Origin of the sequence: Ekhidna sp., assembly GCF_039960695.1 — a bacterium.
Lineage (GTDB): Bacteria > Bacteroidota > Bacteroidia > Cytophagales > Cyclobacteriaceae > Ekhidna.
Genome location: NZ_JBDVKP010000006.1, coordinates 230,687 through 277,122 on the forward strand (window position 1 = coordinate 230,687; position 46,436 = coordinate 277,122).

The 46,436-nt window shown below is 40.0% G+C and carries 46 protein-coding genes and 1 tRNA gene (1 of these 47 cut by a window edge); 35 read left to right on the forward strand and 12 right to left on the reverse strand.

Annotated features, from left to right (window positions below; translation table 11 throughout):
• Nucleotides 1-226, reverse strand: the 5' portion of a protein-coding gene (locus ABJG98_RS04775) for a DUF58 domain-containing protein (RefSeq protein WP_348278337.1). Its footprint begins 674 nt before the window's first position; 226 of the gene's 900 nt are visible here — the first part of the coding sequence; it begins with the start codon at nucleotides 224-226; the stop codon falls past the left edge of the window.
• Nucleotides 227-340: 114 nt separating this feature from the next.
• Between ABJG98_RS04775 and ABJG98_RS04780 the strand changes: the two genes are divergently transcribed.
• Nucleotides 341-700: a DUF3276 family protein gene (locus tag ABJG98_RS04780; protein WP_348278338.1), complete on the forward strand. Its 360-nt coding sequence runs from the start codon at nucleotides 341-343 to the stop codon at nucleotides 698-700.
• Nucleotides 701-840: 140 nt separating this feature from the next.
• Complete coding sequence (gene ychF, locus ABJG98_RS04785; protein ID WP_348278339.1) at nucleotides 841-1,938, forward strand: redox-regulated ATPase YchF; 1,098 nt, start codon at nucleotides 841-843, stop codon at nucleotides 1,936-1,938.
• Here the strand turns inward: ychF and ABJG98_RS04790 are convergent, their stop codons facing one another.
• Nucleotides 1,939-3,231, reverse strand: a complete 1,293-nt coding sequence (locus ABJG98_RS04790; protein WP_348278340.1) for a type IX secretion system plug protein domain-containing protein — start codon at nucleotides 3,229-3,231, stop codon at nucleotides 1,939-1,941.
• 78 nt (nucleotides 3,232-3,309) lie between these two features.
• On the opposite strand from ABJG98_RS04790, the gene ABJG98_RS04795 reads away from it, so the two are divergent.
• The 6 genes from ABJG98_RS04795 (at nucleotide 3,310) to nspC (ending at nucleotide 10,742) form a co-directional block, all read left to right on the forward strand.
• Nucleotides 3,310-3,867, forward strand: coding sequence for an RNA polymerase sigma factor (locus ABJG98_RS04795; protein WP_348278341.1), 558 nt, complete (start codon nucleotides 3,310-3,312; stop codon nucleotides 3,865-3,867).
• Nucleotides 3,848-5,131 (forward strand): outer membrane beta-barrel protein, encoded by a 1,284-nt coding sequence (locus tag ABJG98_RS04800; protein WP_348278342.1) that lies wholly within the window; start codon nucleotides 3,848-3,850, stop codon nucleotides 5,129-5,131. Before ABJG98_RS04795 ends, ABJG98_RS04800 begins: the two co-directional genes overlap by 20 nt.
• A gap of 116 nt (nucleotides 5,132-5,247) precedes the next feature.
• Nucleotides 5,248-7,872, forward strand: coding sequence for a DUF5916 domain-containing protein (locus ABJG98_RS04805; protein WP_348278343.1), 2,625 nt, complete (start codon nucleotides 5,248-5,250; stop codon nucleotides 7,870-7,872).
• 43 nt (nucleotides 7,873-7,915) lie between these two features.
• Nucleotides 7,916-9,121 carry a saccharopine dehydrogenase family protein gene (locus tag ABJG98_RS04810; protein WP_348278344.1) on the forward strand — a complete coding sequence of 402 codons (1,206 nt, stop codon included), beginning with the start codon at nucleotides 7,916-7,918 and terminating at the stop codon, nucleotides 9,119-9,121.
• A 2-nt stretch (nucleotides 9,122-9,123) separates the two neighbouring features.
• The gene (locus tag ABJG98_RS04815) at nucleotides 9,124-9,630 is read left to right on the forward strand and encodes a DinB family protein (protein ID WP_348278345.1); all 507 of its coding nucleotides are present in this window, start codon (nucleotides 9,124-9,126) and stop codon (nucleotides 9,628-9,630) included.
• Nucleotides 9,627-10,742 (forward strand): carboxynorspermidine decarboxylase, encoded by a 1,116-nt coding sequence (nspC, locus tag ABJG98_RS04820; RefSeq protein ID WP_348278346.1) that lies wholly within the window; start codon nucleotides 9,627-9,629, stop codon nucleotides 10,740-10,742. Before ABJG98_RS04815 ends, nspC begins: the two co-directional genes overlap by 4 nt.
• Here nspC and ABJG98_RS04825 read toward each other — a convergent pair.
• A complete protein-coding gene (locus ABJG98_RS04825; RefSeq protein WP_348278347.1) occupies nucleotides 10,739-11,317 on the reverse strand; it encodes a hypothetical protein in 579 nt (192 codons plus the stop codon). The two genes, nspC and ABJG98_RS04825, sit on opposite strands and share 4 nt — an antisense overlap.
• 186 nt (nucleotides 11,318-11,503) lie before the next feature.
• Here ABJG98_RS04825 and ABJG98_RS04830 point away from each other — a divergent pair, with 186 nt between their 5' ends.
• Nucleotides 11,504-11,869, forward strand: a complete 366-nt coding sequence (locus ABJG98_RS04830; RefSeq protein WP_348278348.1) for a hypothetical protein — start codon at nucleotides 11,504-11,506, stop codon at nucleotides 11,867-11,869.
• 61 nt (nucleotides 11,870-11,930) lie between these two features.
• Here ABJG98_RS04830 and ABJG98_RS04835 read toward each other — a convergent pair whose 3' ends face one another.
• From ABJG98_RS04835 to ABJG98_RS04850, 4 genes are all read right to left on the reverse strand, one after another.
• Nucleotides 11,931-12,431 (reverse strand): hypothetical protein, encoded by a 501-nt coding sequence (locus ABJG98_RS04835; RefSeq protein WP_348278349.1) that lies wholly within the window; start codon nucleotides 12,429-12,431, stop codon nucleotides 11,931-11,933.
• Nucleotides 12,432-12,524: 93 nt separating this feature from the next.
• On the reverse strand, nucleotides 12,525-12,983 hold the full coding sequence (locus ABJG98_RS04840) for a hypothetical protein (RefSeq protein WP_348278350.1): 459 nt from the start codon (nucleotides 12,981-12,983) through the stop codon (nucleotides 12,525-12,527).
• Nucleotides 12,984-13,104: 121 nt separating this feature from the next.
• Nucleotides 13,105-13,683, reverse strand: a complete 579-nt coding sequence (locus ABJG98_RS04845) for an ATP-binding cassette domain-containing protein (RefSeq protein ID WP_348278351.1) — start codon at nucleotides 13,681-13,683, stop codon at nucleotides 13,105-13,107.
• Between the two features lie 2 nt (nucleotides 13,684-13,685).
• Nucleotides 13,686-14,918 (reverse strand): HD domain-containing protein, encoded by a 1,233-nt coding sequence (locus ABJG98_RS04850; RefSeq protein WP_348278352.1) that lies wholly within the window; start codon nucleotides 14,916-14,918, stop codon nucleotides 13,686-13,688.
• 45 nt (nucleotides 14,919-14,963) lie between these two features.
• On the opposite strand from ABJG98_RS04850, the gene ABJG98_RS04855 reads away from it, so the two are divergent.
• From ABJG98_RS04855 to ABJG98_RS04865, 3 genes are read left to right on the forward strand one after another with little or no spacing between them, the layout of a single operon-like run.
• Nucleotides 14,964-16,514 carry a bifunctional response regulator/alkaline phosphatase family protein gene (locus ABJG98_RS04855; protein ID WP_348278353.1) on the forward strand — a complete coding sequence of 517 codons (1,551 nt, stop codon included), beginning with the start codon at nucleotides 14,964-14,966 and terminating at the stop codon, nucleotides 16,512-16,514.
• Nucleotides 16,511-16,942 (forward strand): tRNA (adenosine(37)-N6)-threonylcarbamoyltransferase complex ATPase subunit type 1 TsaE, encoded by a 432-nt coding sequence (gene tsaE, locus ABJG98_RS04860; protein ID WP_348278354.1) that lies wholly within the window; start codon nucleotides 16,511-16,513, stop codon nucleotides 16,940-16,942. The genes ABJG98_RS04855 and tsaE overlap by 4 nt, the downstream gene beginning before the upstream one ends.
• Nucleotides 16,926-18,152: an alanine dehydrogenase gene (locus ABJG98_RS04865; protein ID WP_348278355.1), complete on the forward strand. Its 1,227-nt coding sequence runs from the start codon at nucleotides 16,926-16,928 to the stop codon at nucleotides 18,150-18,152. The genes tsaE and ABJG98_RS04865 overlap by 17 nt, the downstream gene beginning before the upstream one ends.
• Nucleotides 18,153-18,308: 156 nt before the next feature.
• Here ABJG98_RS04865 and ABJG98_RS04870 read toward each other — a convergent pair whose 3' ends face one another.
• Nucleotides 18,309-20,975, reverse strand: coding sequence for a valine--tRNA ligase (locus ABJG98_RS04870; RefSeq protein WP_348278356.1), 2,667 nt, complete (start codon nucleotides 20,973-20,975; stop codon nucleotides 18,309-18,311).
• Between the two features lie 122 nt (nucleotides 20,976-21,097).
• Here ABJG98_RS04870 and fahA point away from each other — a divergent pair, with 122 nt between their 5' ends.
• From fahA to ABJG98_RS04885, 3 genes are all read left to right on the forward strand, one after another.
• Nucleotides 21,098-22,366 carry a fumarylacetoacetase gene (gene fahA / locus ABJG98_RS04875; protein ID WP_348278357.1) on the forward strand — a complete coding sequence of 423 codons (1,269 nt, stop codon included), beginning with the start codon at nucleotides 21,098-21,100 and terminating at the stop codon, nucleotides 22,364-22,366.
• An 82-nt stretch (nucleotides 22,367-22,448) separates the two neighbouring features.
• Entirely contained in the window at nucleotides 22,449-23,333 is an 885-nt protein-coding gene (locus ABJG98_RS04880; RefSeq protein WP_348278358.1) for a flavin reductase family protein, read from the forward strand.
• A gap of 79 nt (nucleotides 23,334-23,412) precedes the next feature.
• Entirely contained in the window at nucleotides 23,413-24,150 is a 738-nt protein-coding gene (locus ABJG98_RS04885) for a class I SAM-dependent methyltransferase (RefSeq protein ID WP_348278359.1), read from the forward strand.
• Here ABJG98_RS04885 and ABJG98_RS04890 read toward each other — a convergent pair.
• Both ABJG98_RS04890 and ABJG98_RS04895 read right to left on the reverse strand, forming a co-directional pair.
• The gene (locus ABJG98_RS04890) at nucleotides 24,147-25,067 is read right to left on the reverse strand and encodes an NAD-dependent epimerase/dehydratase (RefSeq protein WP_348278360.1); all 921 of its coding nucleotides are present in this window, start codon (nucleotides 25,065-25,067) and stop codon (nucleotides 24,147-24,149) included. The two genes, ABJG98_RS04885 and ABJG98_RS04890, sit on opposite strands and share 4 nt — an antisense overlap.
• A 114-nt stretch (nucleotides 25,068-25,181) precedes the next feature.
• A complete protein-coding gene (locus ABJG98_RS04895; RefSeq protein WP_348278361.1) occupies nucleotides 25,182-25,838 on the reverse strand; it encodes a phosphoadenylyl-sulfate reductase in 657 nt (218 codons plus the stop codon).
• 103 nt (nucleotides 25,839-25,941) lie between these two features.
• Here ABJG98_RS04895 and ABJG98_RS04900 point away from each other — a divergent pair, with 103 nt between their 5' ends.
• The 17 genes from ABJG98_RS04900 (at nucleotide 25,942) to ABJG98_RS04980 (ending at nucleotide 43,511) form a co-directional block, all read left to right on the forward strand.
• Entirely contained in the window at nucleotides 25,942-26,352 is a 411-nt protein-coding gene (locus tag ABJG98_RS04900) for a 6-carboxytetrahydropterin synthase (protein ID WP_348278362.1), read from the forward strand.
• Nucleotides 26,315-27,004 (forward strand): GTP cyclohydrolase I FolE, encoded by a 690-nt coding sequence (gene folE / locus ABJG98_RS04905; protein ID WP_348278363.1) that lies wholly within the window; start codon nucleotides 26,315-26,317, stop codon nucleotides 27,002-27,004. Before ABJG98_RS04900 ends, folE begins: the two co-directional genes overlap by 38 nt.
• Nucleotides 27,005-27,101: 97 nt before the next feature.
• On the forward strand, nucleotides 27,102-29,492 hold the full coding sequence (locus ABJG98_RS04910; protein ID WP_348278364.1) for a sodium-translocating pyrophosphatase: 2,391 nt from the start codon (nucleotides 27,102-27,104) through the stop codon (nucleotides 29,490-29,492).
• Between the two features lie 74 nt (nucleotides 29,493-29,566).
• Nucleotides 29,567-32,032, forward strand: a complete 2,466-nt coding sequence (locus ABJG98_RS04915; protein ID WP_348278365.1) for a ligase-associated DNA damage response DEXH box helicase — start codon at nucleotides 29,567-29,569, stop codon at nucleotides 32,030-32,032.
• A 9-nt stretch (nucleotides 32,033-32,041) separates the two neighbouring features.
• Nucleotides 32,042-32,479, forward strand: a complete 438-nt coding sequence (locus ABJG98_RS04920; protein ID WP_348278366.1) for a DUF2147 domain-containing protein — start codon at nucleotides 32,042-32,044, stop codon at nucleotides 32,477-32,479.
• A complete protein-coding gene (pdeM, locus tag ABJG98_RS04925; protein ID WP_348278367.1) occupies nucleotides 32,472-33,101 on the forward strand; it encodes a ligase-associated DNA damage response endonuclease PdeM in 630 nt (209 codons plus the stop codon). The genes ABJG98_RS04920 and pdeM overlap by 8 nt, the downstream gene beginning before the upstream one ends.
• Before the next feature lie 90 nt (nucleotides 33,102-33,191).
• Nucleotides 33,192-33,731 carry an RNA polymerase sigma factor gene (locus tag ABJG98_RS04930; RefSeq protein ID WP_348278368.1) on the forward strand — a complete coding sequence of 180 codons (540 nt, stop codon included), beginning with the start codon at nucleotides 33,192-33,194 and terminating at the stop codon, nucleotides 33,729-33,731.
• 2 nt (nucleotides 33,732-33,733) lie between these two features.
• Nucleotides 33,734-34,636, forward strand: coding sequence for a hypothetical protein (locus tag ABJG98_RS04935; RefSeq protein ID WP_348278369.1), 903 nt, complete (start codon nucleotides 33,734-33,736; stop codon nucleotides 34,634-34,636).
• Between the two features lie 49 nt (nucleotides 34,637-34,685).
• Complete coding sequence (locus ABJG98_RS04940; protein ID WP_348278370.1) at nucleotides 34,686-35,576, forward strand: permease-like cell division protein FtsX; 891 nt, start codon at nucleotides 34,686-34,688, stop codon at nucleotides 35,574-35,576.
• A 2-nt stretch (nucleotides 35,577-35,578) separates the two neighbouring features.
• Nucleotides 35,579-35,803 carry a DUF3098 domain-containing protein gene (locus ABJG98_RS04945; protein WP_348278371.1) on the forward strand — a complete coding sequence of 75 codons (225 nt, stop codon included), beginning with the start codon at nucleotides 35,579-35,581 and terminating at the stop codon, nucleotides 35,801-35,803.
• Nucleotides 35,800-36,585, forward strand: coding sequence for an undecaprenyl-diphosphate phosphatase (locus tag ABJG98_RS04950; RefSeq protein ID WP_348278372.1), 786 nt, complete (start codon nucleotides 35,800-35,802; stop codon nucleotides 36,583-36,585). The genes ABJG98_RS04945 and ABJG98_RS04950 overlap by 4 nt, the downstream gene beginning before the upstream one ends.
• A gap of 3 nt (nucleotides 36,586-36,588) precedes the next feature.
• Nucleotides 36,589-37,263, forward strand: coding sequence for a tRNA pseudouridine(55) synthase TruB (gene truB, locus ABJG98_RS04955; RefSeq protein WP_348278373.1), 675 nt, complete (start codon nucleotides 36,589-36,591; stop codon nucleotides 37,261-37,263).
• Nucleotides 37,250-38,176, forward strand: coding sequence for a bifunctional riboflavin kinase/FAD synthetase (locus ABJG98_RS04960; protein WP_348278374.1), 927 nt, complete (start codon nucleotides 37,250-37,252; stop codon nucleotides 38,174-38,176). The genes truB and ABJG98_RS04960 overlap by 14 nt, the downstream gene beginning before the upstream one ends.
• Nucleotides 38,173-38,982: a M48 family metalloprotease gene (locus tag ABJG98_RS04965; protein WP_348278375.1), complete on the forward strand. Its 810-nt coding sequence runs from the start codon at nucleotides 38,173-38,175 to the stop codon at nucleotides 38,980-38,982. The genes ABJG98_RS04960 and ABJG98_RS04965 overlap by 4 nt, the downstream gene beginning before the upstream one ends.
• A 40-nt stretch (nucleotides 38,983-39,022) precedes the next feature.
• Nucleotides 39,023-39,352, forward strand: coding sequence for a gliding motility protein GldC (gldC, locus tag ABJG98_RS04970; RefSeq protein WP_348278376.1), 330 nt, complete (start codon nucleotides 39,023-39,025; stop codon nucleotides 39,350-39,352).
• 152 nt (nucleotides 39,353-39,504) lie between these two features.
• A complete protein-coding gene (locus tag ABJG98_RS04975; protein ID WP_348278377.1) occupies nucleotides 39,505-42,465 on the forward strand; it encodes a TonB-dependent receptor in 2,961 nt (986 codons plus the stop codon).
• Between the two features lie 83 nt (nucleotides 42,466-42,548).
• Nucleotides 42,549-43,511: an alpha/beta hydrolase gene (locus ABJG98_RS04980; RefSeq protein WP_348278378.1), complete on the forward strand. Its 963-nt coding sequence runs from the start codon at nucleotides 42,549-42,551 to the stop codon at nucleotides 43,509-43,511.
• Nucleotides 43,512-43,572: 61 nt separating this feature from the next.
• Here the strand turns inward: ABJG98_RS04980 and ABJG98_RS04985 are convergent, their stop codons facing one another.
• A complete protein-coding gene (locus ABJG98_RS04985) occupies nucleotides 43,573-44,646 on the reverse strand; it encodes a fasciclin domain-containing protein (protein WP_348278379.1) in 1,074 nt (357 codons plus the stop codon).
• A 118-nt stretch (nucleotides 44,647-44,764) separates the two neighbouring features.
• On the opposite strand from ABJG98_RS04985, the gene ABJG98_RS04990 reads away from it, so the two are divergent.
• Nucleotides 44,765-45,604, forward strand: coding sequence for an ion transporter (locus ABJG98_RS04990; RefSeq protein ID WP_348278380.1), 840 nt, complete (start codon nucleotides 44,765-44,767; stop codon nucleotides 45,602-45,604).
• On the opposite strand, the gene ABJG98_RS04995 is transcribed toward ABJG98_RS04990, so the two are convergent.
• The gene (locus ABJG98_RS04995; RefSeq protein ID WP_348278381.1) at nucleotides 45,601-45,747 is read right to left on the reverse strand and encodes a hypothetical protein; all 147 of its coding nucleotides are present in this window, start codon (nucleotides 45,745-45,747) and stop codon (nucleotides 45,601-45,603) included. The two genes, ABJG98_RS04990 and ABJG98_RS04995, sit on opposite strands and share 4 nt — an antisense overlap.
• An 84-nt stretch (nucleotides 45,748-45,831) precedes the next feature.
• Between ABJG98_RS04995 and ABJG98_RS05000 the strand changes: the two genes are divergently transcribed.
• Together ABJG98_RS05000 and ABJG98_RS05005 are read left to right on the forward strand one after the other, a co-directional pair.
• Complete coding sequence (locus ABJG98_RS05000; protein ID WP_348278382.1) at nucleotides 45,832-46,203, forward strand: hypothetical protein; 372 nt, start codon at nucleotides 45,832-45,834, stop codon at nucleotides 46,201-46,203.
• 34 nt (nucleotides 46,204-46,237) lie between these two features.
• Nucleotides 46,238-46,311 (forward strand) — tRNA-Arg (locus tag ABJG98_RS05005).
• Nucleotides 46,312-46,436 lie beyond the last annotated feature (125 nt).

Consider the following 46,436-nt stretch of genomic DNA (forward strand, 5'->3'; position numbering starts at 1 on the left):
TTTCTTCTTCATATTGCTTGGTGTAAAGCCTATCCGTTCGTGAAAAGACCTTCCAATCAATATGCCGTGTACTTTCACCATGATTGTAGAGTTTGTGCTCAGCAAATTCAACTGAAAAACCATGATATGGGGATTTATGAAGGCCTGTGATGAACCCATCCACCAGCTGTTTCGCTATTAAACCAAGGTTGTCATATTGATTAATTTCTGAAATGTTTGTTGTCATAATTGAATTATCAAGAGCTAATCATTGATTGATTTTGCAGATAAAAAAGATAATGCCGTATATTTAGCCCGATTTTAGCAAAAAAAACTAACACCTAACACAAATTTTAAGCAAGTGGAAGATAATAACGAAAAAGGAAGAGACGAGATCTATTCAGAGAGAGTAAAAGCGGGAAAACGTACGTACTTTTTTGATGTGAAAGCGACACGATCAAACGATTATTACCTAACAATTACAGAGAGTAAGAGAAAACCTAAAGATGATGGTTTCTTTTATGAAAAGCATAAAATATTCTTATACAAAGAAGATTTCAACAAATTTGTGGACGCACTAAATTCCACCGTGAATCACGTGAAGGAAGAATTGTTGCCAGAGGTAGACTTCACACAGTTTGATAGAGATAATGATGAAGGACAACAAGCAGTAACAAGTGGGGAAGTTTCTGATTCTGACTCTGATCTAAAGTGGGATTAATAAAGTAATTTTAAGACAACTTTTTTAGTAAGTATGAAGAGAGAGGCTCTCGGGAAAATTTCCTGAGGGCTTTTTTATTTTATCAACTAGTTTTGCGCCCCGAAAGTCTTGTGACTTTCAAAATTCAAAATTTTTCATCTATGGGATTACAATGTGGAATTGTAGGATTACCGAATGTGGGTAAGTCTACTCTTTTTAATGCACTTTCAAATGCGAAAGCGGAGGCAGCTAACTTCCCTTTTTGTACCATTGAACCAAACGTTGGTGTGATTACTGTTCCTGATGAGCGTTTACGAATTCTTTCGGATTTAGTAAACCCCAAGAAGGTGCTTCCTACGGTGATGGAGTTTGTTGACATTGCAGGTCTCGTAAAAGGAGCAAGTAAAGGAGAAGGTCTTGGCAATCAATTTTTAGCTAATATCAGAGAAGTAGATGCGATTATTCATGTAGTTAGATGCTTTGATAATGACAACATCGTTCACGTCTCTGGCAAAGTAGATCCAATAGAAGATAAAGAGGTAATTGATACCGAGCTTCAACTTAAAGATTTAGAGTCGGTAGATAAGCGTATCCAACGTGTAGAAAAAATAGCCAAGTCTGGGGATAAAGAGGCCAAAGCGGAACATGAGGTTTTGCTCAAATTCAAAGTTCATTTGGAAAGTGGACAAAACGCTCGTTCGCTGGAGATGGATAAGGAACAAAGAGCCTGGATTAAGACCTTGCAGCTTCTTACAGATAAGCCGATTATCTACGTTGCCAACGTGGACGAAGAATCCATTAATTCTGGGAACGAATGGAGCAAGATACTGGCGGAGAATATTAAGAATGAAGATGCTCAACTTATTCTTGTTTCTGCTGGACTGGAAGAACAAATAGCAGAGTTCGAAGATCCGGAAGAGAAGCAGATGTTCTTAGAAGAATATGGGCTGAAAGAATCGGGTTTGAATCGATTGATCAAAGCGTCTTATTCACTTCTGGATTTGATAACCTATTTCACAGCTGGTGAAACAGAAGTTCGTGCCTGGACAATTAAAAAAGGCTGGAAAGCTCCACAAGCAGCTGGGGTAATTCATACAGATTTTGAAAAAGGGTTTATCAAAGCTGAAGTAATTAAAATCCCAGATTATCAGCAATATAAAACAGAATCCGGATGTCGTGAGGCAGGTAAATTAGCCATCGAAGGAAAAGACTATGTGGTGAAGGATGGCGATGTAATGCACTTTAGGTTCAATGTTTAATCAGGGTTCAATGGATCTGAACCTCTTGTAGCCAACTAGTTCATCATTGACATTTCCCGGTTTTCTATAGTACACTAGAATTTCATATTGGTTTTCAGCTTGAAAGTTGCTGCCTTCAAAGTAAGTAATAGGTAGCTCCTCACTCTGCACGAAATAGAGGTATTCGTAGTAGCCTTGTTTCAACGGGATTACGGTTTCGTAGCGATTCACTCCATTTTGATTTGTAAAATGCATGCGATTCAGGTCATTTAGTTGCCAATCGTTGAATTGTCCCCAGACATAAACCTCTCCATTGATTTGATCTGATATTAAGCTAAATCTCACTTTTGCATAATCAGCATTTAAAAAGTCCTCTCCCGGATCTAAATTCTGGATGATGAAATTTCCATTTATGTCTTGAAAATTTTGAGTGTAAGTATCGTTACCTCTAGACCTATCTAGTTTCAATGGTGCATAAATATGCGTTCCAGTGTTAGTTATTCGACCCACGTTACGACCAGAAACATTAAGCGTTCTTAAATCAGCAAAGCGAAATTCATTCCAGCCGGGAAAATTAGTTGTCAAGTCGAGATGTCGAAATTCTAGATAGCCCTCATTTGCTCTAATTAGTGTTGGCGGTACATTTTTAACCGCTGTATTCCAATTATGGTTTTGGAGTAAAACTGTGCTAATATCTCTTGTTGGTGTATTAACCAACAAGTTGGTGTAATTGACGCTGTATTCGATTTGGTGATTAAGATCCCGACGACTTACTGAAGTACTCACTCTTACTGTATGATCAATGGAGACTTTATTGTCTACAACCATGAATTTCCGTGAAAGCAAGATATCGTTAGGGTTAGCGCGTCGAAAGACGATCAGAATATAGTTGCCAGATAGTTTTGGCTTGCTTATGGAAAGTGAATAGTTGATGTATGGTTGAACAGTATTGACACTATAATTGAAATTCGTAATTCTGTAATTATTTATCTGGTTTAAGAATTCCATATCTCTAAGTACTGACTTCTTCCAGTCTTTATTGCAATGAACAATCCGGGCACTCAAATTTTCAAATTGATCCGTCAGAAGATCGAATGATAAAAGGAGTTGATCCGAATCATTGAGACTTACAATCGGATTTTCTAGTTCTTGTATTTGCCCTTTTTCTATAGGTAGTATTTTGGCATAGCCAATGATGTCCTCATAATCATGGTTGTCAAAAACAATTTGCTTACTTGCAGTCGATTGTTGGGGGACAAGGGGTTCACAATGGACTAATAAAAGAGCTATTGTAATTATCGCTAGGTTCTTCATAACTTTAGAGGTACGAAAGCCCAAATTAGAGATTACAACTATAATATTCAGCTTTGGGTCTATTAAATACCAGCATGAATGTCGGTAACTGAAGAGAAATTGATTAAAGGCTGCCAGAAAGGCAAAAAAGAGTTCCAGCAGGCACTCTATGATAAATACTGTGACGGTATGTATCTGGTAGCTCTTAGATATTCCAAAATGCAACAAGAAGCTGAGGATATCATTCAAGAAGCCTTTATTAAGGTTTTCAAGAATATCAAAAACTTCAGAAAGGATTCATCGCTGGCGTATTGGATAAAGCGAATAGTTGTAAATACAGCACTCAATCACCAACGCAGTAAACTTTATTTATATCCTATGGTGGATGTAAACGACTTAGATAACTGGAGTGAGAAAGAGTCTGTGATTTCTGCACTAGGTTACGAAGAATTGCTAGGATTAATCCAAGAGCTTCCAACCGGATGTCAGGTCATATTCAACTTATTTGCGATTGAGGGTTATAAACATCATGAAATTGCCAAGCAGCTGCAGATAAGCGAAGGAACTTCGAAATCACAGTATTCAAGGGCAAAAACTTTATTGGCAGAAAAGGTCATGCAGAGAGATAAGATACGATATGGGTCCGGGGAAATTTGAAGATAGTATCCGGGAAAAGTTTGTTGGGCAGACGAAAAAGACACCTGACAGCATTTGGACGAATATTGAAAATGAGTTAAATGCTGAGTTGGTCTCTATTTATGCGTCACAACATTTGATGTATAAGTGGGTGTCGATTGCTGCAGTTATAATTGCTGTTTTGCTTTTGGGAGTCATTTACTCTCCATCTTTCATTAAAAATTCACAAGAAGAATCTGCATCTTATAATGCCTTTCTATCAAACGATATAGACTACAATAATTACTATACTTTCCATACCAAGGGATATCAGTCATTGGATCTTTCTTTTGATAAAATGGAGCCAAAACCCTCTCAGAGCGAATTAATCGTTGTTCAAGATTCTAAGCCTCAGTCTTCATATGAAATAAAAGGTGTTGAGCGCAAAAGACCAGAACTGGTTGCTTCAATAGAATCAAAAGATATTTATCGTTATTACCAGGCTGGTTCGGGCTTGTCCCCGCGAAAGTCAAATGAATCACTTGGGACCAAAGTGTGGGCAGGAGTTGAAGCGGGAGCTGGTACTTTTAATTCAAGTTTCGGCAAGTCTGGTGCCGTATCAAATTCACTAAACCCTGGAGCTTTAGCATCAGCGTTGGGATCAGGAAATTTCGTTAATCCTACAACCAATATCACAGAGGATATGGATCAAGGCATAGCCACAACAATAGGCGTTGACTTTGGAGTACAATTAGGAAAAAAATGGACACTTGAAAGTGGTTTAGCCTACACAAACATGGATAATAGTGGAACTGCATCCATCAATGTCTTGGACGTCTACACCATAGACAATAATGACTTCATTGACAGTTCCAATGGTATAAGTGGAGAGGGTTCTCCTTCATTAGCATCACGTGAGGCAACTATTGAGGTTCGTGAAAATTTTGATCACGAAGTGGAGCTTAACAACAATATCCAGATTGCATCAATTCCGCTGAAGGCCGGATATTTTGTAGTTAATAAGAAATTTAGTTTACGATTAAATGCCGGACTTTCAGCGAATTACTTAGTCGATGGGAGTATATCAGATCCAACAAAGCAGATATTGAATAGCAATGATCTTAGCTTATACAATGACTGGTCCTTTGATGGAGTTGGAGGTCTGGAGTTGGGATATTCGATATTCAATAAGTTTAATTTCACCATAGAGCCGAATTACAGACATTCGATTACACCTATCAGTGATGCGATCAATTCTCCTTCAAGATTTGTCCTACAGACAGGCTTAAGATATACACTTAAGTAGCCATCCATCATTAAAAAATCCTATTTCGCATAAAAGATGTAACCGTACATCATATATAGAGTATTGTTTCTTACAACTGCAGCAATTTTTGCGCGCTCGTCAACTAACTCTACTCGATGCAACTAAGAAGAACTCTGTGTGCGTTTTCTTTATTGGTATTTTTTTGTGGCTACACGCAAGAGAATCCTTTTCCAACCAAATCCTATACCACTAATCACATACAAAGCGAGATTGAAATAGATGGTAAACTAGACGATGAAGCATGGAGTCAAGTTGAATGGGGAGGAGACTTTGTAGGTCATCGACCAGATTTCAATGTGGAGCCTCTTCAGGAGACTCAATTCAAGATCCTTTATGATGCAAAATACTTGTATGTAGGTATCAGAGCCTTCGATACCGAACCCGAAAAAATAGTTAAACGAATGTCTAGAAGAGACGGCTTTGATGGAGATTTCGTGGAAATAAATATTGATAGTTATGGCGATAAGAGAACAGCTTTTTCTTTCTCAGCATCTGTATCGGGAGTAAAGGGAGACGAATACGTATCCAACAATGGAGATAACTGGGATAGTACCTGGGATCCGATCTGGTACTTGAGAACAAGCATCGATGAGCAAGGCTGGATCGCTGAATTTAAAATCCCCCTTTCACAGCTAAGATTCGCCAATAAAGAAAATCATACATGGGGCATCCAGTTCACTCGAAGAATATTCAGAACAGAAGAACGATCCACCTGGCAACCAGTAGATCCTAATGCACCTGGCTGGGTACACTTATTTGGTGAACTGAATGGACTTAAGGGTATTAAACCACAGAAGCAGCTGGAAATCCAGCCATACGTCTTAGCCTCAATAGAAAAGTTTCCCAAAGAAGAGGAAAATCCTTTCAGAGATACGGGAGAGGAAATCAAAGGAAATTTAGGCTTGGATGCAAAGATTGGTCTCACGTCTGATATTACCTTAGATCTAACGGTAAACCCAGACTTTGGCCAGGTAGATGCAGACCCCTCAAGGGTTAATTTATCGGCTTTCCAGCTCTTTTTTCAAGAGAGGAGACCATTCTTTCTGGAAGGAAGTAGTCTGTTAACTTTTGGTACAAGTGGAGGACCCAATAATCTCTTTTACTCCAGAAGAATCGGAGGAAGACCCATCGGTCGATTACCTGAGGATGTAGTGTACTCAGACTTTCCTGGTCAAACCCAAATATTAGGTGCTGCGAAGCTTACAGGTAAAAATGCAAAAGGATTCTCTTGGGGGCTTTTAGAGTCATTTACCAACAAAGAGGTAATTGATGTAGTAGATACCGCGGGTGTCAGAAGAAGAGAACAAGTTGAACCCTATACAAATTACTTAGTGGGTCGCGTCCAGCAGGATTTTAATGGAGGAAAGACTGTTATTGGTGCGATGGTCACCAATATGAATCGTATTGATAATGAAGGCTACAATCTCGAATTGGCTCATAATAATGCACAAAGCGCTGGTGTAGACATTAATCATAACTTCAAAGATCGAAATTATGGCATAGAACTTCGATTTGCAATGAGTAGAGTGGATGGTACGCAAGGTGCGTTGCATAAAACCCAAACTTCATCTGTACGGTTTTTTCAACGCCCAGATAATGGCTATCAAGAGGTAGATTCTACACGAACAGCGCTTGTTGGTTCAGCAGGTAGCTTTTCATTTGGTAAGAGAAGTGGAAATTGGAGATGGAACGTTGGTACAAATTATCGTTCTCCTGGATTAGCACTCAATGACATTGGATTCTTGAGGGTGACGGATAATATCAATAATTGGTTCTGGAGTTCGTACCGAGTCAATAAGGTGACCAATCTATTCAGATCCCAACGATACAATATGTATATGGAGCAAAATATGGACTTTGGTGGTGTCACCACCGGTAAGGGTATGAATATGAACATGAACTGGGAGTTCATCAATTACTGGGGATTCAATCAAGGTATTTGGATTGGAGGGAACAGAGTATCTAATGCAGACCTGCGAGGAGGCCCATCGATCACATACCCTGGTAATGTCAATTACTGGTATTGGATTGGCTCCAATAGCAGGAAAAAAGTAAGAGTATCTTTCAATAACTGGTTCAACTGGGGACGTAACGACTCTAGAAAGAGTTCTGGTGTGTCTTTGGATATCAACATTCGTCCTTTGGATGCGATGCAAGTTTCTATTTCCCCAAATATTAATTGGAATCGAGATGATTTACAATATATCTCACAAGCTGAATTCAACGGAGAGGATAGATACATTCTTGGTCGCGTGGATCAAAAAACCTATGGAATGTCTGTGCGGATGAATTACAACATAACGCCTAATTTGACATTTGAATTTTGGGGACAGCCTTTCATTGCTAGTGGCCAATACAGCCAATTCAAGCGTGTAGATGAGCCAAATTCGGAAAACTATAATCAACGATTTAGACTTTTTGAAGATACTGAATTAGTATTCAATTCAACTGATGATAGTTATGAAGTTTACGAATCTGAATCAACTGAAGAGGATTATAGTTTTGGTAATCCGGATTTCAACATTGTTCAGTTTAGATCTAACTTCGTCATGAGGTGGGAGTATATTCCTGGCTCGACACTTTTTCTGGTTTGGGCCAATAGTGGATCCTATTTTGACAATTCAAGGCAAAATGAGTTCAGTGATTTATCTTCAAAACTCACAGACCTTACAGCCACAAATACCTTCTTAATTAAATACACTTATCGGTTTATCTTGTAAGCTATCTTCCTACTAACTTTGGACGAAATTCAAATTTTTAAATATGTCTAAAGTAGTAATAATTGGAGCTGGGGGTGTAGGAAGGGTGACGGCATTTAAATGCGCTCAGAATTCAGATGTTTTTTCTGATATTGTGTTGGCTTCCCGCACACAATCCAAATGTGATGATATCGCAAGCGATATTGATAAACAACTTGGAGTTACCATCAAAACGGATCAGGTAGACGCAGACCATGTAGATCAAGTGGTGGCGCTTTTTAAGAAGCATGATCCAAAGCTTGTCATTAACGTGGCATTACCTTACCAAGACCTGACGATCATGGATGCATGTCTCGAGGCTGGAGTCAATTACCTTGATACAGCAAACTACGAACCGCCAGAAGAAGCCAAATTTGAATATAAATGGCAATGGGCATATAAGGATAGGTTCAAAGAAGCGGGACTTACTGCAGTACTTGGATGCGGCTTTGACCCTGGAGTAACAGGTGTATTTACGTCAAGAGCCGTGAAGCACTTTTTTGATGAGATTCATTATTTAGACATTGTAGATTGCAATGCTGGCGATCATGGGAAAGCATTTGCAACCAACTTCAACCCTGAAATTAATATTCGGGAGATTACTCAAAAAGGTAAATACTGGGAAGACGGAAAATGGGTGGAAACCAATCCATTTGAGTTTAGAAAGAATCTGGACTATCCAAATATAGGCAAGAGGCCTTCATACCTGCTTTTTCACGAAGAGTTGGAGTCATTGGTGAAGAATTATCCTTCCATCAAAAGAGCTCGTTTCTGGATGACTTTTGGTGATGAATACCTGACACATTTAAGAGTTATTCAAAACATCGGTATGGCTTCAATTGAGCCGGTCAACTATGAAGGAAAAGAAATTGTACCGCTCCAGTTTTTAAAAGCAGTACTTCCTAATCCGGGCGATTTAGGTGAAAACTATGAAGGAGAAACCTCCATTGGATGTCGAATCAAAGGGGTGAAAGACGGAAGAGAAAAAACCTACTATATCTGGAATAATTGCAGTCATAAAACCGCATATGATGAGACTGGAGCTCAAGGGGTTTCATATACTACCGGGGTACCTGCAATGACCGGGGCTTATATGATGCTGACTGGTAAGTGGACGGGAGCAGGTGTGTTTAATGTAGAAGAATTTGATTCTGACCCATTTTTGGAAAAACTCGCAATATCAGGCCTTCCATGGCATGAAGAGCATGATTTAGATCTTGGAATGGACTGAAGATGGTTGATTTAGAGAAAGTTCCCGAATTCTATAGAGGATACATCAAAGCAGCAGGAAATGGTGATCTTGTACCACTTCTACTGAAGTCAGGAGATGACTTCATCACTTTTTGTAGAAGCCTTACCGAGCAACAAGGCTTGTATAAATATGAGCCTGATAAATGGAGTATCAAGGATATCATCCTTCATTTGATTGATTCAGAAAGAGTATTTGCTTATCGCGCGTTACGATTTGCCAGAAATGACAAGACGGAGCTTTCAGGCTTTGATCAAAATATTTATGTGCCAGAAGCAAAAGCTGATGATCGTACCATTTATAACATGCTTACTGAGTTTACCAATGTAAGAGCCGCAACCGTAGATATGTTTTCATCTTTTAATGAAGGTATGCGAGAAAGAACTGGAGTCGCCAGTGGAGTAGAGATGTCAGTAGAGATGCTGGGATACATAATCTCCGGACATTTGATTCATCATATGAACGTGATTCAAGAACGATATACTAAGTGAAAATTCCATCCCCATGTTTTGTGTTGGATGAAAATAAGCTCATCCGAAACCTCAAGCTCATAGATCAAGTACAGAAAAGTGCTGAAATAGAAATTATTCTAGCTTTCAAAGGCTTTTCCATGTGGAGTGCGTTTCCTCAGATAAAACAGTATGTAAATGGTGCAACAGCCAGCTCGCTCAACGAAGTGAAATTATGCAACGAGGAGATGGGTGTTAAATCACACACCTATTGTGTCGCCTATTCGTCCGATGAGTTTGAAGAGATTGCATCAAATTCTTCACACATCACATTCAATTCATTAAATCAGTATCATGAGTTTATAGATCTAGTCCCAGATAGTGTAAGCGTTGGGTTGAGAGTGAATCCAGAGTGGTCCGACGTTGAAACAGATTTATACAATCCATCAAGTCCAATTTCCAGGCTAGGTATTTCAGAAAAGAATTTAACAAAACTCCCGGCCAGGATAGAAGGCCTACACTTCCATGTTCTGTGCGAATCCAATTCTTATGCATTGGAAAATGTGTTGGCTTCTTTTGAGAAAAAGTTTGGTCACTTTTTACCGCACGTCAAATGGATAAATATGGGCGGGGGACACTTGATGACAAGAAAAGACTATGACGTTGACCATTTAATTAATCTGCTTACCGATTTCAGAAAGAAACATAGTGTGGATGTAATTCTTGAACCTGGAAGTGCCTTTGCGTGGCAGACAGGAGATCTACATACTACTGTTTTAGACGTGGTTGAAAACGGCGGAAAGAAGACTGCTATTTTTGATGGTTCCTTTACTTGTCACATGCCCGACTGTCTGGAGATGCCGTATCGTCCTCAGCTAGCAAATGGATCAGAAGAGAAAACAGAGGGTTGGTATCCATACAGATTGGGAGGAGTTAGTTGTCTGGCTGGTGATTTCCTTGAGAATTATTGGTTTGAAATTCCACTCAAGGCTGGCGATTCTATCATCTTCAAAGACATGATCCACTACACCATGGTTAAGACCAGTACATTCAATGGCGTAAAACATCCGTCCATTGGCATCGTGCGGAAAAATGGGGAATTTGAATTAATACGTGAGTTTGGATATCACGATTTTAAAAACCGTCTTTCTTAGTTGCCAATCTTTGGGTCAAGATCACCACGCATAAAGAGATTATATTCTTCGCAAGATAAATAGCCTTCGCCAAGCGAATAAGGACAGGTTTTATAAACTTCATCAAAAATTCCAGCTTGCACTACTACTCCAGAACCGTGACACACGGGGCAGAGCATTTTTTCTAAGCCTCCACAATCATATTCGGCAGATTCCAGATCTTTTTCAAATTGCTCAGACCTGGAACGTTGGATCTTCAGGTATTCGTCCTCAGCGAATTGCAGAAACTGAATGGCAGGTTCATAATATCTTCCTTTGGTTCCTTTTAACTGGATATACTTATTCAGCCAGTTGATGCTCTGCTTATACTTTCCAGTGTGATAGCTATTACGACCAAAGAAATAAGCCATTTCAGATGGGAGCTTCTCCATGTTTTGAAGCACGAATTGAAACAAGACCTGTGCACTATCATATTTTCCCAGCGCCATTAACTCGGCACCCTTCTCCATTTTTCCAATCAAAACGGATTCACGGACAATCTGTGCCTGCGCGAAAAGGGTTGAAGTAAACAAGAGGCAAAACAATAATTTCTTCAAGTTGTTGAGGTTAAATTGATTACTGGCTCTTCATGGAGCATTGATAACGAACGGAAAATTAAAATGGTTTGTTGGTCTTCTTTCTTCTTCTAGCAAAAGATTAACCATTTTTATGATTGGAAGGAATCTTTTAGCAGTTTTGGCAATAAATTATTCAGTCTACGTTTGAAGTAGGAACTGGTTTTTATGAAAAAAATCTACTTAATCATTTTTGTATTGTGTTTGTCTGGGGTTGCTTTTGGACAAAACACACGAAGTACTGAGGCACCCAAACCTCCGAAACCTCAATATCAGGCGGTGAAAAAAGAGAAGAAGAGTTTTTTTTCATTTTTGAAGAAGAAAAAAACGGATCCACATCGTTCAACCAAGGCAGAAGAAGTTGCTGCTTTCCGTAAGCGGATTAAGAAGGTTGCTAAAAAAAAGGCAAAAGAAGAGAAGCTTGCCAAGAAGCCTGAATATTCTGATCCATCCTACTTCGGTCACAAACGGCCGCCTAAGAAACGCCCACCCGGAAAACAAAAGTTTTGCAAGGTTTGCAAGATGAAGCATTAACGATAAGGTAATTACCCCCTCGAGTGGATTGTAGAGGTGTTTTTATTCTAAAAGTTAAAGCTTAGGCACTCGCTTGGTAAAGCATCTGAGACCTTATCCTTAAATTAAAATGAGAAAGTATAGCTCTGCGAATGGATTGCTTAAGAAACGTGTGATTTATCCCACCTTCTGAAACAGCATACTTGATGATGGGACGCTGAATGTCTTTAATTAATGAAGTTTGCTGAATCCAATCCGCATACATCTCTTTCCAGTCTGAATCATAGGCTTCCATGTGTGAGCGCCCATCCCACATAATTTCCAACTGATTGTCTGCATGGTTGTGACGGTAGATAGCAGCTAGAATGTCGTAATTGTCTTCTAGTAATTCTTTAGCTAGTGATATTTTCTTCTTCAGCTCAATGATGAAATCATCTTCGAGTCCCATGGGATTGTGCTGCATGCTATACGAAGCAAGAATTTGCTGGAGCCACTGATCTAATAAGATTTCTTTTGAAAATGCTTGAACGGATTTGAGCAGGTAGTTCTTATCCTGCGGGAAGTATTTTTCTTCGATAAGCACGGTGCAAAGATATTGAATTGCATGCTATTATATGAAATAGACACAAAAAAAGGGTAACTCTCGTTACCCTTGATTTTTTATAATGCAGTGGATTTAATTAGGAGAGAATGAAAATGTCCATTCTCCATCAATACTACTAGTCCTTGCCGAAGATTGAAAATCAAACTCCAACGTAAGTTGAGTAGCACTCAGTGCTGTCACATTGATCGTTAGACTTCCATCTCTAGTAATTACCTCACCGTCAGTGTCAGCGAATACCCAGCTACCTGAAGCTGGCCAAACATCTTCAAAACCTGTAGGTGTAGTCGAACCAGTGCTATAAGTTCCTCCACTTTCATTTCCACTAAATGTAAGTGTAAAATTGCTCCAAGTGCTCAATTGATTCACACCGTCCGGATCATTTACAGCAGTTGGAGACCAAGCCACTGTAAGGTTTTCCGCTTTAGCAATCAAAGGATCTGGAGCTGGATCATCACCACCACCGCCACAAGACATAAAAATAACTAAGGAAGCAAAAACTAAGGCAGCAAGTAAGTTTGATAATCGTTTCATAAAATTTGAATCTAAGTATTGTCTGATTAGATATAAGTTCTGTCCAAAAGTAGGACTTTTTCACTTTTATACCTACTTAACAGGAAAAACCAAACGAAATTATTCGCCGACTGGCTTTTTTTTAAAGATTAAGCTGTTTTGAGCAACATTTAATCTCCTCCTGATCATTAGAGGCTATAATAACCAGACGTTGGTCTATTTTTTTTAGTAGATCCTTCCACCATTGAAAACCTTCATCATCCAAATTGGATGTAGGTTCATCCATGAAAATGGCATCATTCTCAAAGAAAAAAGCGGTAATCAGCTTGGTTCGTTGTTTCATGCCCGTAGAAAAGTCTCCGATCATTTTGTCTAAAGGCAGTGATGCAGAATTGGCCATTTCTTCAATGCTGCAAACAGGTTTCTTAAATTGCTGATGAAAATTTAGAAATTCTTTAAGCGTAAATTCTTCAATAACCTCAGTGTATGGTCCGATAAATACCGAATGGTGCTTTTGTTCATCAATCTGATCTCCATTGGCATATATAGTTCCTTGACTAGGGGTGAGATACCCCGCGATGATTTGGAGTAAGGTTGACTTACCGGAACCATTCTTTCCTGTGATGGAAGTGATCTCTCCCGATTGGATTTCAAAGTTTTGGTTTCTGAATATCCAGGTTTTACCAAATTTCTTTCCTATATCTTCTCCGGTAATAATCATCTTCAATCGTTAAATAGGGCTTTCGGTGCACAGAGATAGTGCTTGGTTACAATTTTGCTCATGGCTTTAATATTGGGAAGGTCAGACGCTTCTGCCACGTCTACGACATCTCCATGCTTTCTCAAAATCTTAATAGACTGCCCGGAAGCGATGTAAGCTGAGTTGCTCACGGAGCCAGTTTTCATAAAGTAGCCGGCCTCATGCGCAGAAACACCATAGAGCTTCATGACTTTTTTAATCAGGTCGTCCGTAACTATCCGACCGATTGGATCATTAGAAAATGAAATACCTAGCAGCTTGCGATCAAGAAGCATTTCACTCAGCGAGCGGAGCACTACATCACTGTGATCACGCCAGAACTTGATTGATCCCCAAATGTCATTGTCATCCAAGATGGAGTAGACTTCCAATATGTCTTGGTCATCGATGAAATCTGTTTCTGTAATATCCTGTTCCAGGAAAATCGCTAAGGCAGGAGTAGCCATTACTTTTTCCCCATCTTGTGTGAGTTCTTTTGCTCGCTTGATAAGCTCAATAAGCATGACCTCTGCACTAACCGCAGTTTTATGTAGATATACCTGCCAATACATCAATCTTCTGGCACTCAAGAAATTCTCGATACTGTAGATTCCTTTTTCCTCTACAACAAGTTGCTCACTAACTACATTTAGCATTTTAATGATGCGCTCAGATCCGATGGAGCCTTCATAGACTCCCGTGAAAAAGGAGTCTCTCTTTAGATAATCCAGCCTATCAATATCCAATTGACTGGATACAAGCTGATGGAAGAATGGACGGTGGTATTCATCCTTAAAAATTCTGAGGGTTAGATCAAGGGCTCCATTAAATTCTTTATTTAAACGCTCCATCATCCATACACCCACTTGTTCGTGGTGTACATGCTTGAATAGCGAAAATTCCAAGGTGTGTGAAAAAGGACCATGTCCAATGTCATGGAGCAAAATCGCCAACATGCTTGCTTGCCTTTCTTCATCGATGATTTCTATATCTTTTTCTTGAAGCGCATTCAAAGCTCTACGCATCAGATCCATAGCGCCCAGCGCGTGATGAAAACGTGTATGAAGTGCACCAGGATAGACAAGGTCAGTCAGTCCGAGCTGTTTTATTCGCCTCAGCCGCTGAAAATAACGATGCTCTATGATGTCAAAAATGAGATCGTTGGGTATATTGATGAATCCGTAAACCGGATCATTTAGAATTTTCTTTTTGTTCAACAGCGTTTGTGATTTACTTAGCAAACCAATGCTAAAACCGAATTAATGCAGCAATTTAAAATCTTATGGGCGGACGATGAAATTGAGCTCCTAAAGCCTCACATTTTATTCCTCGAACAGAAAGGATATCAACTCACCCCTGTAAACAGTGGCGCCGATGCGTTAGAGGAAATTGACCATAACTATTTTGATATTGTGTTTTTGGACGAGAATATGCCTGGCATGACAGGTTTGGAGACTTTGAACTACATCAAATCCACACATCCAAACCTTCCCGTGGTGATGATTACCAAGAATGAGGCAGAAGAGATCATGGAGGAAGCCATAGGTGCAAAGATTGCCGATTACCTCATAAAGCCATTGAATCCCAATCAGATATTACTTTCTGTTAAAAAGATTTTGGACAACAAGCGCATCATTTCTGAAAAGACCAACCAAGGTTATCAAAAGGATTTTCAACAGCTATCCATGGGCGTAATGGATGCTCAGGATCACAATGACTGGATGGAAATTTATCGCAAATTAGTTTATTGGGAGCTAGAGCTCGACGAAACACAAGATAAGAGCATGGTGGAAGTGCTGAATGCACAAAAGGTGGAAGCAGATGGGAATTTTGCAGATTTTGTCACCTCCAATTACGAAGATTGGATCACAGACCCAGATATCGAACGGCCCTTGCTTTCACATAACCTATTGAAGCATAAGGTTTTTCCTGAAGTAGGAGAGGAGCCGGTTTTCCTGATTGTAATTGACAACCTAAGATACGATCAATGGAAAATGATTGAGCCGGAAGTAGCGGAACTTTTTAGCATTGATTCTGAGGAGATGTATTTCTCCATTCTTCCAACGACAACATCTTATGCTCGAAATGCACTTTTCGCAGGATTGACACCTTTGGAGATTGCGAGACGTTACCCAGATTTGTGGGTTGGCGAGGAAATCGATGAAGGAAAAAACATGAAGGAGAGCGAGCTGCTTGAATCAAACATGGCACGCAATCAAGTAAAAGAGCGCTTCAGTTATCATAAAATATTACGTGCAGATGAAGGAAAGCAGCTAAGTGAGAACATTCCTAATCTGATGAATAACAAGCTAAACGCAATAGTCTTCAATTTTGTAGACATGCTCTCCCATGCACGTACCGACATGCAAATGATACGTGAGCTGGCTCCTGATGAATCAGCATACCGTTCGTTGACCAAATCATGGTTTACGCACTCATCATTGTATGACACACTTAAAGAGCTTGCGAATAAAAAGGTGAAGGTGATGATCACAACTGATCATGGAACCATCCGAGTGAATAAAGCTCAAAAAATTGTGGGAGATCGGAATACGAATACTAACCTGAGATATAAGGTTGGGAGGAATCTGGCTTTTGATGAGAAATCCCTGTTTTTCACGCGTGAACCAGAAAAGTTAGGACTGCCCAAAGAGCACGTGAGCACGTCCTATGTTTTCACCAAAGACGATCATTTTTTTGCTTATCCTAACAATTTCAACCATTATGTCCGCATGTACAAAGACACCTTTCAGCATGGAGGTATTTCCATGGAAGAAATCATGATTCCATTCATTAGGCTGGCAAACAAATGACAATAGCGAATTATAATGAAGACGAGTTGAATGAGGTGGCGCGTAAGCTGATTAGCAATTTTGGCCACATCAAAGTTTGGTGTTTTGAAGCGGAAATGGGAGCAGGCAAGACCACATTGACCAAGAAAATATGCACAGAATTGGGAGTTGAGGATGAAATGAGCTCACCCACCTTCTCCATCATCAATGAGTATCAAACTGGAAATGGAACTGATATTTATCACTTTGATTTTTACAGATTGAAGGACATGGAGGAAGCTATAGATATAGGCGTAGAGGATTATTTGTTTTCCGGAAATTTATGTTTGTTGGAATGGCCAGCGATTATTGAACCGCTTTTGCCTGATGAATACCTCCAAATAAGCATTAAATTAGTAGGTGATAAAACCCGATCACTAACAGCACAACCTAATGAACGAATCGTCTAAATCCGGATTTGCGAAGCTGGCGCAGGAACAGACCCTATATCCGCAGGAAGCACCTGCCAAGATTTCGAAAAAGCATAAGTCTTTGCAGATAGGCGTACCTCAGGAGGTAGCTGACCAGGAGAAGCGCATGCCTATCAAGCCGTCTTCAGTTGGAGTATTGGTAGCGAATGGACATGAAGTACTTATTGAATCAGGTGCTGGCGACTCAGCCAACTTTTCAGACAAAGAGTATAGTGAAGCTGGCGCCAAGATAGCCTATAGCGCAAAAGAAGTGTTTGAGTGTCATGTGATATTGAAAGTAGAGCCACCTACACTTAAGGAAATTGAACTGATGAAACCCGGCAGTACGCTGATCTCAGCATTTCAGGCAGGCAAGCAAAATGCGGAGTATCTGGAGGCCATCAACAAGAAGAAGTTGATTGCTATTGGGTATGAATTCATACAAGACAAAGTAGGAGGTCTTCCGCTGGTACGTGCCATGAGTGAAGTGGCAGGCAGCACTGTGATGGTGATTGCCGCCGAATATTTAAGCAGTGCCAATGACGGAAGAGGGGTGATATTAGGCGGGATCACAGGAGTCCCTCCAACACGCGTGGTGATTATTGGTGCAGGAACAGTGGCAGAGTTTGCCGCTCGGGCAGCTTTAGGCCATGGTGCCGAGGTGCGTGTGTTTGATAATCAGATCTACAAGATGCGCCGGTTGAAGCACGTACTCGGACAGGAAATCTATACCTCTACTTATGATGAAGCATTGCTTGCTAAAGAAGTACGTGAAGCAGATGTACTCATTGGTGCTGTGCGCTTTGAAAAAGGACGTAACAAAATGTTGGTGACCGAAGACATGGTGATGAGCATGAAGCCAGGGGCAGTAATCATCGACGTGAGTATTGACCAGGGGGGTTGTATTGAGACATCCGTGCTAACCAATCACAAGAAACCCGTCTTTGTCAAGCATGATGTAACGCACTACTGTGTGCCGAATATCGCTTCAAGAGTCGCACGGACTGCTTCTTTAGCGATCTCAAACATCTTCACACCGATCTTGCAGGAAGCAGGCGACTGTGGAGGTTTTGACGAGATGATCTATACCCATCCTTGGCTACAAAAGGGCGTATACTCCTACAAGGGCAGTCTGACCAACCTGGGACTTGCCAAGCGCTTCAATATGGCGTTTAAGGATATAAGTTTATTTATGGCGGCCAGGATTTGAGGTCAGTATCTTTATTCTTTTTGTCATGCCGGACTTGATCCGGCATCTTCCAGATAAGCTTTATCAAAGCCAAAGATTCCTGAATTTCCCTTCGGTACATCAGGAATGACGTGCGAGGATGATTTTGACTATCTACCAGTCACCATCAACCAATCGCTAAAGCCCCGCCAAACTCTCCTCTAACGTCTTCACCTTCGCTTCAGCATCAGCCAGCTTCTTGCGCTCCATGGCTACTACCTGCTCGGGTGCGCCACTCACAAACTTTTCGTTAGATAGCTTCTTCTCTACAGACTTCATGAAGCCTTTGGTGTAATTCAGCTCTTCTGCGATCTTCCTCTTTTCCGCCTCAATGTCAATGTTCTCAGACGCTGGAATGAAAAACTCATCCGAACCAATCACAAAACTGAAGGCATTGTTAGGCTTGTCTCCGCTTTTAATTGCTGAGAGGTTGCCCAACTTTTGTAAGGACTCACCAATAGTTGCAATAGCTTTTGAATCTGTTGTTAGCTCAAGCGCTTCCTTGGGCGAGATTCCTTTTGAGTTTCGGATGTTTCGAACGCCCGAAGTAATCTCAAACAACAGATCAGCTTGCTTCAGTACAGCGTCATCAAAGCTTTCGGCTTTTGGCCACTCTGCTACAATGATAGCCGCACCATCTTTACGTTCTTTCAGCTCATGCCACAGCTCTTCGGTAATGAACGGCATGAATGGGTGCAGCAGTTTCAATACTTTTTCAAAAAGCTCAATAGTGGCCACATGTGTTTTCACATCAATTGGCTGACCATACTCCGGCTTGATCCATTCCAGATACCAACTGCAGAAGTCATTCCAGATCAGCTTGTAAGTCGTCATCAATGCATCAGACATCCGAAATTTAGAAAAGTGATCTTCCAATTCGGTCAACGCTTTGTTGAGCTTATTTTCAAACCATGTGATGGCTTGTGTGTTTATGGCCGGTTGTTCTGCATCACTGATTTCCCATCCCTTTACCAATCGGAACGCATTCCAGACCTTGTTAGAGAAGTTTCGTCCTTGCTCCACCAACTTTTCATCAAACAACAAATCGTTTCCGGCAGGTGAACTAAACAGCATGCCTGTTCGTACACCATCCGCGCCGTATTGCTTGATCAGATCCAATGGATCAGGCGAGTTGCCCAACGACTTGGACATCTTTCTGCGCTGTTTATCTCTAACGATTCCGGTTAGGTATACATTCTCAAATGGCTTCTCATCCAGGTATTCATATCCCGCAATCACCATGCGTGCCACCCAAAAGAACAAGATTTCCGGTGCAGTTACCAACGTTTGAGTAGGGTAGAAGAAGCTCAGCTCTTCATTCTTGCTCTTGTCAATCTTGCCCGTTTCCTTATCAAAACACTTGTCATTGAATCCATCAAACACGGCAATTGGCCACAAGTTGGAAGACGCCCATGTATCCAATACGTCTTCATCTTGTCTCAAGTCATTTGCAGTCAGGCTACTGTTTCCGGTTGCTTTTTGTGCTGCCTCAATCGCTTCCTCAGTGTTGTGCGCAACTACATAATCATTCTCACCTTCACCAAAGTAGTAGGCGGGAATTCGCTGACCCCACCAGAGCTGACGGGAGATACACCAGTCGCGTACATTCTCCATCCAATGATTATAGGTGTTCTTAAACTTCGCCGGGAAAAGCTGAATCTCATCATCCATCACAGCTTTGTGCGCTCGTCTGGAGATGTCTTTCATTTTGATGAACCACTGCAAGGAAAGCTTGGGCTCTACTACCGAGTTGGTTCGCTCGGAGCGTCCAATCTTCGTGATGAATTCTTCTTCTTTTACTAAAATCTCATTAGCCTTCAGATCCTTAACGATCATCTTGCGAACCTTGAATCTATCTTCGCCTACATATTTATCAATCTCACACTTCTCATTTAATGTACCGTCGAGATTGATGGTATCAATCGTATCAAGGTTGTGTCGCTGACCTATCTCATAGTCATTGGGATCGTGCGCTGGTGTTACTTTCAGGCATCCAGTACCAAAATCTAACTCTACATAATCATCCCCAATGATTGGAATCTCACGGTTGATGAATGGAACCAATGCCTTTTTCCCAATTAGATGCTTGAATCGCTCATCACTGGGATTTACGGCTATACCGGTATCACCCATGATAGTCTCTGGTCGCTGCGTAGCAATTGTCACAAACTCATCCGAGTCTTTAATTTGATACTTTACATAATAGAGAACTGCTTGCTCACCATCTTCTTTATAAATCACTTCCTCATTAGAAATAGTGGTCTGTGCTTCGGTATCCCAGTTGACCATGCGCAATCCGCGATAGATGTAGCCTTTCTTGTATAGGTCTACAAACTGCTTGATCACTGCATCGTGGTAGTTTGGATCCATGGTGAAACTGGTACGCTCCCAATCGCAGGAGGCTCCTAGTTTCTTTAGCTGCTCAAGGATGATGCCTCCGTATTTTTCTTTCCACTCCCAGGCGTGCTTCATGAATTCCTCTCTGGAGAGATCCGATTTCTTGATGCCTTGCTCGCGTAGCATTCGAACAACTTTCGCTTCAGTTGCAATAGATGCATGATCCGTACCTGGAACCCAGCAGGCTTCTTTACCTTCCATCCGAGCTTTTCGGATAAGTACATCCTGAATGGTATTGTTGAGCATATGCCCCATGTGCAAGACACCTGTGACGTTTGGTGGAGGGATCACTATCGTGTAGGCTTCTTTGCCGGTTTTAGGTGCGGCATGAAAGAAGTTTTGATCCATCCAGTACTGATACCATTTGTCTTCTACTTTGGTCGGGTCGTATTGTGCGGAAATGCTCATGAGTGCGCTATATCTCGTTAATTTTTTTGAAGCCGCAAAGTTAGCAGCTCTCTTGCTTCTTTACCTCTTTGTGGATGTAATTATGACGTGCATATTTGCAGTACCGGAATAAAAAAAACAAAATGGAAATACCAGCAAATAATCCAAACCTAAAATCATGGGTAGAAGTACCCGCCAATTCTGACTTCCCTATTCAAAATTTACCGTTCGGTATTTTCAAAGAAAGCGGCAAAAAGCGAGCTTGTGTAGCGATAGGTGATAAAATAGTAAATCTGATGGGTTTACAGGAACATGGTTTATTGGATGGTTTGGGATTGCCGGAAAGCATATTTGATAATGAAGTGCTAAATGGATTTTTAAATCTGGGTAAAACGATGGGACGAGCAGTTCGAAATCGAATTTCAGAACTATTGCAGGAAGGAAACGAAGAACTGAGAAGTCATTATGCCATTGGCTCTCTCTTGTACGACAATGATAAGGTGAGAATGTGCCTTCCTATTCAGATTGGAGATTACACGGACTTTTATTCCAGTGAACAGCACGCTTATAATGTTGGCTGCATGTTCCGTGATCCTGACAATGCACTGATGCCCAACTGGAAACACATCCCGGTTGGTTATCATGGTCGATCGTCTTCAATCATTGAATCAGGTGTTCCTATTCACCGTCCGAAAGGACAGCAGAAGCCTAATGACGATGAGCCACCGGTGTTCGGTCCATGTAAGCTGTTGGACTTTGAATTGGAAACTGCTTTCATCACATGTGGCTCAAATGAGTTGGGAGAATCCATTCCAATCGAAGAAGCTGAGGATCACATTTTTGGGATGGTACTGTTCAATGATTGGTCTGCAAGAGATATTCAAAAGTGGGAATATGTACCCCTTGGGCCATTTTTAGCCAAGAATTTTGCATCATGCATTTCTCCATGGATTGTGACCCTGGATGCATTGGAGCCATTTAGAATTCCTGGCCCCAAGCAAGACCCGCCCGTGCTGCCTTATTTGCAGTACGAAGGAAATAGGCATTTCGACATCAACCTGGAGGTGGCAATCCAGCCAAATGGTTCTGAAGAGAAGGTGGTTGGTAAGTCCAACTTCAAATACATGTATTGGAACATGGCGCAACAGCTGGCGCACCAGACGGTAAATGGTTGCAATATTCGAACAGGCGATATGTACGGCAGTGGTACCATTTCCGGGCCGGATTCAAGTCAGTTTGGCTCGATGCTGGAAATCACGTGGAGAGGAACCAAGCCGGTGACAATGCCTGATGGAAGCGAACGAAAGTTTATCCAGGATGGTGATACCGTAATCATGCGGGGGCACAGTGAACATAATGGAGTGCGAATTGGTTTTGGAGAGGTGAGTACGAAAGTGTTGCCAGCAAAATAAAGTTGTCACATTGAGCCTGTCGAAACGGACATTAGAAAAGTAGGTTTCGAGAATCTCATCCACATCCTAAATTAAGATTATCATGACAATCGACCCGAAAGACATACCCGTTCCTCAACTTCATGGTCACTTGCTAGGCGCAGTAGCTCCACGACCCATTGCCTTTGCCAGCACCATAGACAAAGAAGGAAATGTAAACCTGAGCCCGTTTAGTTTCTTCAATGTATTCAGTGCCAACCCTCCGGTGATGATTTTCTCTCCAGCAAGAAGAGGAAGAGATAACACAACAAAGCATACGTTGGAAAATGTGAAAGAGCATGCAGAGGTGGTGGTAAATGTAGTTTCATATGATATGGTCCAACAGATGTCACTCAGCAGTACGGAGTATGAAAAAGGAGTGAATGAGTTTGTGAAGGCAGGATTTACGGAAGTCAAGTCTGAACTTGTAAAGCCACCAAGGGTGAAAGAAGCGCCAGTTTCCTTCGAATGTAAAGTGATTGAGGTGAAGTCGCTGGGAGAGCAAGGAGGAGCCGGGCAATTGGTGATTTGCGAGGTGCTTTTGATGCACATTGCTGATCACGTTTTGGATGAAAATGGTAGGATCAATCCAAATAAAATTGACCTGGTGGCTAGAATGGGAGGGAACTGGTATTCCAGAGCCAACGGAGATGCTATATTTGAAGTAACCAAACCTTTGACAACCATGGGCATAGGCGTAGACCAAATACCTGATAGAATTAGAACGAGTACGGTCCTTACAGGCAATCACTTGGGCCAGTTGGGCAATGTAGAAGCTTTACCAACCGAAGAAGAAGTAAAAGATTTTGAAAATGAGCCTGAAGTTCGTTCCATCCTCGATTCATTTGATGATGACGAAAACATCCATCTGGAACTTCATAAGCTAGCTGCTGATTTGCTGAATGAAGGTGAAGTAGATACTGCATGGAAGGTGTTGATGATGCATTAACTAGTGTTTAGTTAAACAGTAAACTAGCGATTAATGGTTTTATTAATCACTAATTAACTCATCCTCTATTTACTAATCTATGAAAGACAACTTCTCCACCCAATCGGATGATTACGCAAAGTTTCGTCCGATGTATTCGCAAAAGCTAATTGACTTCTTACTTTCACTTACCTCTACTCATGAAACTTGCTGGGATTGCGGCACTGGCAATGGGCAGTTGGCAGTAGCACTTGCTGAGTATTTTGCAAAAGTATATGCCACAGATATTAGCGAAAAGCAATTAGCAAATGCTACTTCCAAGCCAAACATCGAATATTCTAAACAACCAGCAGAGCTAACCAATTTCCCTGACCAGCATTTTGACCTGATCACTGTAGCACAAGCAGCACATTGGTTTGATCATGCAAAGTTTAATAAAGAAGTAAATCGAGTGCTGAAACCGAATGGAGCGGTCGTTCTTTTAGGTTATGGACTGGTTCGTGTAGAAGGAATTGTCGGTCAAATCATTCAGGATTTTTATTGGAAGGTGACCAAGCCATATTGGGACGCTGAGAGAAATCACATAGAAGAAAATTATAAGACCATCCCTTTTCCATACACTGAGATTCAAGTGGAGGATAACTTCGATATCAAAAATGAGTTGTCATTGGATCAACTCACGGGATATATTAGTACCTGGTCAGCTGTACAACACTTTATCAAGGCAAATGGTCATAGTCCAATAGATCAACTAAAAGCGGACCTTGAAAAGCTTTGGGATTATGGTAAGCGAAAAATTACATTTCCTGTATTTATGCGAGCCGGGAGGTTGAATTAAAAAGCAAATCGCTCTCTAAACTCTTCCAATTCAGCCTTTAATTCCTTTGCATCAAATGGTTCGATCTGATCAAATAATTGGCTATCAGGGCTGATCTTTAATTCACGCAAATTCATGTGCTGGTTGGTAAATAGAAATTCCAGTGACGGATAAATCTCTTTCAACACATCCACCAAGTCCAGTATCTGCAAGTTCTTATCCACCAGATTGTATGTTCCACTTTGCACATCCTTAATCACCACCTGCGAGAGCGAATGACAAAGTGCATCTACGTGGATAAAGGCTCGAGACTGCTTACCATTCCCATTGATCTGAATACGGTTGGTGAAGTTGGCATCAAACATGAAACGATTGATAACCGCGTCGAAACGCATAGATTTACTGTAGCCATACACATTGCCACCTCTAATGTTGATGGCATTTTTCTTTTGCGCCAAACGATTGACATGCTCTTCACCGCGTAGCTTAGAAATACCATAAAAAGTAGATGGAGCAGGTGTTGTTGCTTCATTAGCGATTTGTTCACTCGCACCATAAACTGACGTACTGCTCAAGTAAATGAATTTAGAAATACCAGATGCTTCAGCGCAGTAAACCACCTCCGCAGTTCCCCAGTGGTTGACTTGTTCGTAAAAGTGTGGGTCAGTGTTGGCGAATGGAGTCGTCACAATAGCTGCAAGGTGTACAACGACATCCACATCTTTCATTAACTTTTTCAGTTGTCGTGTGTCCAGAATATCACCTCTTACAGACTGAATTTTCTCCTTGTTCTCATAATCCTTTCCAAGAAAGAAGTTATGATGACCTTTACTCAGGTTGTCATAGACAATGATCTCCTCAACTTCATGATCAGACACCAGATGCTTTACTAGCTTAGTTCCGATATACCCGGCTCCACCGGTAATAAGTACTTTCATTATTCAAATTAAGTTTTAAAAATTGACCCTTGAGGCTGTTCGACCCTTCTAGCCTACAGGGGTGTTACATCCCCCTCCAACAACTCCTGCCGACACACCTCCTTCAAAGGGGGATTATTGCTTTATTAAATCCGTATGCAACCCACATTCTACTTTATTGAGCCCAAACCATCTGGCCTCACGTTCTTGCATATCCAGATCCATTTTTCTGGTGCATGGCTCACATCCAATACTTATGTAACCTTTAGCATCAAGTGGATGCTTGGGTAAATCATGTTCTTTTATGTAGGCGAAAACTTTTCGATTGTCCCAATCCAACATAGGATGGAATCGGATGCTGTCAAAAGGAGCAGGCTGCTCTACTTTCATTGCTTTTCTCACAGCACTTTGATCGCCACGCACGCCATTGATCCACACATCATGACTGGCCAATACTGATTCCATCGGTTGAGTCTTGTTCAGGTAGCAGCAATGATCAGGATCTGTTGTAAACATCAACTTACCGTTAGCTTCACGCTGCATAAACTTTGGGGTGTTGGGCTTTAGATCTATAATGTTGAGTCCAAACAGTTCTGCAATTTCATCTCGAAACGAAACAGTCTCGGGAAATAGATATCCTGTATTAATAAAATATACAGGAATAGAATTGTCTATTTCACTCAAAATATGAAGCATGGGAATACTGTGAGTTTGAAAGGAGGAAGTAGTAAATAGTCGTTTTCTTTCAGATCGGTATTCAGCTATTTTTTTAGCGATTTCTGATATTTCCATAGGATCAAGTTCAAGGCAAAACAATGTCAGAATGAAATAAATTCATAGCCATGCGAAACATCTTTGCAAAGAGGGTTGTTAAAGGTTCCAGTATTTTTGCAACATGCACAGAGTCACTGTCAATAGAAAGGAACATTTTAATGCGGCACATCGGTTATATAATCCGAATTGGAGCGAAGAGATGAATGATGAGACATTTGGGAAATGTAACAACCCGAATTGGCATGGACATAATTATGAAATAATCGTAAGTCTTACCGGAGAAGTTGATTCTGATACCGGATATGTTTATGATATGAAAAAATTGAGTGATCTTATTAAAGAGCGAGTCCTCAATCGATTTGATCATAAAAACTTGAATTTGGATGTAACCGAATTTAAAAAATTGAATCCAACAGCAGAAAACATCGTCAAAGTCATCTATGACCTTTTGAGGCCTGAGATAGAAGATAGGTACGAGATGAAAATAAAACTTTATGAAACAGAAAGAAACTTCGTTGAATATCCAGCCTGAGGTTGATGAATTTGGAGAAGATCATGTGGGAACGTCATATGATACACCACTACGACCAGACGCTTTTGAGCAGGACGATGAACTAAAGATTGAATTAATCTCAAAACACTTCAAAGAGATTATGCAAATTTTAGGACTCGACCTTGAAGATGATTCCTTAGCCGGAACACCAAAACGTTTAGCTAAAATGTACGTGGAGGAGGTTTTTTCTGGTCTTAATCCAGCCAACAAACCAAAGATTCGTCTATTTGATAATAAGTACAATTACAACGAGATGCTTGTCGAGAAGGATATTACATTCTACTCACATTGTGAGCATCACTTTGTTCCTATTTATGGAAAGGCACATGTTGCGTACTTCTCAAGTGGTAAAGTAATAGGGTTATCCAAAATCAATCGAATTGTGCAGTACTTCGCGAAAAGACCTCAGGTTCAGGAGCGCTTGACAGTTCAGATTGGAAATGAATTGAAGTCTATCCTTCAAACAGATGATGTGGCGGTAGTAATGGATGCATCGCACATGTGTGTATCCTCAAGAGGTGTAAATGACACCAATAGCCGAACAGGAACTGCTTTTTTCGATGGTAAATTCAAAAACCAGGAAATCAAAAATGAATTCCTGAACTACATCAATACAGAGACTAAAGACTAAGTCAAAAAAATCCTTCTTTTCTAGTTCGTTTTAGGGTTTTCTATAATACTCTGATGACCTATCTTTGCGCACTGTTTTTGAAAACCATTAAAAAATCATGGATAAATTAATCTATTTAGTGCCCGCTCTAGGTCTTTTAGGGCTTCTTGTGATGATCATCAAATCTCGCTGGGTATACAAGCAAGATGCTGGTGATGAAAAGATGCAAACACTTGCTAATTACATCAGAGAAGGGGCGTTGGCATTTCTTAGCGCAGAATATAGAATACTTGCAATTTTTGTAGTGATCGCCGGAGTTCTTCTTGGTGTGATCTCAATGATGGTAGAGACCACTCACTGGTTTATCATCGTTGCTTTTGTTATAGGTGCTTTCTTCTCAGCATGGGCAGGAAACATCGGAATGCGAATTGCTACTGCAGCTAACGTAAGAACAACTCAAGCCGCACGAACCAGCCTTCCTCAGGCATTGAAAGTATCATTTACTGGAGGTACAGTAATGGGACTAGGAGTTGCAGGACTTGCTGTATTCGGATTAAGTGTTCTTTTTATATTCCTGTTTCAATTCTTCATGGGCGGACAATGGACGGTAAATGGAGTAAATGATATGACAGTAGTACTTGAAGCGCTCGCTGGTTTCTCGTTGGGTGCCGAGTCGATTGCACTTTTCGCCAGAGTAGGTGGTGGAATTTACACTAAAGCTGCAGACGTTGGAGCTGACCTTGTAGGTAAGGTTGAAGCCGGTATTCCTGAGGATGATCCAAGAAATCCTGCGACAATTGCCGATAATGTAGGAGATAATGTAGGAGACGTAGCTGGAATGGGTGCCGATCTTTTTGGATCCTATGTAGCAACAGTATTAGCTTCAATGGTACTTGGTAACTATGTTATTAGAGATATGGGTGGATCCATCACTGATGAATTCAATGGTATTGGACCAATCCTTCTTCCACTAGTGATCGCTGGTCTTGGAATTGTTTTCTCATTGTTTGGAACTCTCCTTGTCAAAATATCAAGCAATGATGCAAAAGAACCTCAAGTACAAGCGGCATTGAATAAAGGAAACTGGGGATCAATCATTTTAACTGCTGTTGCATGTTATTTCCTAATTGATCTCATCCTTCCTGCGGAAATGACAATGGCCTTCTTTGGTGAAGGAAACTTAACAGTGACTTCTGGAAATGTATTTGGAGCAGTTCTAGTTGGACTTGCAGTAGGTGGACTTATCTCGTACTTCACAGAATATTACACAGGTCTTGGAAAAAAACCAGTTGTAGATATCGTTCAAAATTCTGCTACAGGAGCAGCAACAAACATCATCGCCGGGCTTTCTACCGGAATGATTTCAACATTCGCCCCAATTCTTCTTTTCGCCGGTGCGATCTGGGGGGCATACGAGCTAGCTGGCTTCTACGGAGTAGGTATAGCAGCATCAGCAATGATGGCTACCACTGCTATGCAGTTGGCAATTGATGCATTTGGACCAATTGCTGACAATGCTGGAGGTATCGCAGAGATGAGCGACCTGCCAGACGATGTAAGAGAAAAAACAGATATTCTTGATTCAGTTGGAAACACTACCGCTGCAATTGGGAAAGGATTTGCAATTGCCTCTGCTGCATTAACAGCATTGGCATTGTTTGCTGCATACGTAACATTCACTGGAATTGATGGAATTAATATCTTCAAAGCAGACGTTCTCGCTGCACTATTTATTGGAGGTATGATTCCAGTTGTATTCTCTGCTTTGGCCATGAGGTCAGTGGGTAAAGCGGCCATGGAAATGGTGAAAGAGGTAAGAAGGCAGTTTAAGGAAATTCCAGGGATTATGGAAGGAACTGGTCAGCCTGAATATGGTAAATGTGTTGATATTTCTACTAAAGCAGCTCTGAGAGAAATGATGCTTCCTGGGGCAATTACAATTACTGCTCCAATTCTTATTGGTTTCTTGATGGGTCCAGAAGCACTTGGTAGCTATATGGCTGGTGTTGCTGTATCTGGTGTGCTTTGGGCAATCTTCCAAAACAACGCTGGTGGCGCATGGGATAACGCGAAGAAATCATTCGAAGCTGGAATTGAGATTGATGGAGAAATGACTTACAAGGGATCTGAAGCTCATAAAGCTGCAGTAACAGGGGATACAGTTGGCGATCCATTCAAAGATACTTCTGGTCCATCCATGAATATTCTCATCAAATTGACTTGTCTTGTCGGACTGGTAATTGCGCCAATCCTGGGAGAGGTATACGGTTCAGGTCATGGTGCCAGTGAAGAAGCTGCGATTGTTGTGGTTGAAAAAGAAGAGCCTATGGAAGAGATGACTAAAGTAACCGAGGAATTCAAAGTTGAAATGAAGTCATTAGAAGATGGACAGGTACAAGCTATTGTAACTTATACAGTAATGGAAAATGCAGAAGCGATGACAAAAGTAGACACACTTGTCGGAGACAAAGCAGCTGTTAAGGCTCAAATTGATGCAATGAAGAAATAAATATCAAAGGATATACATTAAAAACCTCGGCATCAGAGTCGGGGTTTTTTTATGCCTTTACGTAACTTCCATCCATGTCTAACGACGAACTTTTTCAAATTGCATCGAATTGGTTTAAGTCCAAAAAATGGAAATCTTTTGATTTTCAACGCAAGACGTGGGAAGCCTATTTATCTGGTAAAAGTGGATTGTTAAATGCGCCCACGGGATCAGGTAAGACCTACGCACTTTGGATTCCATGTGTGCTAGAGTTTTTGAAAAACAATGAACCATATGATGTAAAACCTGAAGTTCAAATACTCTGGATAACTCCTCTCAGAGCATTAGCTAAAGACATCCAGAGTGCCATGCAGCTTTTTTGTGATGATATCGATGTTCGTTGGCAAATAGGTCTACGCACAGGAGACACCACTTCGACGGAACGCCAAAAGCAAAAGAAAACGGCACCCCAGGCAATGGTAATTACTCCAGAAAGCCTTCATGTATTGCTTAGTCAAAGCGACTATCCCAATTACCTTAAGAATGTCAAAAGCATCATTGTAGATGAATGGCATGAACTAATAGGAACTAAACGTGGAGTGGCTACAGAACTTGCCATTTCTAGAATTAAGAAGCTAACGGAGGGCCGTCTTAAAGTCTGGGGAATATCCGCCACCATTGGAAACTTGCCACAAGCCAAACGAGTATTGATGGGAGAAGACCTTTATAAAAATGCAATCTCAATCAAATCGAACATCGAAAAGAAAATTGAAGTCTCATCTATCATGCCAGATGAGGTTGAAAAGTTTCCATGGTCGGGATATTTAGGGGTCAAGTTGATCGATAAAGTTCTGCCTATTATTAAGAACAGCAATACCACCTTACTTTTTACAAATACCCGCTCACAAACAGAACTTTGGTACCAGGCAATTTTAAAAGAAGCTCCTGGATTAGCAGGAGTCATCGCAATGCACCATGGCTCCATGGATCAACACATTCGAAATTGGGTGGAAGATGCACTGCATGAAGGAAAATTAAAACTAGTTGTATGCACCTCAAGCCTTGATCTAGGAGTTGACTTCAGGCCTGTAGATACAGTTATTCAAATTGGCGGACCAAAAGGAGTCTCACGTTTTCAGCAGCGAGCTGGGAGAAGTGGACATGGTCCAGGTGAACTTAGCAGAATATTTTTTGTGCCTACACATTCGCTTGAGCTAATTGAAGGAGCGGCGCTGAGAACCGCAATTGAAAAAGAAAAATTTGAGCAAAGAAAGCCTTTAGAAAAGTGTCTGGACGTATTAATCCAGTATTTAGTAACACTGTCAGTAAGTGGAGGATTTAAGCCTCTGGAAATCCTTGAAGAGGTTAAGCAAACTTATTGCTACAGGCTTTTAAATGCAGATGAATGGAATTGGGCATTGGAATTTATAACGACAGGGGGAAGAACACTTGGAGAGTACGATGAATTTTCTCGGGTATATAATGATGATGGAGTTTATAAAATTATAAATAGCAGAGCTGCCCAGCGCCATAAACTTTCAATAGGCACCATTGTAGGTGATCCGGCTATGAGTGTGAAATTTATCTCCGGTGGACATCTGGGCACTGTTGAAGAAAGCTTTGTTTCCAAGCTAAATCCTGGAGATACCTTTTGGTTTGCCGGTCAGAATCTGGAGTTTATGATGATCAAAGACCTAACTGTATTAGTAAAAAAATCCAAACGCAAAAGCGGACTAACCCCCTCATGGGGAGGCGGTCGATTGCCTTTATCTTCATTGCTGTCAGACCAAATAAGAGAAAAGCTTCAACGAGCCATAGAAGGCGATTATCAGGATGTTGAACTCAAGAAGATAAAACCGATCCTAGATCTGCAGAATAAAATGTCTGTGATCCCGGATAATAAATCACTATTGATTGAAAAAGTGGAAACTGAGCATGGTCATCATCTATTCTTTTTCACTTTCGAAGGCATGTTTGTGCATGAGGTTTTGGCAGGACTGGTCGCTTATCGAATGAGTAAACTACAAAAAATCACCTTTTCTATTTCAATGAATGATTACGGATTTGAGTTACTTTCAGATCAAGTGATAGCAATCGAAGAGGGCTTAGAACTCGACCTGTTTTCTGAAGAGAATATCTACCAGGATATCAATGAGTCAATTAATATGACAGAAATGGCAAAGCGAAAATTTCGAGATGTGGCAACCATTGCAGGATTAATTTTTCAAGGCTACCCTGGAAAAAATATAAAAGCAAGACACTTACAAGCATCTTCCGGAATATTATATAAAGCATTTCAGGAATATGATGAGAATAACTTGCTTTTGAAACAATCTATGGAAGAGGTGATGACCTTGCAGTTGGATCAATCTCGGTTTATGGAAGCCATAAGAAGAATCAATAACCAAAAGATCATTCTAAAAGAGACGCAAAAACCGACACCCTTTGCCTTTCCAATTTTAGTGGATATGATCCGTCGAGAACGTCTAAGCTCGGAGGATGTAACCGATCGCATTTTAAAAATGCAGATGCAACTTGAACGATCTATTGGATCAGACTAAATTTGATCCATGAAAAAAGCTAAACTGTATTCAGCAATGTTTCTGATTATGTCAGCATCATTCTCTCAGTCCATTGTGGGTACCTGGAAAACGATAGATGATGAAACAGGAAAAGTTCGATCTGTAGTTGAGATTTATGAAAAAGAAGGGAAGTACTTCGGTAAAATCTTAAAACTATATCGCGAAGAAGGTGAAGATCCAGATCCTATTTGCGATAAATGTGATGATTACCGCAAAGACAAAAAAATCATAGGAATGGAGATCATTAGTGATATGAAATACAATAAAAAGGACAAAGAGTATCACAAAGGAGAAATAATGGATCCTGAAAATGGGAATATATATGATTGCAAGCTCTGGATAGGAGAGGATGGCACACTTAAGGTAAGAGGATATTTGCTTTTTTTTTATCGTACACAAACATGGTTACCCTTCATAGGTGAGTAAATCTGTTATAACAATAAAAGGAGAGCAATTGACCTTGCTTCCCGAACGAGCGGTTTTTTGGGAGTCCAAACGTATTTTAATTATATCAGACCTTCATTTGGGAAAAGCCGGACACTTTAGAAAACATGGTATTCCAATATCAAAAAAAATTCACCTTACAGACCTTCAAATTCTGGAATCACTGATCCAAAAACATCGACCAAAAGAGGTAATCTTACTCGGTGATTTATTTCACAGCTTTGAAAATAATGAATGGAAAGACTTTCTTCGATTTCTTGAAGTCTATGATTTTGTAAAGTTTACGCTAATTGAGGGTAATCACGATATTCTAGATAATTATCCTCTGGCACTTGAGATGACTCCTCTATTGCACCTTTCACCATTTTCATTCACACATATCAAAGAAGAATCTTCATATTATAATCTTTCTGGTCACCTACATCCGGGTATTACTATCAAAGGTAAAGCTCGGCAAAGCATAACAATGCCCTGTTTTTGTTTTTCAAATAATCACGGCCTTCTTCCAGCTTTCGGTCAATTCACTGGAATCAAAAAAATCCATCCTCAAAAAGAAGATCGCGTATTTGGAATAGCTGAGGGAATAGTCATTGAATTAACGTGAGATTTGTCGTATTTTACATCCTAGCCCTGCTTACTCACCATCGAGGGGTTACTTTATTGATTTTAATCGTATTAAAAACTGGCTTGGTGTATGAAGGACAGTGAGATATTGGAGCGAATTAGTCGTGGAGACGAACGCGTACTTGATCATCTCTATAAGAAATATTATAGGATGATGGCCAAGATTGTTCTATCCAATAATGGCACTGAGGACGAGGCGAAAGACGTATATCAAGAGGCCTTACTCGCTTTTTGGCAGAAAGCTGCTAGTGGGAAACTGGTTTTAACATCTAAGATCAGCACCTACCTATATAGCATCTGTCTCAACCAATGGAGGAAGGAATTGGATCGAAAGAGCCGTCTTAGCTCAGAGACTGTTGATGGAGAAGAACATCAAACGCATGATGCTAAGGAGCGACTAAAAATTGTTATGGATTGCATTGGAGAGTTGGGTGATGTGTGTAAGAAAGTTCTAACCTATTACTATTTCGATGGGTTGGGAATGCAAGAAATAGCCAAGAAGATGAACTTTGCAAACACTGATACCGCCAAAACGAAGAAGTATAAGTGTAAGAAGAAACTAGATAGTTTAATAAAAAGTAAATACACCACAGAAGACTTTTTTGATTAGCCATGACGAAACTAAACCAAGAGCAAATCGATAATTATCATTCAGGCAAGATGAGTGAGTCAGAGATGACTGACTTTGAAAATATGCTTGAGTCTGATCCTTCTATTAAAGCTGAAAGCGACTTTCAATCAGATATCGTAAGTGGGCTTAAGGAATATCGAAAACTCGAACTAAAATCCAGACTTGATGCTATCAATGTGGGTCCAACATGGATTGAATTTGCACAGCAATCTGCTTTGATGAAATCTCTTGGAGGCGTAATTGTTGCTTCAATAATTGGAACAGGAATCTATTTTTATGGGAAGAAATCTGACTTACCGATTTCAGGTGAAACTGCTACAGTAGTGGCTCCAAAAGTAGAATCAATTGAATTCATGTGGGATTTAGCAGAAGAAGGAGAAACTTCAGAAACCAATATCCTTGATAAGCCAACTCAGCTTGTTGAAGTTAAGGTGCATGATAAATTAGTAGAGAAAATGACTACATCTTCAAAAGAAGAAGAAGTAAGTACTAAAACTGAGAGTGTCGAAAAGTCATTCAAGCCTGCTTTTGAAGCACCAAATGCAGAATCTATTAATGATGAAGAATTTGCAGCGACTGGACTAGATGAAATACCAAATAGTGCTGAAAGTACAAAAGAAGCACCTATTGATGTCCAGTCTGAAATCTCAAAAAGCAATGTCATAAAGTACAAGTATTATGATGGCAAGCTTTTCCTTAATGGTGATTTTGATAAAGCACCTTATGAGATACTAGAAATCAATAGTGCAACCGGAAGACGAATTTATGTCTATTACCTTGGAAGCTACTACAAAGTAGGAATCGCTGACAAGCTTACTGAATTACCAAGGGTTACTAATTCTAATATAATAAGCGAACTTAAGCTATTGAGGGAAAATAAGTAGCCACAGTAACATTCCAAAGCATCTCCATTTTGTCTAAATTCGTGGCTTAATGGAAGAGAAGAAAACCAGAAAAAAAAGAAAACTTGGAAGTTATCCATTTGCCAGTGTGGTATTTAGTATCACAGTGGCGCTCTTGGTTTTAGGGCTTTTTGGTTGGTTGGTCTTGCACAGTTCTCGTCTAGGTACCCGCATCCAGGAAAGTGTTGAAGTTCAAGTTTATCTCAACAAGAATATCAATCAATCTGATATAACAAAAATCAGGACTGCTATTGCCGCCAAACCATATACCTTGGTTAAAGATGCACCGCAAATTGTTTTAATAACCAAAGAGGAAGCTGCTAAACAATTTATTGAAGCAACCGGCGAAGATTTTAAAGATTTTCTAGGAGAAAATCCGTTGAGAGATCTTTTCGCAGTTAAAGTGAAAGGAAGCTATCAGGCTCTGGACAGTCTAAATAAGATAAAAGCAGAAATTGAAGGCATCAGAGGTGTATTTGAAGTTGAATACGAGGAAAGTCTCATTGAAAGTATTAATGAAAACCTCACCAAGATTGGCTTTATTTTGCTCGGCATCGCCATTTTCGCCCTAATTGTTGTAATTATTTTAATTAACAATACGATAAAGCTCGCCCTGTTTTCTCAGCGATTTCTAATAAGGAGCATGCAATTGGTAGGCGCGACAAGTTCCTTCATTCAACGACCCTTTCTCTATCGATCCATGATGTACGGTTTGTTTGCTGGAATCTTTTCGTGTGGTATAATTTACGGTTTCACCATTTATATGAATAGTATCATAGAAGGACTTGAAGAACTTCAGGATACAAATGGATTCCTTATTCTATTTTCTTTAATCCTTATCATGGGAATTATCGTAGGCTATTTCAGCTCCTTACGAGCTATCAAAAAATATTTAAAAATGTCTTTGGACGAACTATATTAATAATGTCAGAAAAAAGAAAACTTGCTTTTACTAAAGCTAATTATAAGATCATGATTGTCGGTGTTGTAGTGCTGGCGTTGGGTTTTATTCTTATGACGATGGATACTGAACCTTATGGTTTCGGTTTTATGGGTCTTACCCTAGGTCCAATTGTTGTGATGCTTGGATTTATCATCCAGTTTGTTGCCATTTTCCATAAGCCAAAAAGTAAGTCAGATTCTGAATGAGTTGGATAGAAGCCCTTATTCTGGGGATTATCCAGGGATTAACAGAGTTTTTACCTGTAAGTAGTAGTGGTCACCTTGAAATTGGATCAGTTCTTTTAGATGCCCAAAGTTCAGACAACTTGCTATTTGCTCTTGTTGTCCATTTAGCAACAGCATTGGCGACGATTGCTGTGTTTAAGGATGATATTTTAGTTCTCTTAAAGGACATCTTTAAGTTTCAATGGAATGATTCAACTCAGTTTGCCACTAAGATTCTTATTTCAATGCTTCCTGTTTTTGTGGTAGCAGTTTTATATAAAGATCAAATTGAAGAATTATTTGTGGGAAATTTATTTCTGGTTGGATCAATGTTATTGATAACTGGAGGCCTGCTGCTGTTTGCACATTTTAAAAAAGACGGAAATAAACCGGTGGGATTTTTGGGATCCATCTTTATTGGCATAGCTCAAGCTTTTGCCGTACTTCCAGGTATATCAAGGTCAGGATCCACGATTGCAACTGCCCTGATATTAGGCGTTGAACGATCCAGAGCTGCACGTTTTTCTTTTTTGATGGTATTGGTGCCAATCATAGGAGCAAGCCTACTAGAGTTACTCGATTACACAGAAAATCCATCCATCCATACAATCGATGTACTAAGTCTAACAGTGGGTTTTTTGGCTGCCTTTGTATCTGGTTACGTTGCCTGCAAATGGATGATTAAAATCGTCAAAAAAGGAAAACTCAGCTACTTTGCTGTTTACTGTTTTATCGTTGGATTCATTGCAATAATAGCTGCTTAAAAAATGGAGAATACTTACGAAGAAGGCAGACTGTTACTAATCAATAAACCTGTTGACTGGACTTCTTTTGATGTAGTAAAGAAGTTGAGATTTACTTTGAAAGTAAAAAAGATAGGTCACGCCGGAACACTCGATCCACTTGCAACTGGATTATTGATTATAGGCACAGGTAAATTCACCAAAAAACTCAATGAGCTTCAAGGACTAGATAAGTCATACGAAGGAACTATAGAGATTGGAAAAACTACACCTTCATATGACTTGGAAACTGAGTTTGATAGTGAAGCTGATTGGTCTCACATTACTCAAAAGGATTTAGAAGAGGTTAGAGAAACTTTTTTGGGTGAAATTTCTCAAGTACCACCTGCTCATTCGGCGATAAAAGTTGACGGAGAAAGGGCATATAAAAAGGCTCGTAAAAATAAAGCTGTGAAACTTGAACCCAGATTACTTACGATACATGATTTTCTGATCGAAACGGAAGATTTACCTAACATACGGTTCAAAGTTGCCTGTTCAAAAGGTACTTATATTAGAAGCTTAGCTCATGATTTTGGTCAAAAGCTTGGAGTAGGAGGGTATTTGAAGAATCTGGTCCGAACCAGTGTTGGTGAATATCAGTTGTCAGATGCAGTAGATTTGGATGAGTTTATTCGTCAGCATCATGAAAGTAGTTGATCATTTAAGCGATTTTGAGAAACTTGAATATGCCGTTGTTACCATAGGCACCTTTGATGGTGTGCATATTGGTCACAAGACTATTTTAAGGCGGTTAGTTGAGGAAGCAAAAGAAAACAACGGAAAGAGTGTATTGATCACTTTTTGGCCACATCCAAGATTTATACTCAAAAAGGATGCAGATAAGCTTAAGCTCTTGACAACCTTTGAAGAAAAGGTGGAAATCGTGAAAGAATTAGGTGTTGACTACATACTTAAAATTGCATTTACGCCTCAATTCTCAAACCTTAGCGCAGATGAGTTTGTGAGAAAAATACTAGTTGATCAAGTGGGGACAAAACAACTTTTCATTGGCTACGATCATCATTTTGGTAACAATAGAGAAGGTAATATTCAATTCTTACAGGAACATTCCTCACCATACGGTTTTGCAGTCAATGAAATTTCAAAACAAGAAATTGATCACATAGGAGTAAGTTCTACTAAAATCAGGAACACACTTGAGAGCGGAGAAATCCATTTAGCAAATTCATTATTGGGTAGGAATTACTCGATTTGTGGCAAAGTTGTAGATGGCAATAAGAAAGGAAAATCATTGGGATTTCCCACAGCGAATATTCATGTATCTGAGACGTATAAACTCTTGCCAGCAGATGGAGCATATGCAATTAAGGCTTTTGTAAGGGGTTTTGAATATTTAGGTATGCTCAATATTGGTTTTAAGCCAACTGTTGACGGAAGGGAGCGGACAATAGAAGCACACTTGTTTAATTTTGAGGAAGATATCTATGGTCAGGAAGTGAGAGTTGAATTTGTCAAGGCTCTTAGGAAGGAAATGAAGTTTGATAGCCTGGAAGCTTTAAAGGAACAGTTGAATAAAGACAAAGAAATAGCGTTAAGTATTCTTACATGAGATTTAAAACTCAATCCATATTGATTTTGATCCTGGTGATGGTTCATCTGTTATCGTCTTGCAAGAAAACGGATGAACTCACGGATTTTACCGAAATGGATGAAATAGCACTTGGTGAGAGGCTCGCAGAAGCATTTGCAGCTGATACTGAATTTAGTATTATACCCACAACCGGAAATAGTATCCCTTATGGATATGCTAATTCACGATTGGCGGAAATAACGGCTACATCAGCAATTTCCAAAAGCGAAGAATTTACCTGGACTATCTACTTGATAGATGATGATAATAGACAAGCTTTTGCATTTCCTGGCGGTCATATCTATGTCTCATCAGGTATGATATTCTTTCTGGATAATGAAGATCAGTTTTCAGGATTACTTGCTCATTTAGTAGCCCATATTGATCAGTCTCATATCGCAGAAGCATTATTCTTTAAATATGGAGTAAATGGGCTGAAAAGTATTGCGAATTTTGGCAATGATTCAGATTTGAAAAGTATCATAAGTGATTTGGAACTATCAGCTGATTTTTTATCCTTCACAAGGGGCAATGAAATACAAGCTGATACACTTGCAATTTCTATGTTAATAGAAACAACACAGTCATGTGAGTCAGGAGGTCTTTTTTTCTCAAAAACACTTAACATACAGTCAAATCAGCAGTCACAGTTTATTGCTGCTCATCAGCTAGAACAATCAAGACTTGAGTACATAGAAGAAGTAATATCAGCAAGTGGTTGCAATGCTGAAGTGGATAGTGAGTCTGCCTCCAGGTATCAATCTTTCAGAAACTCCCTGCCGTAAATAAACGGCGATGAATCATTTTAAAATCGTATAAATAGTAATGAAAAAGTCAGAAATCAAATTCGTAGTTGAGTTGGATAAGGAAAATATTCCTGAAAAAATAATGTGGGATGCGGATGAAAAGGAGCAGCCAGGTCCTTCAGAAACTAAATCGATAAGCCTCTCATTATGGGATCATGAGAATAAAAACACCATGCGGATAGACTTATGGTCGAAAGATATGCCGTTAGATGAAATGAAGCATTTCTACATTGACTGCTTAGGCGGTTTAGCACAGAGTGTGCTTAATGCTACCGGCGATGAATTTATGAATCATGAGATTTCATCATTGTGTGATAAGTTAGTGGAACATGTAAAAAATGAGGGCTAGAAGCATCATTTAATCCAATAATTCGCCAAAAATCATTAATATTATGCATGCATAATATCTTTCAGCGGTTTATATATTATTTGCCATAAGCTGGAATTTATGGTTAAATTTCTACCTAAATACCGAAGTTAATTCGCTAAACATCAACCCATATGAACCGGAACATTACAAAATGGATTCTCAGTGCTTTATTAACTATTTGCATTAGTTTCCTCTACGCACAAACGACAGTAACAGGGAAAATCACTGATCTAGGGACTGGAGAAGCTCTAATTGGTACCCAAATATTGGTAAAGGGAACAGTCCTTGGTACCATAACTGATGTGAATGGTGATTTTTCACTTACCGTTAAATCTGCTCCTCCCATAACATTAGTAATAACGTATGTTGGATATGAAAGGCAAGAGATTGAGGTCACATCCTCCGGTCAAGCCTTAGATGTCAAACTTGCAGAATCTACGCTACTAGGGCAAGAAGTAGTTGTATCTGCGTCAAGAGTTGAGGAAAACATTCTACAATCTCCAGTCAGTATTGAAAAAATGGATATTCTGGCAGTTCAAAATACCTCAGCCGATACGTATTATAAAGCAATAGCAAATTTGAAGGGTGTTGATGTTGCTTCGAGTAGTATCAACTTTCAAATTATCAATGCAAGGGGTTTTGGATCTACTGGAAATACCAGATTTGTTCAGCTAATTGATGGAATGGACACACAAGCTCCAGCACTAAACTTTCCAATTGGAAACCTAAATGGACCTTCTGTTTTAGACGTAGAAAGTGTGGAGTTGATACCTGGAGCTTCATCGGCCTTATATGGTCCCAATGCATTTAATGGCATATTGTTGGTGAATAGTAAAAACCCTTTTGAATATCAAGGTCTCAGCGCTTATGCAAAGACCGGAGTTAACCATGTGGGAAGTAATACCGATCAAGACGCTGCACTGCTAAATACTTTCTCAGTAAGGTATGCACGTGCTTTCAATAACAAATTTGCCTTCAAGGTAAATGCCACATATTCTTATGCAGACGACTGGCACGGGACTTCTACATTTGATAGAAATGCAGAAAATAATCCTTTTGCAAGTATCGGTGGTGAAAACCCTGGAGCTGATCGATTGCATTTACACGGAGATGAAGCCTCTATCAACTTAGCAATATTCCCATTTAGCGCATCGTTTAACACATTGGCGCAAGGAAGAAATTTTGAGTCTGGACTCACAGCTAAAAACTACTCTGATGCAGGAGACTTGCCTAATCACGTCACATCAGTTACACCTTTTAGCGAGGTTGACTTAATTGATTATGGATCAGAAAACCTAAAGTTTAATACAGGATTGTACTACAGACTGAATGATGACCTTGAGCTTAGTTATTTATATAATGGCGGTTTTGGGACTAGTATATATACTGGTGCGCAGCGCTACTCGCTTTCAAACTTCAGCATTCAACAACACAGACTCCAATTAAGGGCGGATAATTTCTTCATTCGAGCGTACGGAACTTTTGAAGATTCAGGCGACTCATATATTACAGAGTTTTTGGCGTTGAAGGTTAATGAATCATTATTTGGTGGTGAGGTATCGTCTTATCTGGCAAATTATGGTGTTAATTATCTTCAGCACCTTTACAATGAAGGATTTAATCCTGGTGATCTAGCTGCGCTGCAGCAAACAGATCCAAATGCAGCACTTTTGGTACAACAAGGCGCACATAGTTTTGCACGAACTCAGACCGATGGATTTTTTGGTTTAAATACACTAGATCCATCATCAGCCTCATTTCAAAGTATTAAAAATTCAGCTCAGAATGGTGTAGTACCACAAGGACCTAAATTTAACGATGCGACAAAAATGTATCAGACAGATTTTCAATACGATTTTAAAAATGAAATCGATGCTGTGGATTTACAGGTAGGAGCTACTTATAAGATCTTTGACTTAAGATCCAATGGAACCATTTTCCCAGATGCTGATGGTGGAATACAAATTAACGAGTATGGAGCTTATGCTCAAGTTGCGAGAAGTGTTACTGATAATTTAAAGTTGAGTGGTTCTGTTCGTTTTGATAAGAATCAAAATTTCGATGGTCAAGTAAACCCTCGAATATCTGCTGTTTATACGGTTGCAAACGATCACAATATTAGAGCTTCCTATCAGACAGGGTTTAGAAATCCGACCACTCAGGGACAATACATAGATCTAAATACAATCACGACTAGACTGCTTGGTGGATTACAGGAAAATTATGATACCTACGATCTGGCTCGTACCAGCTCAACAAGTTTACCATTGGCCTATACCGGAGGTTCTGTTCTTGATTTTAGAAATGGTGTTTTTGCTGATGGCTTTGATGCAGGAGATGTTGGATTACTCCAACCATTCACAGAGGCAGATATCAAACCTGTTGTGCCTGAGGAAGTGCGATCTATTGAAGTTGGCTATAAAAGCTTAATTGCTAATAAACTACTTGTAGATGCAGTGTATTATCACAACACGTATACGGATTTTATTACACAGATTCGGATTGTAGTTGCTACTGAGCATACAAGTGCTACAGCACCATCTGCTGGTGCAGCTGTTGGAGATCCTAACTACCTCACCATTTTAAATGGAAGTGCACTAACACGTGTCAGTGATGGAGTTTTCACAGGTAATACGGCACAGATTTATTCAAACTTAGATGATAAAGTGACTTCTCAGGGTGCGGCATTAGGACTTACTTATAACCTTCCAAAAGGATATACTGTTGGTGGTAATTATAGCTGGAATAAGTTGATAGGAGGATTTACTTCAAATAACCTTTCAGAATTCAACACTCCTGAGCATAAATTCAATTTGAACTTCGGCAATAGAAAACTAACCGATAATATCGGATTCAACATTACATATAGATGGCAAGAAGCCTTCAGATGGGAATCGTCTTTTGCAATAGGTGATGTGCCATCTTATGGAACATTTGATGCACAAGTATCTTACAAATTTGATGAGCTCAAGTCGATTGTTAAGCTTGGGGGATCCAATATCATGGGGGATCCATATATTCAAAGTTTGGGTGGACCTAATATTGGCTCAATCTATTATGTTTCTTTAACCTTTGATGAGTTGATGAACTAATGAAGAATTGAGAAATAAAAACAAGGCCGCTACCTATGTGTTTATTAGGTAGCGGCCTTTTACGTTTAAATGAACATATAATTATGAAAAAAATAATAGCACTTTTCTTTGTTGCTTCAATGCTAAGTTGTGGGGATGATGATGGTCCTGCGGGAACCAGGTATTTGGATGATTTATTTGCAGACGCAGATGTGTCAATTGAAATAGTATATGGCAATAATGCAGCATTGGTAGGAACAGCTAAAGATCTATCACTAGATATTTATGAACCTTCAGGAGATTCCGAATCAAATAGACCATTGCTGGTATTGGCACATGGTGGAGCATTTGTAAGCGGCACTAAAACTTCAATAAAAGACTTGTGCATAGCATATGCTAAAAAGGGCTATGTGGTTGCCAGTATAGGATATCGCCTAATCAATGATGTATCAATAAGTGATTCTGTAGCCTTTAGCGAAGGTGTAGTTTTGACAATTGCAGATATGAAGGCTGCTATCAGATACCTTAGAAATGATGCTCAGACAATAAACTCGTATGGTGTGGACGCAGATATGATCTTTGCTGGTGGAGTCTCAGCAGGTGCGATAATGGCGAATCATGTCGCATACTTAGATCCTACCGATACAGCAATTCCTGACTATTTACTGGATCACATAAATACTCATGGTGGATTTGAAGGTAATACGAATGATGTAGTTGCTTCCTATGAGGTGAAAGGTGTTTTAAGTTTTTCCGGTTCTCTTTTCAGAGATGTGTGGGTAACCAGCGACGATCCTCCAATATTTATGGTCCACGAATCTGGTGACCCTGTAGTTCCTTGCAATTATGAAGCAACTGATGTCTTTCCTTTTCCTATCCTTGCATATGGAGCGTGCGAATTACAACCTGCTTTTGAAGCTGCCAATGTGAGTAGTCAATTTATACTGATCGAAGATAGTGATCAACATGTCGGTTATTTTTCATCTGATGCAGATGACGCCACGTCCCAAGAGATCATAGACTTGTCAGCTGAATTCCTCCATAATATCATCATTGAAGAAATTTAAATGAAATCATAAATAAAAAAGCCCCTCATCGAGGGGCTTTTTTATTTTGATTGTTTTTGGTCTATTGTGGCGGTGAAAGTACACCAGCAATAGCGTGTATTCTACCATTCTGAGCTGTAGCCGCATCGATCAGTGCTACTTCTCCATTTAAACCAGCTCCAGTCTGAGCATCGAAATCTCCATCACTATCGATGTAGATCCCTGGACCGCCAGGAACATTGGTTGCTGAGCCTGTATTTACGAAGAATAAAGAAACACCAATTCCGCTTGTAGCCGTAAATCCCGTGATCATATCAGCTTCTTCAACGGATTCATCAGTAGCTCCACCTTGCTTGGAAACAATGTGGTTTTTGATAATTGCATTCCAGGTTGCTGCATCGTAAGTATCAACAGTGATAACTGGATCTGCACCTGCAAAAGTGGCATTCGTAGGGAAAAAGCAGGTTAGCGTAGTATCTGCATTAATAAGTGCCGCCATGATAGTGGTTGTTGGATCAGTGGCAGCTGCATCTGCTTTCAAGATTGCTGAGTAAAGAGTAGTAAAATCAGCACCCAAAGCTACTGGTTGAGCCAGTGTACCAAGAGTAGCTACAATTTGAGCTCCAATTGTAGGTGGCACAAGTACAACATCTACAATGTGAATAACCCCATTTGTAGTTTGGATATCAGTTGTCACAAACTCTGCATCAGACGTAGCACCGGTAACTAACTTACCATCAGTTACTGTAATAGCCTCACCTTGTTCTGTCGTAGTAGTAGAACCGTCAGTTAAGGCACTTGAAGCTAATTGACCAGAAGTTACGATGTGATACTCAAGCACAGCTCTTGCAATGTCTCCATTAACTGAGCTAAAGTCTTCAAGACCCAAAGTTCCAAGTAGTGTATTAAGAGCGGCGTTTGTCGGAGCAAATACCGTTAAGGTTGCATCTTCATCTGATAAGGTTGCCTCTATGTCTGCAAATGCTTCAAATTCACCTTTGAGCAATGATAGACTAGCATCGGCTTCCAAAGTTCCCCAAACTGTCAAAGTTGGACCGGCATCATCATCACTACCGCAACTGGATAGTGCTATAAATGAAGCCACCACTCCGATAAGGGTGAAAGCTTTGAAATACTTCAAAATTGATTTTTTCATTGTATTTGGTTTTAAGTTAACGTACTAATTTAAAATTAATTAATTAATCGCGTAAGTTGCGAATTGTTTGTAATCAAGACACTTTTCTGCTCCAAAACGTTGACTTAGTTTCAAAATTATGTCTCATCCCGAATTCAAGTATCTCCCGCATCTAAGAAAACAATTGTTTGTATTAGTTTTTGGCACGGAAACTCGTGCTGGAAAGCTCTTTGATATAATACTACTTTGGGCTATCGTGTTGAGTGTGCTAAGTGTGATGCTTGAAAGTGTACGCGAAATAGGAGAATCCTACGATCATATATTTTTTATTTCAGAATGGTTTTTCACAATTCTGTTTACCATTGAATATTTGCTGAGACTCTTCATCACTGCGGAACCAAAGAAATATGCTTTTAGTTTTTTCGGAATTATTGACCTTTTAGCAACATTACCTACTTATTTAACCCTATTTGTCGCGGGCGGTAGCTATTTGGTTGTGATCCGATCGATCCGATTATTGCGAATTTTTAGGATTCTTAAACTGGGTAGATATCTCAGAGAAGCTTCTGTGCTATCCAATGCATTAGCAGCAAGTAAACATAAAATATTAGTTTTTCTTGGTGCCGTATTCACCTTGGCCATGATTATGGGAACACTTATGTATATGATTGAGGGGGGAGAGAGTGGATTTACAAGTATTCCTCGAAGCATTTACTGGGCCATTGTGACGATTACAACAGTTGGATATGGAGACATTGCTCCACAAACGATTTTTGGGCAGGCAGTAGCTTCTTTGTTAATGCTTATGGGTTACGCAATAATTGCAGTACCCACAGGAATTGTAACCACCGAAATAGCACAAGCAGAAAAGAAACAAAGGAAAGAAGAGTCAAAGGCTAAGCGGAAATGTGTTGCCTGTGGTGAAGTTGGTCACGAAGAGGAGGCTATATTTTGTAAAAACTGCTCAGCTAAGCTTTAAGCGGAAGATTTACCCCTGAAAGTTCGAACAACGAGCCAAAGGATAACGATAGTAAATGCAGCCATTAAGAAGATATTTACCGTGTCTGATATGGTGAGGGTATCCAGCCATTCAGAAAATTTCATCGAATCGTTTTCTTCCATTCTTTTTTTGGCATAAATATAGCACCCTAAAAGGTAACTATCTTTTGATTTTTGTAACTTACTTATTTAGAATTGTATTAATCTATGAAAACGCTTCTAATAACACTAGTTTTATCGCTCACGCAGAGTCCTGTGACTGTGGTTAAGAATAATGGAGATCAGCTTGGCTTATCTAATGTGATGATTTTTCAGAATGAGGCGAGCGGATCCTCGAGCTCTATTAATTACTCTTATCGAGGTGAGAATGCCAAAGTTTCCTTCAAGGATATCAAACGTTTAAGTTTTAAAGAGACCATCAAGCGTAAAAAGGGGGTAACTACCTATCGGGTAATCTTGGTTAAATCAGATAATAGTAAGCTTGAAGTTGAAATTGATTTAGTTAAACTAGAAGGAATAGGAAAGTCTGGTAAAATGGAATCAATGGGCTTCAGTTCGGTTGATAAGATTTCGTTTTAGTCTGGTAAATTCTATATTTGCGAACCCAAATTCTGCACTCGTAGTTCAACTGGATAGAATACCAGATTTCGGCTCTGGGGGTTGAGGGTTCGAATCCTTCCGAGTGCACATCAGACACCTATTATTATAGTAGGTGTTTTTTTATTTCTAAGCTTTCCAAAGAACGAAAAGGTGAAGGATGAGAACCCTCAACGGTTGACTTTAAGGTTCGAAATGTAGCGAAGCGAAATTCA

Coding starts and splice junctions, on each gene's coding strand:
- ABJG98_RS04880 (WP_348278358.1), top strand. CDS start 22,449: ATGACAATCGACCCGAAAGACATACCCGTTCCTCAACTTCATGGTCAC.
- ABJG98_RS05000 (WP_348278382.1), top strand. CDS start 45,832: ATGAAAACGCTTCTAATAACACTAGTTTTATCGCTCACGCAGAGTCCT.
- ABJG98_RS04790 (WP_348278340.1), bottom strand. CDS start 3,231: ATGAAGAACCTAGCGATAATTACAATAGCTCTTTTATTAGTCCATTGT.
- ABJG98_RS04800 (WP_348278342.1), top strand. CDS start 3,848: ATGGGTCCGGGGAAATTTGAAGATAGTATCCGGGAAAAGTTTGTTGGG.
- ABJG98_RS04985 (WP_348278379.1), bottom strand. CDS start 44,646: ATGAAAAAATCAATTTTGAAGTATTTCAAAGCTTTCACCCTTATCGGA.
- ABJG98_RS04845 (WP_348278351.1), bottom strand. CDS start 13,683: ATGATTATTACCGGAGAAGATATAGGAAAGAAATTTGGTAAAACCTGG.
- ABJG98_RS04795 (WP_348278341.1), top strand. CDS start 3,310: ATGTCGGTAACTGAAGAGAAATTGATTAAAGGCTGCCAGAAAGGCAAA.
- ABJG98_RS04895 (WP_348278361.1), bottom strand. CDS start 25,838: ATGGAAATATCAGAAATCGCTAAAAAAATAGCTGAATACCGATCTGAA.
- gldC (WP_348278376.1), top strand. CDS start 39,023: ATGAAAAAGTCAGAAATCAAATTCGTAGTTGAGTTGGATAAGGAAAAT.
- ABJG98_RS04805 (WP_348278343.1), top strand. CDS start 5,248: ATGCAACTAAGAAGAACTCTGTGTGCGTTTTCTTTATTGGTATTTTTT.
- ABJG98_RS04930 (WP_348278368.1), top strand. CDS start 33,192: ATGAAGGACAGTGAGATATTGGAGCGAATTAGTCGTGGAGACGAACGC.
- ABJG98_RS04900 (WP_348278362.1), top strand. CDS start 25,942: ATGCACAGAGTCACTGTCAATAGAAAGGAACATTTTAATGCGGCACAT.
- ABJG98_RS04890 (WP_348278360.1), bottom strand. CDS start 25,067: ATGAAAGTACTTATTACCGGTGGAGCCGGGTATATCGGAACTAAGCTA.
- ABJG98_RS04885 (WP_348278359.1), top strand. CDS start 23,413: ATGAAAGACAACTTCTCCACCCAATCGGATGATTACGCAAAGTTTCGT.
- ABJG98_RS04840 (WP_348278350.1), bottom strand. CDS start 12,983: ATGAAACGATTATCAAACTTACTTGCTGCCTTAGTTTTTGCTTCCTTA.
- ABJG98_RS04940 (WP_348278370.1), top strand. CDS start 34,686: ATGGAAGAGAAGAAAACCAGAAAAAAAAGAAAACTTGGAAGTTATCCA.
- ABJG98_RS04980 (WP_348278378.1), top strand. CDS start 42,549: ATGAAAAAAATAATAGCACTTTTCTTTGTTGCTTCAATGCTAAGTTGT.
- ychF (WP_348278339.1), top strand. CDS start 841: ATGGGATTACAATGTGGAATTGTAGGATTACCGAATGTGGGTAAGTCT.
- ABJG98_RS04995 (WP_348278381.1), bottom strand. CDS start 45,747: ATGGAAGAAAACGATTCGATGAAATTTTCTGAATGGCTGGATACCCTC.
- ABJG98_RS04935 (WP_348278369.1), top strand. CDS start 33,734: ATGACGAAACTAAACCAAGAGCAAATCGATAATTATCATTCAGGCAAG.
- ABJG98_RS04915 (WP_348278365.1), top strand. CDS start 29,567: ATGTCTAACGACGAACTTTTTCAAATTGCATCGAATTGGTTTAAGTCC.
- ABJG98_RS04945 (WP_348278371.1), top strand. CDS start 35,579: ATGTCAGAAAAAAGAAAACTTGCTTTTACTAAAGCTAATTATAAGATC.
- ABJG98_RS04960 (WP_348278374.1), top strand. CDS start 37,250: ATGAAAGTAGTTGATCATTTAAGCGATTTTGAGAAACTTGAATATGCC.
- ABJG98_RS04910 (WP_348278364.1), top strand. CDS start 27,102: ATGGATAAATTAATCTATTTAGTGCCCGCTCTAGGTCTTTTAGGGCTT.
- ABJG98_RS04855 (WP_348278353.1), top strand. CDS start 14,964: ATGCAGCAATTTAAAATCTTATGGGCGGACGATGAAATTGAGCTCCTA.
- fahA (WP_348278357.1), top strand. CDS start 21,098: ATGGAAATACCAGCAAATAATCCAAACCTAAAATCATGGGTAGAAGTA.
- ABJG98_RS04975 (WP_348278377.1), top strand. CDS start 39,505: ATGAACCGGAACATTACAAAATGGATTCTCAGTGCTTTATTAACTATT.
- folE (WP_348278363.1), top strand. CDS start 26,315: ATGAAACAGAAAGAAACTTCGTTGAATATCCAGCCTGAGGTTGATGAA.
- ABJG98_RS04920 (WP_348278366.1), top strand. CDS start 32,042: ATGAAAAAAGCTAAACTGTATTCAGCAATGTTTCTGATTATGTCAGCA.
- ABJG98_RS04815 (WP_348278345.1), top strand. CDS start 9,124: ATGGTTGATTTAGAGAAAGTTCCCGAATTCTATAGAGGATACATCAAA.
- ABJG98_RS04990 (WP_348278380.1), top strand. CDS start 44,765: ATGTCTCATCCCGAATTCAAGTATCTCCCGCATCTAAGAAAACAATTG.
- ABJG98_RS04865 (WP_348278355.1), top strand. CDS start 16,926: ATGAACGAATCGTCTAAATCCGGATTTGCGAAGCTGGCGCAGGAACAG.
- truB (WP_348278373.1), top strand. CDS start 36,589: ATGGAGAATACTTACGAAGAAGGCAGACTGTTACTAATCAATAAACCT.
- tsaE (WP_348278354.1), top strand. CDS start 16,511: ATGACAATAGCGAATTATAATGAAGACGAGTTGAATGAGGTGGCGCGT.
- ABJG98_RS04950 (WP_348278372.1), top strand. CDS start 35,800: ATGAGTTGGATAGAAGCCCTTATTCTGGGGATTATCCAGGGATTAACA.
- ABJG98_RS04965 (WP_348278375.1), top strand. CDS start 38,173: ATGAGATTTAAAACTCAATCCATATTGATTTTGATCCTGGTGATGGTT.
- ABJG98_RS04830 (WP_348278348.1), top strand. CDS start 11,504: ATGAAAAAAATCTACTTAATCATTTTTGTATTGTGTTTGTCTGGGGTT.
- ABJG98_RS04870 (WP_348278356.1), bottom strand. CDS start 20,975: ATGAGCATTTCCGCACAATACGACCCGACCAAAGTAGAAGACAAATGG.
- ABJG98_RS04810 (WP_348278344.1), top strand. CDS start 7,916: ATGTCTAAAGTAGTAATAATTGGAGCTGGGGGTGTAGGAAGGGTGACG.